Below are 57671 nucleotides of genomic sequence, written 5' to 3' on the forward strand. Positions count from 1 at the left end.
ACTGACCGACGCCAAGGCTGCGGTCGCCAAGGCCCGCGCCGAGGGCGCCACCGCCGTTGAGGCGGAGGTTCTGGACGGGCTGCGCACCCGTTATGACGAGGCGGTGGCCTGGGGCATCGCCACCAACACCCACCGCGACTGGCCCAGCGGCCGACATCCCGGCTACACCCTGGCACGCCGGCTGCAGACCCGGGCCACGCAGGTCTGGCGCTTCACCGTCGACTTCGCCGTGCCCTTCACCAACAACCCCTGCGAGCAGCCCCAGCGCATGGTCAAACTCCAGATGAAGATCGGCGGCTGCTGGCGCAGCGTGCGCACCGCCGCCCGCTACTGCCTCATCCGCTCCTACCTCGGCACCGCCCGCAACCACGGCATCCATCCCCTCGACGCCCTCCGCGACGCGCTCGCCGGGAATCCCTGGATGCCGCCACAAACCGCCTGATTAATCACAGGCCTGAATGGATACGTAACATGCTGCTCCTCGAAAATGGTCAGCCAGAAATGGCGAGAAACGGTTGATATGAATTAGGTCGCCGGCGCGCGGCGAACTCCCCGTGGAGGTGCTGCGGAAACCCCGTTATGAATCGCATCCCGATTTGCCTGGACGCGTGGCCTCATCATGTGCGCCTGCCGCGTATCTGTAAAGCACCCTCTCACCGGGCCGGGTGCGTCTCCGTGGCGAGGGTGCGGAGTTGCTCGGCGAAGGCGAGTGCCTGCTCGGAGGTCAGGCGGGGCTCGGCGCCCACGTAGAAGACCACGATGTCGCCCGCGGGCGATCGCACGGCGTTGAAAGACATCCCAGGAGCTTAGATGTCAAGCCGCAACCGACTCCGCGTGATGCGACCAGGCGGTCGTCTCGTTGTAGCGGGTGCCGGTTTTGAGGCATCCGTGCAGGATGCCGATGAGTCGGTTGGCGAGCTGGCGCAGCGCGGCGTTGTGGCCGCAGCCGCGGGCTCGTTGCCGGTCGTAGTAGGCGCGTGCGCCGGGCGAGAGTCTCAGAGCGCTGAATGCCTGGGTGAGCAGGGCGTCGATGAGCCGGTCGTTGTGGATGAACCGGGCCAGGGCGACCTTCTTCTTGCCAGACGCGCGGGTGATCGGGGAGGTTCCGGCATAGTTCTTGCGGGCTTTGGCACTGGCGTAGCGGCCGGGGTCGTCGCCGAACTCTGCGAGCACCCGGGCGCCAAGGACCGTCCCCAGCCCGGGCTGGGAGAGGATGATCTTAGCGGCCGGGTGCTCCCCAAAATGGGCTTCGACCTGCCCTTGCAGCGTCTTGACTTGGGTGTTCAACACGTTCAGGACCGCGAGCAGCGCCTGGACGGAGGCGGCGTAGGCGTCGGTCACCACCTCCGGCTGGCCGAGGTGCTCAGCGCGCAGCGCGGCCTGGATCACCGCGGCCTTGTCGGCCACGTTCTTGCGGCGGGCGTGCTTCAAAGCGGCGCTGATCTGTCCGATCGTCAGCCTGGCGGCCTGCGCAGGGGTGGGTGCCTTGGCCAGCAGCTCCAGGGTGTCGGCGGCGTCCAAATCCTCGAACGCGACCAGCGCGGCGGGGAAGTAGTCGCGCAGCGCGTGCCGCAGCCGCTGGGTGTGCCGGGTCCGTTCCCAGATCAGTGTCTTGTGCGTGCGGGCCACGACCTTGATGGCCTCGGCCCGGGCCGAGGCCCCGGCGACCGGCCGCAGTTCGTGGGCGTGGGTGCGGACCATGTCGGCCAGCACGTGCGCGTCACCGGCATCGCTCTTGGCTCCCGAGACCCCGAGCCGGTCACGGAACCGGGATGCCTGCAACGGGTTGACTGCCAGCACCGTGTATCCGGCAGCGACCAGCGCGGCCACCCACGGACCCCGGTCGGTCTCGATTCCCACCAGCACCTCGACCTTGTCGGCCTCGTCTCCGGCCAGCTCGCCCACGATCGCGTGCAGCCGGGCCATCCCGGCCACGCCTTCGGGCAGCCGGGCCTTGGCCAGCCGGCGACCGGAGCCGTCCATCACCTCCACATCGTGATGGTCCTCAGCCCAGTCATCCCCCACGAACAGTCGCAACGGTCCTCCCACCTCGATGCCGATCACCCTGAGCAGCCGACGGGAGAACCTCAGCGACCTAATCAAGCAGTGCTCACGCCCCTCAGGCGGGCACGACATCCCATCAGCGATCAACTCTCCCGGCCAACCGGCAGGGGCACGGTCTTTCAACAGGACTCAACGTCCAGGAATCCAGAGTGCTCACCTGCTGGCGGCTACCACCAGGAGTCTGCCGGACGGCTTACTCCCAGAACTGATTAGGAATCATGATGCCGACGATTCTGCCCGGCCAGACCGACATTTTCCGGACTCAACCGGCCGGGGACGTCGAACGTCCTACTCGCGGAACGGTATTCGGGGGACTGTCCGAACGCTCAGCCCAGATGACCGACAGGGGGTGCGGACATGTGGGCTTAGCACAGCGGCCGGTGGCGCTGCCGGCCATAGGCTCGGATCTCAGGATGGCGCTCGCGCGGGGCGAGCGTGCGCTGCAGGTGAACGGGGAGCTGCAGACGGCGCGGCGCTGGTTCGACGCCGCCTACCGGCAGGCGGAGATGTGCGGGGATCCGATCGCGCTCGCGGTGGCCGCCCTGGGGCTGGGCGGGGTGTGGGTCCACGAGCACCGTACGTGCGCCGAATCAGAAAGGGTGCGGGCGCGGCAGCGGCACGCTCTGTCGCTGCTCGATCCCGCGTCGCCGCTGGCATTGCGGTTACGCGTGCGGATGCGTGGCGAGGAGGACTACCGCGCCGGCGGGCATGTGGCGATCATGGGGCTGCTGCGGCAGGCCAGGGACTCCGGGGATCCGGTGGCGCTGGCGGAGGCGCTGAGCCTGGCACACCACTGCCTGCTCGGGCCCGAGCACGGGGCGACCCGGCTGGAGCTGGCCCGGGAGCTGATCGGCCAGGCGGCGGTCACCGAGCGCAGGGGCGACCTGATGATGGGGTTGCTGTGGCGGACGGTCGATCTCTATCTGGGCGCCGATCCGCATGCCGAGCGGTGTCTGGAGGAGCTGCGCGGCCTGCTGGACGAGCACGTCTATCTCGCGGTGGGGTACGTCGTCAACGCCATCGACGTCATGCTGACCATCCGGGCCGGGCGGTTCGGGGAGGCGGAGCAGCTGGCGGGGGAGTGCTTCGAGCGCGGCGTCGCGGCCGGCGACATGGATGCCACCGGCTGGTACGGCGGCCAGCTCGGCGCCATCCGCTGGTACCAGGGCCGCGCCGCCGAGACGTTGCCCGCGCTCCAGGACCTGGTCAGCTCGCCCACGCTCAGCCCGATCGACAACTCGTACGTGGCCGCTCTGGCGCTGGCCTCGGCGACGGCGGGGGACCGGCGGTCGGCGGCCGGGCACCTGGCGCGGCTGCGCGGGCGAGACCTGGGGGATCTGCCCAGGTCGAGCAGCTGGCTGGTCTCGATGTACTGCGTCGTGGAGACAGCGCACCTGCTCCAGGACGCCGGTACGGCGGCGGAGGCGTACGCGTTGCTGAGCCCCTTCGCGGAGCTCCCGGTGATCGCAAGCCTCGGCGTGGTGTGCTTCGGTTCGGTGCACCACGCCCTGGGCATGGCCGCGCTCACCGTCGGCGACCTGGAGCGGACGGTCGGCCACCTGCGGGCCGCCGTGCCGGCCAACTTGGCGCTGGGGCACTGGCCGGCGGTCGCGCTGTCCAGGTGCCGGCTCGGGCAGGCGCTGGCGCTGCGCGACGGACCCCGGGACGAGGCGGCGCTCGCGGAGCAGGTTGCCGCCGGGCGGGAGGCCAAAGAGCTGGGCATGGTGCTGCCCGCCGTGGTGGCGCGGACGGACGGCGAGTGGCGCGCCTGCCGGTTCCACAGGCAGGGGCGGCACTGGCAGGTCGAGAGGGGCGGGCGGGTCACGCTGGTGGAGCACAGTGTGGGCATGGCGCACCTGGCCGCGCTGGTCGCCAATCCCGGGCGTGAGATCCTGGCCGCCGATCTCGCCGCGGGGACGTGGTCGCGCGGGACCGAGGGCGCCTCTGCGCAGCCGGTGCTCGACGACCTGGCCAGGGACGCCTATCGGGGGCGGCTGGCGCAGTTGCAGGCCGAGATCGACGAGCTCGAGGCCATAAACGACCTGGAACGGGTGTCGACGTTACGGCTCGAGCACGAGTGGCTGGTGGCCGAGTTGTCCGCGGCCACCGGCCTCGGCGGGCGGTCGCGGCCGTTCGCGGGGAGCGATGAACGCGCCAGGATCGCCGTCGGCAAGGCCATCAGACGGGCGCTGTCGCGCATCGCGGCCGTGGACCCCGTGATGGGGGAGGAACTGCGAGCCACCGTGCAGACGGGGCTGCGCTGCTCTTACCGTCCCCGGTGACGGCCGGCGAGCTGCGCCTGCGACTTCGGTCGGAACTGGGGATCCCCATGAACAGACTCCGCGCCGCGCGCACGTGGCATGCGTAACCCCTACTCAGGCAAGCGGCGAGCCTCATGGTGGAATACGGAGCGGGCAGTGTTGGACAGGAAAGTGAGCCACCCATGGAACACCGCATATTGGGACGCACCGGACGCCAGGTCGGCGTTGTCGGCCTCGGGGCCTGGCAGCTCGGCGCCGACTGGGGCGAGGTCTCCGAAGACGAGGCCTTCGCCACGCTGGGGGCCGCCGTGGACGCGGGCGTCACCTTCATCGACACCGCGGACGTGTACGGCGACGGGCGCAGCGAGCAGATCGTCGGCCGCTTCGCCAAGGGCCGCCCCGAGCTCACCGTGGCCACCAAGATGGGCCGGCGACTGGAGCAGATCCCGTCGAACTACGTGATGTCCAACTTCCGCGCCTGGAACGAGCGCTCCCGTCAGAACCTCGGCGTGGACACGATCGACCTGGTCCAGCTGCACTGCCCGCCGACCCCTGTGTACTCGGCGGACGCCGTGTTCGACGCCCTGGACACGCTGGTGGCCGAAGAGAAGATCGCCGCATACGGGGTCAGCGTCGAGACGTGCGAGGAGGCGCTGACCGCGATCGCCCGGCCGGGCGTGGCGAGCGTGCAGATCATCCTGAACGCGTTCCGCCTCAAGCCGCTGGAGCAGGTCCTGCCGGCCGCGCGGGCGGCAGGCGTGGGCATCATCGCCCGGGTCCCGCTGGCCAGCGGCCTGCTGTCGGGCCGGTACGACGAGCACACCACGTTCGCGCCCGACGACCACAGGACCTACAACCGGCAAGGGGAGTCCTTCGACGTCGGCGAGACGTTCTCGGGCGTGGACTTCTCCACCGGCCTGGAGGCGGTCCGCCGCCTGGTTCCCCTGGTGCCGGAAGGGGGGACCATGGCCCAGTTCGCGCTCCGCTGGATCCTGGACCAGGAGGGCGTCTCGGTGGTCATCCCGGGGGCACGCAACCCCGGCCAGGCGACGGCGAACGCGGCGGCGGCCTCCCTCGCGCCGCTGCCGGCCGAGACGCTCGACGCGGTGAAGGTTGTCTACGACGAGCTGATCCGCCCCCAGGTTCACCATCGCTGGTAAGGCGACACGCAAGGATGTGGCTCGTCCTCCCGGAGGGGCCGGGAGCCGGTCACCCGCCGTACGCTGTGGGGCATGATTCGTCCCGCAACGCCCGCTGACGTGCCTGCGATCCTCGATATGATCCGCGAGCTCGCCACCTACGAGAAGGCCGCCCACGAGGTGCGCGCCACCGAGGAGGATCTGCACGCCGCGCTCTTCGGCGACCGCCCCGCTACCTTCGTGCACATCGCCGAGCAGGACGGCGAAGCCGTCGGCTTCACCCTGTGGTTCCTCACCTTCTCCACCTGGAGGGGCGTGCACGGCATCTACCTGGAGGACCTCTACGTACGCCCCCAGCACCGCGGCGGCGGCCACGGCCTGGCGCTGATGGGGGAGCTGGCCAGGATCTGCAAGGAGCGCGGATACCAGCGGTTCGAATGGTCGGTGCTCGACTGGAACGAGCCGAGCATCGCCTTCTACGACAAGCTCGGCGCGCTCCGGCAGGACGAGTGGCTGAAGTACCGGCTGACCGACGAGCCGCTCCGGCGCCTGGCCGAGCGGCAGGATTGAGAAACAGGTCGCGCAGGTCACGTACGGTGACGTGACCTGCGTGACATATCCGTTAAACCCCGGCGTGCGTCCTGGGCCTGATGCGCTGGGTCTCCTCGTACGTCTCCATGCCCGGTTCCTTGATGTCGCGATGCGTTTCCTCCATGCGCAGCGCGACTCCGATCGCGAAGAACGTGGGCGCCCACTCGCCGACGAAGATCCCCCACCGGTCGGCGCGATCAAGGCCTGCGTGCTCGGTGCTCCGTGCGACCATCCAGGACGTGCAGGCCAGGCCGATCGAGCACAACCCGGCGAAATACATGTGATTGGACCTGACGCCCATCTTGTGCAGCGTTTTGATCATGGTTCCCCCCTTGCTGTGAGAGCTGGTACCCGAGGGGCGTGGCTGTAACCGAAGATTACGAGTGTGTTTCCACTGTGACGCTTGTGCGCGGCTTGTTACAGCGGTGAATCACATGTAACGAGCGCACAGCCACGGACTGTCAAAGTGCGTAACGAGCCATTCCTACCTTGGAGATCCCCGGACGCCGAGCGTAGGAGAGATCGATGGCGCGCTGGATCGCCGATTGGCACCCCGATGACCCAGCCTTCTGGGAGAGCTCAGGCAAGCGCGTGGCGCGCCGGAACCTGATCTTCTCGATCGCTGCCGAACACCTCGGCTTCACCGTGTGGACGCTGTGGAGCATCGTTGCCACCAAGATGGGGGTCTACGAGTTCACCACGGACCAGTTGTTCTGGCTGGTGGCCCTGCCGAACCTGATCGGGTCCGCGCTGCGGATCCCGTACACGTTCGGCCCTGCCAAGTACGGCGGCCGCAACTTCACCGTTGTGAGCGCGCTGCTGCTGCTCATTCCGGCCATCGGCCTCGGGATCGCGGTCGGCAACCCGAACACGCCGTATTGGATGTTCCTCGTGATCGCGGCCCTCGCCGGATTCGGCGGCGGCAACTTCGCCTCGAGCATGGCCAACATCACCTACTTCTACCCCCGTAGCAAGCAGGGGGTGGCGTTGGGGCTGAACGCCGCGGGCGGCAACATCGGCGTCAGCTCTGTGCAGCTCGTCATGCCGCTGGTCATCGCCGGGCTCGGGCTGGCCGCCGCCGGCTGGTTCTGGCTCCCGCTCATCGTCGTGGCCGCCGTCTGCGCCTGGTTCTTCATGGACAACCTGACCAGCGCCAAGGCCAACCCGCGTGAGCAGTTCGCGGTGGCCGGCAAGGCCCAGACCTGGATCATGTCCTTCCTGTACATCGGCACGTTCGGCTCGTTCATCGGCTACTCCACCGCGTTCCCGCTGCTGAGCAAGAGCCTGTTCCCCGAGGCTCCGTTCGCCGTCGTGGCGTTCGTCGGGCCGCTGGTCGGCTCGCTGATCCGGCCGGTCGGCGGCTGGCTGGCCGACAAGCTCGGCGGCGCCCCCGTCACCCTGTGGAACTTCGCCGCGATGGGCGGCGGCGTGCTGCTGGTCTGGGCGGCCAGTTCCTCCGGCAACTTCTGGTTGTTCTTCCTGTCCTTCCAGCTGCTGTTCCTCACCTCCGGCATCGGCAACGGCTCCACGTACCGCATGATCCCGGCGATCTTCCAGGCCAAGGCCGTGGCCGAGCGTGGTGAAAGCGAGGAGGCGCTGCTGCACGGCAAGCAGCAGGCCTCGGCCGCCGTCGGCATCATCTCGGCGGTCGGAGCGTTCGGCGGGTTCCTCATCAACCGGGCGTTCGGAATGGCGTTCGCGGCGGCCGGCACCCCCGCCCCCGCCTTCCTCGCCTTCGGCCTCTTCTACGCCTCCTGCTTCGCGCTCACCTGGTGGTGCTACACGCGCACGGTCGGCGTCAAGGTCGTGGCCAGCCTCGCTCACGCAAGGGTCTGAACGTGACGGACGCGGTGAAGACGCACTGCCCGTACTGCGCTCTGCAGTGCGGCATGGAGATCGGTCCTGAGCTGGCCATCCAGCCCAGGACCGACATCCCGGCCAACGCCTCGGGCGCGTTGTGCCAGAAGGGATGGACGTCGGGCGAGCTGCTCACCAACGGCGAGCGCCTGACCTCCCCCCTCCTGCACGGCGAGCCCGTGGAGTGGGACGTCGCGCTCGACTACGTCGCGTCCCGGTTGTCCGCCATCCGCGCCGAGCACGGCCCCGACGCCGTGGCCGTGTTCGGCGGGGGTGGCCTGACGAATGAGAAGGCCTACACGCTCGGGAAGTTCGCCAGGGTCGCGCTGGGCACCAGCCAGATCGACTACAACGGCCGCTTCTGCATGTCCTCGGCGGCCGCCGCGTCGATCAAGGCGTTCGGCATGGACCGCGGGATGCCCTTCCCGATCACCGACCTGGCCGAGTCCGACATCGTGCTGCTGGCCGGCGGGAACGTCGCCGAGACCATGCCGCCGTTCGTCCGGCACTTGTCGGGCCCGCGAATGATCGTCATCGACCCGCGGCGCAGCCAGACCGCCAAGCTGGCCTGGCTGCACCTGCAGCCCACGCCCGGCACCGACCTGGCGCTCGCCCTCGGGCTGCTGCACATGGTCATCGCCGAAGGGCTCGTGGACGAGGAGTACGTCGCCGCCCGCACCACCGGATTCGACGAGGTACGCACCTCGCTCGCCTCCTGGTGGCCCGAGCGGGTCGAGCGGATCACCGGGGTGCCCGTCTACCGGATGCGGCAGGCCGTCCGGGCCATGGCCGCGGCGGGCAACAAAGGGAGCGGAGCTCCCGAGCAACGAAGAAACGTGTACATCCTGACCGGGCGCGGCGCCGAGCAGCACGCCAAGGGCACCGACACCGTCACCGCGTTCATCAACCTCGCCCTCGCGCTCGGCCTGCCGGGCCGGCACGGCTCCGGCTACGGCTGCGTGACCGGGCAGGGCAACGGGCAGGGCGGCCGGGAGCACGGCCAGAAGGCCGACCAGCTGCCCGGCTACCGCAAGATCGACGACCCGGCGGCACGCGAGTACGTCGCGAGCGTGTGGGGCGTGCCCGCCGAGTCGCTGCCCGGGCCAGGGCGGTCGGCGTACGAGCTGCTCGACGCCCTCGGCACCCCGGACGGGCCGCGGGCGATGCTGCTGTTCGGGTCCAACCCCGTGATCTCCGCGCCGGCCGCCGAGCACGTCGCCGAGCGCATCGCTTCCCTGGACCTGCTCGTGACCTGCGATTTCGTCATGTCGGAAACCGCCGCCATGGCCGACGTCGTGTTCCCGGTGACGCAGTGGGCCGAGGAGACCGGCACCATGACCAACCTCGAGGGCCGCGTCCTGCTGCGTAACCAGGCGGTCGCGGCGCCCGCGGGCGTCAGGAGCGACCTCGACGTCCTCGCCGGCCTGGCCGAGCGGCTCGGGCACCGCTTCGAGACCGACCCGGTCAAGGTGTTCGACGAGCTGCGCCGCGCAAGCAAGGGCGGTCCCGCCGACTACTCCGGCATCACGTACGAGCGCATCACCGAGGAGAAGGGCGTGTTCTGGCCCTGCCCCTCGACCGAGCACCCGGGCACGCCCCGCCCGTTCCTGGACTCCTTCGCCACCCCGGACGGCCGCGCCAGATTCCTGCCGGTCCAGCACCGGCCGCCGGCCGAGGAGACCGACGAGGACTACCCCGTGTACCTGAGCACGGGACGGGTGCTGGCCCACTACCAGAGCGGCGCGCAGACCCGCAGGATCGCCTCGCTCGTCAAGGCCGCGCCCGAGCCGTTCGTCGAGATCCACCCGGACCTCGCCGAGCAGCTCGACATCACGGCCGGCGACGTGGTGCGGGTCAGCAGCAGGAGAGGCGAGGCCAAGGCCGTCGCCAGGATCAGCGACGCCATCAGGCGCGACACCGTGTTCATGCCCTTCCACTGGGAGGGCGCCAACCGGCTCACCAACCCGGCCCTCGACCCGACGTCGAGGATGCCGGAGTTCAAGGTCTGCGCGGTCAGGGTGGAGAGGGACTCATGAGGCTCGTCGTCGTGGGGAACGGGATGGCCGGTTCGCGGCTGGTCAGCGAGGTGCGGACCCGTGACCCCCACATGAAGATCACGATTTTCGGCGCGGAGACGTGCCAGCCGTACAACCGGGTGCTGCTGTCCAACGTGCTCGCCGGCAGCTCACGCCCGGACCAGGTGCGGCTGCTCGACTCCTCCTGGTACGCCGCCCACAACGTCGAGGCCGCGTTCGGCAGCGCGGTCGCCCACATCGACAGGGAGACCAGGCACGTCGTCACCGAGGACGGGCGGCGCGAGCCGTACGACCTGCTGGTGCTGGCAACCGGCAGCGACGCCATCGTGCCGCCGATCCCCGGCGTGGAGCGGGCCATCCCGTTCCGCACCCTCGACGACTGCGAGCGCATCATGGGCGTGGCCGAGCAGGCCCGCCGGGCGGTCGTCATCGGCGGCGGGCTGCTCGGCATCGAGGCCGCCCGCGGCCTGGCCGGGCGCGGCCTGCCCGTCACGCTCCTGCACCTGGCCGGGCACCTCATGGAGCGCCAGCTCGACGTCGAGGCCGGCGAGGTGCTGGGCGAGACGCTGGCCGGGCTCGGCGTCGAGATCCGCACCGGCGTCTCCACCTCCTCCGTGGACGACGACGGCGTCCGGCTCGACGACGGCGAGCTGATCGAGGCCGACCTGGTCGTGCTGGCCTGCGGGGTCCGCCCCATCACGAGCCTGGCCGCCGAGGCCGGGCTGGAGGTGCGGCGCGGCGTCGTCGTGGACGACGAGCTGCGGACCGACGATCCGTCGATCTTCGCCATCGGCGAGTGCGCCGAGCACGACGGCACCGTGTACGGCCTGGTCGCCCCCGCTTGGGAGCAGGCCTCCGTGGCCGCCGACGTCATCACCGGCGGCAAGAGCCTCTACCACGGCTCCCGGCTCGTCACCCGGCTCAAGGCCAGGAGCGTCGAGCTGGCCGCCATGGGCGAGACCCACCTCACCGAGGAGCATGCCGAGGTCGTGCGCTTCAGCCACCGAGCCCGAGGCACCTACCGCAAACTCGTGATCCGCGACGGCCGCCTGGTCGGCGCGATCCTGCTGGGCGAGAGCGACGCCGTCGGCACGCTCACCCAGCTGTTCGACCGGGGCGGACCGGTCCCGGGGGACCGGGCGGGACTGCTGTTCCCGGGGCTGTCGTCGGCGCCCGTGGCCGACAGCCCGACGCTGATGCCCGACGCGGCCAAGGTCTGCCAGTGCAACAACGTGACCAAGGGCCAGATCAGAGCGTGCTGGGAAGCCGGGGCGCGGGACGTGGAGGGAGTGGCGGCCGCCACCCGGGCCACGACCGGATGCGGTACCTGCCGCGACGCCGTGGAAGGCATCGTGAGCTGGCTGTGCGAGCAGGAAGGGATTTCCGTATGAGCAGGATCGTCGTCGTTGGGTACGGGCCGACGGCCCACCGGCTCGTCGAAACCCTCGTCAGCAAGGGCTTCGACGGGCAGATCACCGTGATCGGGGAGGAGCCCCGGCCCGCGTACGACCGGGTGGCCCTGACCTCCTACCTGTCGGGGACCACCGCCGAGGACCTCACCTACGACGTGCCTGCGGGCACGGTCACCAGGCTGAGCACCCGGGTCACCGGCATCGACAGGGACGCACGTTTCGTCACCCTGTCCGACGGCGGGACCGAGCCCTATGACGCGCTCGTCCTGGCCACCGGGTCCGCGCCGTTCGTGCCGCCGGTGCCGGGCGCCGAGCACGCCTTCGTCTACCGCACGCTCGAGGACCTGGACGCGATCAGAGTGGCCGCCAAGGACGCGGCCGAAGGCGTCGTGGTCGGCGGCGGGCTGCTCGGCCTGGAGGCCGCCGACGCGCTGCGGGCACTCGGGCTGAAGGCGCACATCATCGAGATGAGCCCCTGGCTGATGCCGCGGCAGGTCGACGAGGGCGGCGGCGCGGTGCTGAAGCAGCACATCGAGGACCTTGGGCTGAGCGTGCACGCCGGCGCCGGGGTCAAGGAGATCGTCGCCGACAAGGACGGCCGGGTCGCCGGGTTGCGCAAGCCGGACGGGACGCTGGTGGACGCCCAGGTCGTGGTGTTCTCCGCGGGCATCAGGCCGCGGGACGAGCTGGCCAGGTCGTCCGGGCTGGAGGTGGGCGAGCGAGGCGGCATCGTGGTCGACTCCGCGATGCTCACGTCCGACCCCTCCATCTACGCCGTGGGCGAGTGCGCGCTGGTCGGCGGCATGATCTACGGGCTGGTCGGGCCGTGCAACACGATGGCCGAGGTGGCGGCCGACCGGATCATGGGCGGGTCCACGACGTTCGAGGGCGCGGACATGTCCACGAAGCTCAAGCTGCTCGGCGTGGAGGTCGCGCAGTTCGGGTCCATGACGGGGGCGCTGGACGTCACGTACATGGACCCGGTGGGCGGCGTGTACAAGAAGCTGTTCATCAGCGACGACGCGCAGACGCTGCTCGGCGGCATCTGCGTGGGCGACGCCTCGCCGTACACGCAGCTGCGGCCCTTCGTCGGCAAGGCGCTGCCGGCCTCGCCGTCGGACCTGCTGTTCAGCGGCGCCGGGGCCAACCTGGACCTGCCGGACGAGGCGCAGGTCTGCTCCTGCAACAACGTGTGCGCGGGCGACATCCGCACGGCCATCGCCGACAAGGGCTGCACCGACGTCCCCGGGCTCAAGGCGTGCACCCGCGCAGGCACCACCTGCGGGAGCTGCGTGCCGATGCTCAAGCAGCTGCTGGAGAAGTCGGGCGTCGAGGTCAGCAAGGCGCTGTGCGAGCACTTCACGTACTCGCGGGCCGAGCTGTTCGACATCGTCCGCGTCCGCAACATCACGACGTTCTCCCAGCTCATCACCGAGCACGGGCAGGGCAGGGGTTGCGACATCTGCAAGCCGGCCGTGGCCTCGATCCTGGCCTCGCTGCACAACGGGCACGTGCTGGAGGGCGAGCGGGCCGTGCTGCAGGACACCAACGACGCCTTCCTCGCCAACATGCAGAAGAACGGCACGTACTCGGTCGTGCCGCGCATCCCCGGCGGCGAGATCACGCCTGAGAAGCTCATCGTGATCGGTGAGGTCGCCCGCGACTTCGGCCTCTACACGAAGATCACCGGTGGTCAGCGGATCGACCTGTTCGGGGCCCGCGTCGACCAGCTGCCCGAGATCTGGCGGCGGCTGGTGGAGGCCGGGTTCGAGTCCGGACACGCCTACGGCAAGGCCCTGCGCACGGTGAAGTCCTGCGTGGGCTCGACCTGGTGCCGCTACGGCGTGCAGGACTCGGTGGGCCTGGCCATCGCGCTGGAGCTGCGGTACCGCGGCCTGCGCTCGCCGCACAAGCTCAAGTCCGCCGTCTCCGGCTGCGCGCGCGAGTGCGCCGAGGCCAGGTCGAAGGACTTCGGCATCATCGCCACGGAGAAGGGCTGGAACCTGTACGTCGCCGGCAACGGCGGCTTCAAGCCCCGCCACGCCGACCTACTGGCCGGCGACCTGTCCACCGAAGAGCTCATCAGGACCATCGACCGGTTCCTGATGTTCTACATCCGCACCGCCGACCGGCTGCAACGTACCGCCGCCTGGCTGGAGTCCCTGGAAGGCGGGCTCGACTACCTACGGGAGGTGATCATGGAGGACTCGCTCGGCATCTGCGCCGACCTCGACGCGCAGATGGAGCACCACACCGCGACCTACGCCGATGAGTGGGCCGCGACTCTGGACGACCCGGAGAAGCTGAGCAGGTTCGTCAGCTTCGTCAACGCACCCGGCGTCCCCGACCCGTCGATCGTCTTCGAGCAGGAGCGCGGCCAGATCAAGCCGGTGATGGCCCGATGAGCTGGACGCCGATCTGCGACTACGACAAGCTCCTGCCGGAACGCGGCGTCTGCGCGCTCGTGGACGGCAGGCAGGTGGCCGTCTTCCGCACCTACGACGGCACGCTGCACGCGCTGGACAACCTTGACCCGTTCAGCGGCGCGTACGTGCTCTCGCGCGGCATCGTCGGCACTAGGAAAGGCGAGCCGACCGTGGCCTCGCCGCTGCACAAGCAGGTGTTCTCGCTGGTGTCCGGAGTGTGCCTGGACGAGAAGGACGTGGCGGTGCCGGTCTATCCGGTACGGCTGGCCGACGGGTGCGTCGAGGTGAGCCTCTAGGCGCACCCGAGAATCAGGCCCAGGTCGTCCGCTCGCACGACGGCTTGGGCCTGTATTTTTGTGCTGTCAGCCCCTGTCCTGCTCCGCCGGCGGGTAGACGTGCGGGCTGCGGTGGCCCGCTGGAAGCACGCAGCGCCGTCCCGCCTCGACGCTGTCGCAGCGTTCGGCGTCCTCGCGCTGGGGGAGGGGCTCGGGGTCCGGCTGTGTACGTGGCACTGGACGGACGCTATCGGCGACATCTGGAGCTCTGGTCTCGAGGCGGCAACGATCGCAGCTCTGAACGGTCTCCTCAAAACCGGTCATTTAGTCTAGTAATACCGGTCGAGGTAAAGACGGCGTGCAAAGTGCCTAAACCGCGCATTCGGCGACGAGTGGCGCGGGCATCAAGCGGCCATGAGCAAGATTTCTCAGCGCAGGGCGCTCCTGATGGCCGCGATCATTCCCGCCATGCTGCTGGCGGGCTGCGCCGCGGGGGGCAGCGGCACACAAGCCATGAAGGGTGCGGCGAGTCCGGCGACGCCGACCGAGGACATGATGTCGCCGGAGGAGACCGACACCGAGACGGATACCGCCTCGCCGACGGAGACAGGCGGCGCCGCCGAGGCGCGGTCGGCCGTCGAGGGGTTCTTCAACGCGCTCAAATCGGGGAACCTCGACCAGGTCACGGGTGCGTTCGCCGACGACGCGGTGGTCGCCGTGGACGGGAAGGCCACGGCGGAGGGCACCGAGGCGATCCGCGCGCTCTTCCAGGGCCAGCTCAACGAGATGAAGCAGGCCACCCACACCATCGAGGAGGATCGCCCGCTCGGCAGCGAGGACGCCGTCGTCACCGCGACGAGCAAGCAGGGGAACGGCAACCTTCGCGAGCTGTTCCTGCTCTCGCAGGATGGCGGGGAGTGGAAGATCTCGCAGTTCATGAACAACCGGGCCGGCTGAACACGGCGGGGCGGCGCGCTAATGCTGCGCCGTGTCGCCGGGGATGCGGGGCGTGATCCGCTGCTGATCGACCAGCGCGAGATAGACGGCGAAGGCGCCCCGCGTCCACATGTCGGCTTGTCGCGTGGTCAACCTGATCTCCTCGCCCTCATGCGAGACGATCACATATCCGCCTAAAGGCATCCGTCGCCAGGCAATCAAGACGTTTTCGTAAACGAGCACGTCCAGCATCGCACCCAGGTATCGACGTCCGGCGGCGGACACGGCGTAAGCCTCCTCGCTCCTCGCCGAATTCTCGCCTTGCCTCCATTGTGCGCGCCCTATCGGGAAATGGCGCATTTCCTGGAACCTCGTCCGTTCAGGCGGTGTATCAGCTCCGGAGGTGGTCCCATGAAGACGATGCTGGCCGTGCTGGCCGCCGTGGTGGCGGCCCTGGTCATGGGGACTGTTCCGGCCGGGGCGGTGGGGAATTGGGCGGTGACGTACATGGATCCGCTGCCGGGCCGGTTCGACGGTGGCACGCCGTATGCGCTGGGGTTCTGGGTCCTGCAGCACGGCAACCACCCGTTCGAGGGAGACCTCGGGACGGTAGGGCTGCGGCTCACCGGGGAGGACGGGAAGAGCTTGATGTTCGAGGGCACGGCCCTTCCCGAGGCCGGGCACTACGCCGCGTCCGTGGTCGTGCCGAAGGGCGTATGGAAGGTCGAGGGCATCCAGGGCGTCTTCCAGCCGCACGAGGTCGGGCAGCTCAGCGTGCCCGGCGAGCTGAAGATCAAGCCCGTGCAGAAGGAACCGATCGAGGCCTTCGTGGGGCAACGGACCGACTATTGGGACGCCGTGCGCCCACCCGGGTTCCCTGACCTGCCGGGAGACAAGGTGACGGTTGGGACCGGCGCCGACCTGGATGCGGCAACGGCGGCGCCCCCGGTGGCGACGGCGGCGCCTCAGAAGGTGGCGGCCGGACAACCGGCGCAGGACACCGGCGGGGTGCCCGCGTACACGCTACTGCTCGCGGCCGCCGGCGGTGCGCTGCTCGCGGTGGCGGCGCTGCGCCTTCCCCGGCGAAGGGAGAGGACGGATCAGCAGGATCCGCCCGTGGACTCGTCGTCGGAGACGATCGTCATCTCGGGTTAGCCCCGGGCGGGGGGCTGGTCGCCGGGGTGTGCTCGCGACGCCGTTTTCCCGAGCGGCCCGCGTCGCAGCACACCCCGGCCGCGGCTAGCGCATCCTGACGATGAACCTGCGGATCTTGCGGAGGTCGCGCAGCCGGTGCTCGTACGTGGCTCCGGTGAACAGCAGGAACGCGCCTGCCAGCGCGATGGGCAGCCAGCGCGGGCCCTCGCCCATCAGCTCGGCGAGCGTCGGCGCGAACTCGTGCGCCGCCGTCACCACCAGCACCGCCCCGCCGAGGATCAGCGGCGCCTGCAACCGCGCCCATGCCCCGGTCATGGTCGCGGCGAACGCGGCCGCACCGAGCAGCAGTGGCCTGGTCAGGCCGACGTCGTTCCAGGCCGCGTACGCGCTCGGCAGGAACGTCAGCGCGAGCGCCGTGCCGTAGCCGAGCCAGGAGGACATTCCGGGATCGCGCCGCCTGGCCAGCCACGCCACCACCAGCCCGGCCACGGACAGGGAAACGGTGTACGCCTCGGGAGCCGTGACGTCCGAGATCGCCAGCCGGAGCCAGAGGGCGAACTGCAACAAGATGAGCCCGCCCCAGACGGCCGGCCGTCGATCGGGCCGCAGGGCGACGGCGAGCGCGAGCAGGCCGGCGCAGGTCAGTGCGAGGCTCAGGCAGTCGGCGTCGGCCTGGGTCAGGATCAGCCCGATCGCGGCCAGGGACCATCCGGGCACCTCCACCGCAACCGCCACACCACCCCCGCCCTCCCGGCCGTCCCCGGTTCGCGTCGCCAATGCCGCCGCGTCGCCGTCGTCGGAGGTGCTGGGACGGCGGGCCAGGGCGGCGGACACGACGGCGGACAGCGCCGCGACGGCGAGTGCCGCGAAGCCCGCCCCCTCCGCCCGGAACCCCGCCGACAGCGCTGAGGCGATCGCCAGTGCGCCCGTCGCGACGGTGGCCGAGGCGGCGGCGCCGGTACCGGCCTTGTCGTTGCGGGCCAGGACTGCGGTCACGACTCCCAGCACCGCGACCCCGGCCAGCACCACCAGCGTGGACGCCTCCGCGTCCAGCGACCACACGACCAGGTGCACACCGAGGCCCACCGCCAGCACCCCGGCGGCCCCCGCCCGCGGGCCGAGTGCGGCCTGGGCGGCCAGCGCCACCAGCAAGACCCCGTAGAAGGCCAGCGTCCCCGGGTACGGCAGGTCCGCAACGGCAGGCACGAGCACGAGGCACAAGACCGCGCCCACCGTGGCCGCCGTCCGCCCGGCGAGCGGCCTGGCCAGCCCTCGAGCAACGATCACGCCGGTGACCGCCACGAAGACCCCCACCCCCAAAGCGGTCTCCACCCCCGACAAAGCGAACCCCGCCGGCTCGAACTCGAGCGGCTCCCCCCGCGGCCCGACCCACACATGGGCCAGCGCGCTGGTGGACCACCCATCGAACCGCTCACTCCACGGATGGCCGGCCCCTGAGTACGGCCGCTGCAAAACCGTCCCCCAACTCGACAGATGCGGCAGGACGGCTGCCCCCGACGCTGCGGCCGCCAGCACGTACGCCCCGGTCCTGGCGCCGTCCCGCAGCCGCCCGGCCCCGCCGGCCAGCGCGAGCGCGCCCACCGCCAGCACCAGCGACAGCCGTGCCGGATCGTCCGCGGTCAGGATCATGGTGACCAGCCACAAAACCAGCGCCGCGCCACCCGCCGGCCCGGCGATGGCGCCGGACAGGACCGGCAGCGCGGCGGCCCGCGACAACAGCACCGCCACCAGCAGCAGGACCAGCGCCGCGTTCTCGGGGCCGAGCCCACCGCCGAGCGCGGCGGCCACGCTCTCCGCCCCTACGGCCAGCCCGGTCACGGTCGAGGCAACGCTCGTGACCGGCGAGCCCTTGCCCCGGATCGCGCACAACACCCCGGTCACCACGATCGCCGCCAGCACGGCGAGCGTCGCCGTACGGTCGGCCAGCGACCAGGAGACGGCCAGCGTCGCCGTCCACAGCCCAGCACTGCCCACGGCCGACCGGCTCACTGCCGACCAGAGCGCCAGCCCCGCCGTGAGCGCGACGAGGAAGGCCAGCGCCGCCCAGTACGGCAGGTCCGCCGCCACCGGCAGCGTCGTGGCCGCCAGCGGGAACACGACCCTCGCCACCCCCATCGCCGCCGGCCTCCCCCAGCGCGCCCAGGCGGCGAGCGTGCCGGCGCCGCCCGCCAGCACCAGCACGGGCAGCAACAGCGGCTGCTCCTGCCACGGCCCCGAAGGGCTGAGCGCCTGTCTGGCCCCTTCCGCGGCGCCCGCCCAGGCGTGCGTCACCCATTGGTACGGGCCCACGAGCGCCGGCACGACGGCCGTGCTCACCGCCAGCGGCGCGAGTGCGGCCAGCACGCACGCCTCGACCGCCGCCGCCGTGCGCCATAGGCCCCTGGGCCGCCGCCACGCCGAGCCTGCCGCCAGGACCGCGCCGATCGCCAGCACGAGCGCCATCAGCTCACCACGCACGCCCTGCTGCGCGAGCGTGAACACCCCCACGGCCACGGCCGCGGCCTCGACCGCCGTACGCCCACCCGGCTTGATCGTCCTGGTCAGCCGGTCCAGGCCGCCGAGCGCGAGGGTGGCGGTGGTGCGGCGCGCACGGACGACGGCGGTGGCCAGCCGGCGCGACGGTCGCGTCACGACGAGTGTCACCGCCCGCACGCCGAGCAGCGCGAACGCCGCCCCGGGCCCGTTTTCGAACAGGGCCCAGACGAGCAGGCCCGCCGCCAGTGTCGCCCCGGCGCCGCCTGCGGCCTGCACCGCCTTCGGACGGGCGGCGACGGCACCGGCAAGCGCGATCATCATGAGCCCGGCCGCCACCCCGATGGTGGCCTGCCGATCGGCCAGCGCCCAGCACATCGCCAGCACGGCCACGTACCCGCCCAGCCACAACGCCGCCTGGCCATGCGGCGTCAGAGTCACCGCCCCGCCGGCGGTGGCGGTCGTCGTGCCGGGTGAGTCGCCTTGGCCGGCGGCCGCCGTGCCGGGCACTCTGCCTTGGCGGGCGGCCGTCAGGAGCAGCGCGCCGGCCAGGGCCACGAGCACCGCCAGCGCCGCCTCGTACGGCATGCCCGTCGCCACCGGCGCCGTGAGCACGGCCAGCGAGCCGAATACCAGGCAGACCGTGCGGCGCAGCTCGGGGGTCCACGTCGGGCCCAAGGACGGCAACAGGATCATGCCCAGCGCCACCGCCCCCATCACAAGAGGTGTGGCCGCCGTGTCTTCCCACAGGACGAGGTCGTGAGGCCCGAGCACGTGCGCGGCGGGGCCGCCGGCGTCGGACCAGATCGACGACAGCCAGCCCATCGGTGCCAGCCCGGCCGTGAGCACGGCAGGCGCCTTCGACACGGCCGACGCGGCCAGAGCCAGCACGGCGCCGGTACGCATGCCGTCGCGCAGCCGTACCGGGAGCTTGAGTGTGGCGGCGAGAACCAGGCAGGCACCGTACGCGACGACGGCGGCCTGCCAGAGTGCGGGCACCATCGAGGCGGGCACTACGCCGATCGCGCCGATCGCGGCGAGAGCGCCACAGGTGGCGATCAGCAGGCGTGCCGCCCGCCCGCGCGTCGCTGCCGCCCACAGCAGTGCCAAAACCGACGAGGCGGCCAGAATGAGGGCGGCGACCGGCGGGGACATCATGGGCATCTGGCTGCCGCTGTCGCTCGCGCTCCTCCCGGCCTCCTGGAGTGCGATCACGCCCGTGCCGGCCAGCCAGATGAGAGAGCCCGCGACGGCCGCGGTCACGTATTCGACGGCGGCTCGCGCCCGCCGGGCCGCGTGCCACAGGGCCAGATCGAAGGCGGCGGTGGCGGTCAGCGCTGCGGCGAACCAGGCCCATCCGGTGGTGTGCTCGAGCTCCACGGCCAGTCCGGCCAGCGGCAGCGGGGCCTGCGCCAGCACGATCGCGACCGGCGTGGGCAGGCGTAGCGGGGCCCACCGTGCGTACAGCGCCCATCCCAAGGCCAGCGCGGCACCGCCCAGCGAGAACCCCCACAGCGGGTTCGGGCCCGGCCCGCCGGAGGGGCCGCCGTCGTCGAAAACCTGCAGGACCGCGACACCGTCCAGCGGGATCAGCACGAGGCCGACCAGGGCCACCGTCTCGGCGGTCGCGACCAGCCGGCGGCGGACCAGCAGCCAGGGGGCGGCCAGCACGGCGAGCGTGAACACGCTCAGAATGAGCGCGCGAAGTGCGGGGACCTGCCAGCTCACCAGCGTGAACACCACGGCGGCGATCGACAGCAGCACGCCGCCGAGCAGCAGTAACAGGTTCTGCACCGCCCGATGCGACAGATCCCGCCCGGGCGCCTTCCCACCCGCGCCGGCCCGCGCGACGGCGTCCGTCCGGGCCCGCCCGCCTGCGTCCGACGCGACGGCGGTGGTCGTGGCGGTGCCGGTCGCATTGGCGGTGGCGGGCGTCGCGTTGGCGGCGGCGGATGTTGTGCCGGTGGCGTCGGCGGTGGCCGTCGTGCTCGGGCCGTTCGCCGTGCCCCCGTTCGCCGTGCCCCCGTTCGCCGCGACGCCGGTTGCCACCGCGCTGACGGGTGCGGGCACTCGGCTGGCCGCGCGCATGGCGGTGAGGGCCTCGTCGCGGCGCGTCACCAGCTCGGTACGGCGCTCCTCCACCTCGGCGAGCGCGGCCACGGCGGCGTAATAGGCGTCGGCGGCGGGGCCGCGCAGGAGCAGGCGGCACTCGGGGCAGGCGGCGGGCCGCGAGTGGCCGGCCAGGGAAACACCGGAGCCCGGTAAGCCGGCCCCGCATCCGGGACAGGCCGGCGTCGTCCGATCCATGCGTGAACCTCCCGAAGATCGGGTCGTCCACGACCTTGCCGTACGAAGTCACGCCTTGTCTGGAAATCAGAAAACCGCTATCCGCTCGTGACGGAAGCCGGCGGAGGCGGCGTCAGAGCTCCCGTTCCTGCTGGTCCAAGATGCCGACCGACACCGCGACCGCCCGTGCCGGATCCCCGTCCTCGATCGCCCGCAGCAGCTCCTCGTGCGACGCGTCCGGCTCCAGCGCCCCCTCCTCCTGGTCCCGCACACTGTCGCGCAACGCGTCGCTCATGCTCCGATAGAGGTCGGCGAGCAGCGCGTTGTGGGCCGCGTCGGCCACCAGCACATGGAAGGCGACGTCCGCGTCCGCGAAGCCGTCCAGGTCGCCCGCCCGCCCGGCCGCGTCCCTGCGGGCCAGCGTCTCGCGCAGCGCGACCAGGTCCTTCTCGGTGCGCCGCCCGGCCGCCAGGCGGGCCGCGACGAGGTCGAGCCCGCGGCGTACGTCGATGATGTCCATGGCGGCCGCCGTGTCCAGCCGTCGGCGCAGCGCGACCTTGGACTCGTCGGTGGCCGTCACGTACGTGCCGTCGCCCTGCCGGGTGGACAGCAGCCCGGCATGCGCCAGGACCCGGACCGCCTCGCGCACGGACAGCCGGCTCATGCCCAGGCTCTGGGCGAGCTGGCTCTCGGACGGGATCTTCGTGCCGACCGGCCACGCCCCGCGGGCGATCTCCCGGCGGAGCTCGTCGATGGCGGCGTCAACGAGCGAGGTCCGAGCGACGTTTCGCATGCAATCCTCTTCCCATTTCGGCTGGGGAATCCCACCCTAAGCGGTGATCAGGCCAGCTCGGCGACCAGGCGCTCGATCGTGTCGCGGCCTTCAAGCGGACGCAGCCAGGCAGGCGGCAGGGCGGCGGCGCCGTGCAGCGTCCCCAGCAGGTTGCCGCACACCGAGCCGGTCGAATCGCTGTCCCCGGAGTGGTTGACCGACACGAGCAGCGCACGTTCGACGGAGGTCTCGGCCAGGGCGCAGTACACGCCGATGGCCAGGGCCTCCTCGGCCACCCATGCGCCGCCCAGCGACTCCACCCGCTCCGGAGACGGCGGTCCACCGAGCTCCAGCGCCGCGCGCAGCGCCGCCGTGGTCTCCTCGTGCGCCGGGTAGCCGGCCAGCAGCTCCATGGCATGGTGGACGGCCGGTTCCAGGGTCTCGCCCGCCATGAGGTACGCGATGATCGCCGCGAAGGCCCCGGCCGCCAGGTAGCCGGTGGGATGGCCGTGGGTGATCTGCGCACACGCCGCCGCCATCTCAAAGGCGGCTCGCGGGTCGGACCCTGTCGGCTTGCTCCACCCGGCCAGCCCGAACGGGGCCGAGCGCATCACCGTGCCGCAGCCCTTCGAGTTCGAGTTCACCGGCCCCGGCTCACCGAGCGGCGACGGGCCGGGGAACGGCCGGTGCAACCCCGACAGGCAGGCGTTGCCTGGCGCGCGGCGGGAGTAGAGCCAGCCCTCCTCCCGCAGCCGCCCCGTGCGGTGGGAGAGGTCGGCAGGCGGGGGAGCGTGGTGGCCCTGGGTGTCCAGCCAGCGCAGGTACGCCTCCCGCACCGCCTGGACCACCGGCGCGCCGCCCGCCCCCGTGTTCCATGATCCGCTAACGTGATCGGCACGGACGAGGCCCTCGACGGTGAAGAGCGTCATCTGGGTGTCATCCGTGATGAGGCCGGTTTTGCCGCGCCAATCCGCGACATATCCAGTGATCCCGTCCGGCCCGTGATGCTTGCGGATCTCCCGCAACGACTGGAACTCGATGGGCGCCCCGAGCGCGTCACCGATCGCGCCGCCGAGGAGGCAACCCCGGATTCGATCCTGACCATCCATACCCCGGATCTTGTCAGGTCCGGAGCCGTCTGAGAGATTGCCATGTATTTTCGCTAACTCGCACGGAGGTCACGCGTGCCACAATTACGCCCGGCCCTCATCGCCGTCGCCCTCACCCTGGCGATCGCCACCCCATCGCAGGCTGCCGCCGGACCTGCCATCACCATCGAGAACGGCCGTACGCAGCCGGTCTTCTCCTACGCGGACGCGATCCGCGAGCACGTGTACGTCGAGTCCACCGTCGACAGCGACTTGGACGGCAAGCTCGACAAGGTACGCGTGGACATCATCAGGCCCAAGGAGTCCGGCCCCGGACTCAAGGTGCCGGTGATCATCGACGAGAGCCCGTACTACGACAACTCGGGCCGCGGCAACGAGGCGGAGCGCAAGGTCTATGACGCCGCCGGAAATGTCGTGAAATTCCCGCTGTTCTATGACAACTACTTCGTCCCTCGCGGCTACGCCGTCCTCAACGTCGACATGCTCGGCACCACCAGGTCCGAGGGCTGCCCCGACATCGGCGGCAAGGCCGACGTCCTGGGCGGCAAGGCCGTCATCGACTGGCTGAACGGCCGCGCCGAGGCGTACAAGGCCGACGGCGCCCCGGCCGTCGCCGACTGGACGACCGGCAACGCCTCCATGATCGGCAAGTCGTACGACGGCACCCTGGCCAACGCCGTCGCCGCCACCGGCGTCGAGGGCCTGAAGACGATCGTGCCGATCTCCGCGATCAGCTCCTGGTACAAGTACCAGCGCTCGAACGGTGTGATCTACAACTACGACTACGCCTCCTGGCTGGCCAACTACGTCGACACCGACCCCGAGCCCAAGTGCCAGCCGGTACGCGACAAGATGGACGCCGAGGACGGCGACGACACCGGAAACTACAACCCGTTCTGGGCCGAGCGCGACTACCTCAAGGGCCTGCTCGGCGACGCCTCCAAGGTCAAGGCCAGCGTCTTCGTCATCCACACGGTCAACGACCTCAACGTCAAGCCGGACAACTTCTCCGTCTGGTGGAAGGCCCTGGCCGACAGGGACGTGCCGCGCAAGATCTGGGTCGGCCAGACCCAGCACGTGGACCCGTTCGACTTCGAGGGCCGCAGAGGGCTCTGGGTGGACACCCTGCACCGGTGGTTCGACTACTGGCTGCACGGCGTACGCAACGGGATCATGACCGAGCCCCGCGCCGACGTCGAGGTCGGCCCTGCACAGTGGATCACCCAGCGCGACTGGCCGGCGCCGTTCGCGATGAAGGCGACGCTGCGCCCTGCGCCCGACGGCTCGCTCGGGCTCAAGCCCGCCGTCAAGGACAGCACGGCGTCGTTCACCGACGTCGCCATGAGCGAGACCGCCATGGTGGCCGACGTGGGCACCCCCAATCCGGGGCGGGTGGCGTTCACCACGGGCGCGCTCCCGCTCGACCTGCGCCTGTCCGGCACGCCCACCGCTGACCTGCGGGTCAAGCTGGACAAGCCCACCTCCAACCTGACCGCCCTGCTCGTCGACTTCGGCGAGGACACCCGCGTCGACTGGCGCCGCGGTCAGGGCATCACCACGCTCACCGAGGAGGACTGCCACGGCGAGAGCACCGCGGCCGACGACGCCTGCTACAGGAAGGTCGTCACGAACGTGGCCACCCGCCCGCTGGAGATCGTCGCCCGCGGCTGGGTCGACGTGCAGAACCGCTTCTCGCTCAGCCAGGCCGCACCGCTGCCCGTCGGCACGTACGGCACGGTGAAGTGGCTGACGTTGCCGCAGGACTACACGTTCAAGAAGGGCCACAGGATCGGCCTGGTGATCGCGGGCACTGACGCGACCTACAGCGAGGAGACGGGAACCGGCGCCAACGTCACCGTCGACCTGGCCAAGAGCAGCGTTGTCGTGCCGTTCGCGCTGGCCGCGCCGCTGGGCGACGTGCCGCAGGACAAGGCCAGGTTCCACGGGCCTGACCGGATCGAGCTGCCGCAGCCCGAGTCCGAGTTCCAGTTCTTCTAACCGTCCGCGGCCTCGGGCTCTCCGGAGCCCGGGGCCCCTTACCCGCAGTTGCTCCAGCGCACGCCGTCCGCGTCGAGCAGCCGCACGCCCTTGTCCTGGGACACGGTCCAGGCCACGTTGAGGGTCAAGGTGCCCTTCGCGGTGGCCGTGCCGCCGGTACGGACGCCGTCGCCGGTGGTCCGGCCGGCCCACTGGACGACGATTTTCCCGCGCCGGACGGCCGCCCGCTCGCCGCAGCCCGGCCGGGAGACGGGCTCGCGCACCCGGAACCTCGTGCCCGACACCGTGATGCCCTGCGTGCCGGCGGCGGAGGTGATCTCGCAGCGCCCGGTACACGACAGTGCGAACGACCCGGTGCGCTGCGACCCCAGCCACATCGACGCCGGCGACAGCCGCGCCAATGGCGGCGCCGGTTTGGGCAGATCTGCTTTCCTCGGCACGCTCGTCAGACCGGACCTGGCGGCGGTGGTGACCTCGGCCACCCACCGGGACGGAGCTCGGGGCTCCTCGAGCAGCACGTTCGTCTGCGAGGCTGCCTTGGTGATCGTGGCCGGGTGCTCGCGGGCGTTCAGCATCGCCCACACCAGCCCGGCCGCCAGCAGGCCGACGCCGAGAATCAGCGCGAGCCTGGCCACCGCCCTGATGGGCGCACCGGCCTCGGGATCGTCGTCGCCGGAGCGGTCGCGCCAGTACTCCTGCCACTGCTGGTTCTGGAGATCGGCCAGCTCGCCGCTCAGGGTGATCCCGCCGTACCGGATGATCTCGCCGTGGGGCTTGTGGAATCCGTTGCTCTCGCCCTTCAGCGCGGTGCTGTAGACCAGCTTGTCGCCAGTGGCGCCGGGGCTCGCGCCGCGGAAGGCTCGCGTGCGGCTGGGCGGCGTGAAGGGGTGCCGCCCGCGCACGGGGGGTGCGGCGGTTTGCTCCTGGTCGGCGGCAGCCGCGCCCGCCGCCGACCAGGGCTCTCCCGGAGTCGCCGTCGTGGGGTCGGCGACCGGGACGTGCGGCGTGGCGCCGGCGACCGGTGGTACCGCCGCCGCACCGGTCTCCTCGGAGCCGGCCCGCATCGGGCCGGTCTCCATGGGGCCCGTCTCCACCAGCGTGCGGGCCTGCACAGGAAAGCCGTCCGCCCGCCAGACAGGCCCTTCGCCAGGCAACGGCTGGGCCGACGCCAGCCGGTTGGGAAGCGTGCCGGGCAACGTCGTGATCGGCAGGCGGCGTAGCAGCGCGCCCGCCGTCATGGTCCTAGGTGCGGCCCGGCAGGTCGCGCAGGACTGGATGTGGCGGCCGATCCTGGCCCTGGCTCGCCGCCCGGGCGCCGCGACCCACTCCGCCATCCGCGCCGTCAGGTCCGGGCAGCCGCCACTGCCGCGAGCGGCCATGATGGCGGCGAACCACTCCTCGAGAGCGGCCGCGGCCTGCGTCACGACGGCCCGGACCTCGGCCGCGCCGAGCTGGAAGATCACGGCCAGCTCGGCGTCGGACAGGCCGTGCCGTGCCGACAGGTCCAGCAGCTCCCGCTGCGGGCGGTCCAGGGACAGTAGGGCCTCGGGCAGCAGCTCCGACATGCGGCCCGGGCGCGACCAGGAGCCGATGCTGGCGGGCTTGGCCACGATCGCGCGGTGTGCCCTGGCCACCCCGTACAACCACGGCCGGCGCAGGGCCGGGTCCATGACGCGGTCGGCGTACAGGTGCGCCGTCAGCAGCGCGCCGGCGACGGCCTGCTCGGCGTCGCCGGCGGCGAGCTCGGTGCGGCAGTAGTCATAGAGCCGGGCTCCATGTTTGTCGCACAGGTCGCGTATGGCCTGGCGAGCGTCGTCAGACAGGGTTCGCCACATCCGGCGCACCTCCTCTCACGTCTTCCCCGGCACCGTCATGTCCAGGAGCGAGGCCTGCGCCAGATAGGCCCGGGTCGCGTCGGGGTCGCCGGCGATCGCCCGCAGCCCCGCCATGGCCGCGGCCAGCCTGGCGCTGTCGTGCTCGCGCACGCCCGCCAGCCGCGTCTCGCCGCGCGGCACCACCCGCTGCATCAGCACCGAGCGCCGCCGCCAGGCCCACGCCTCCAGCGCCGCGGGCGGGGCGAAGCCGCCGAGCACCGCCGCGATCACCTGGCCGACCTCGGCCCCGTCGTGGATGCCCGCGTTCATGTTCAGGCCGCCGACGGTGGACGTCAGGTGCGCGGCGTCGCCGACGAACATGACCCGCCCGCACCGGTACGAGGTCAGCACGCCCCTCGACAGGCCGAACCGGTCCGCGCCCGTCACGTGGATCGGCTCGCTGGCCCCCGGCAGGGACCGGCGGACCAGCAGCGACAGGTTCGCCGGGGACAGCGGCTCGTGCGAGTCGACGGGGATCTTGAAGATGATCCGCCAGTGGTCCGGCAGCGCGAGCAGGGTGCACGACTGCTGCACGTCCCGCACGTACGTCAACGGCGCCAAGCTGGGCAGCAGCCGGTCCAGCGGCGAGTCGGTGAACACCCGCAGCGCCTGCGTCGGGTACCCGGACCTGGGGAACGGCAGCCCCAGGGAGCCGCGCACCGTGCTGTGCGCGCCGTCGGCGGCGATCATGTACCGGGCCCGCGTCCAGGTGTGGCCGACGCGGACCCGGATCCCTGTGCCGCCTTCCGCCACGCCGTCCACGCGGGTGCCGAACCGCACGTCGACGCCGGGGTAGACGTTGAGCGCCGCCAGCAGCAGCGGCGTGAGCGCGGTCTGGTCGGCGTGGATCCTGAACGGATGCCTGGTCAGGCCGTCCAGCCGGTTCATGCCCATCTCGGCCAGCACGATCCCCGACCGGTCCCGCCACTGCACCCGGTCGACCACACGGCCCTTGGCGACGAGCTGTGCGGCCACGCCGAGCTCGTCCAGCAGGTCCAGCGTGGCCGGATGAAAGGTGCAGGCACGCGGCTGCCGGATCGGCTCGCTCTCGCGTTCCAGGACGGTGACCGGGATCCCCGCCCTGGCCAGGGAGAGTGCCGCGGTCAGCCCCGCCGGCCCCGCTCCCACCACGATGACGCCGTTCATGCCGGGCGCCTCCCCTGCGCCGCCATCGGGCGGCGGTAGGGCACGCGGCCGAGCTTCACGTGCTGCCCGACAGCGTGCGACAGGGCCCACCAGGCCGTGCAGAGGTTGGAGGTGAGCAGCAGCCGGTCGTTGCCGGCGCTGAGCGGGCCGAGCACGGGCAGCGTGGCCATGCCGGTGCCGGTGAACAGCAGCACCGCGTTCCCCGGCACCTCGGCCAGCTCGACCTGGTTGATCAGCTCGGCCGGGGTGACCGCGTACGACGAGTAACCGTCCTTGGCCCGTACCTGGACCACCTGGGTGACATTCAGTCCGGCGGTCTTCCAGAACCGCTCGGCCAGCTCGGTCAGCCACGGCTGGTACGGCGACACCAGCACGATGTCGCCCACCACGACGTGATCCAGCGCCTGATGCGTGGCCAGCGTGGCCGAGGCGAACGGGACCCCGGCCATGGCGCTCAGCTCGGCGCACTGGTCGCGGTCCGCGTCGGGGCCGAGCAGGTAGCGGGGTTCGCTGCAGGCCATGACCATGGCGCTGAGCGGCAGGCCGTCGAACGCGGAGACCATGAGGGGCAGGTCGTCGTTGTAACCCTCCAGCCGTTCGGCCAGGGGGAGCCTGCGCCGTACGGGAAGGCGGGCGACGTGCATGTCGGCCCGCGACCCGAGCAGGCGGGTCAGCTCTGGCTCCGCCGACGGGTTCGCGGGCGCGACGATCACGCCCACCCGGCCGCGGCGCGCCGAACCGGTGCGCATGGGGTGTCCTCCAGAGGGGGGTCAGGAGGCGCGGTGCCGCAGCGCCTGGTCGATCTCGGTGATGGCCTGGACGGACACTTGGCGGATGCGGCGCAGCCGATGCACGGTACGCGCTGATGTCTGCTCGTCCCGGTCCTGCGGCGTGCCGGCCCGGGCGCCGCGCGTGGGGACTTCGTGTGGTTGTGACCTGTGCATCTCGTCGGCGAGCATGTTCGCTCCTGTCTATCGCGGGTTGACGACTCGGGAGTCGCTTGCGGCGAAGCGGGCCGGCTGCTCCACGGCCGCGCTCCGGACGTTGTCGGATCGTTCGCGCAGCCCGGCGAGGAGCCGGCCGGACATCGCCGGCTCCTCTTCCGCCGCGCGTTGAGATCGATGACCGGTCTCACGGCCCGACGCCCCGGCGACCCGCACCAGCGCCGTGGCGGCGAGCAAAACGGCGGCCGGGAAGGCCACCAGCACAAAGGCGTGCACAGGCGCCGGCCCCTTCAGGAGCCGGCCGATCAGCACCGTGGCGCCCGTCACGCCGATCGCCCCACCTAGCACCACCCCTGTGCTGATGGCTCCGATCGTGGAGGCGTGCCGAGCCGGTGGCACGCCTCCACCCAGGGCATAAAGCCAGCCCCAGGCGCTACCCCTCGAGTTGGCCAGCACGCCAGCCGCTACCGCGCTGGCCATCAGCACCGCGCCGACTAGGTCGGGCACGTGCCGCACGGTGCCGGGGGGGCGGGGAAGCGCCGGGGCCAGCGCCAAGGGCGCCGCCGCCAGTCCCGCGCAGGGGACGAGCAGACCGCACCGGCCGTGGTCAGCCGGCGGCGGCGCATACATCATCGCGGCACCCTGAACCGGCCTCGGCGGCCGTGCCGCCGGGGCCGAGTGCTCGCGAAGCAGGGTCGGCGTCATAGCGCCGATCCCGCGCTCATGGCCATGTTGGGCACGCTGACGCAGACCATGCGCTCCGTCAGCCCAGCCCGTGGTCCGTTCGCGCGTGACCTGGCCGTCACCGCACCGCCGGCGACCGTCCGCGCGACCTTCGACGCGAGCGCGAGATGCGCGCCGCAGCAACGGCCCACCTTGGCCTCCAGCCCGGCCACCTGGGCCAGCCTGAGCCTCAGCGGTTCCAGCGACGACCTGCGTTCGAGGCCGTCGAGGTCGGCCAGCCGGGCAGGCCAGCGCAACGCGTCGCCACAGCGGGCTTCCACCTCGGCCGGGACCTCCTCTACCGGGAACCCCTGGTGACGCAGCCGGGTGGCGATCATGACGGCCATGAACGCCGTCTTGTCGAAATGGGCCAGCCGTCCCGCGAGGGCCGCGCTCAGCATCCTGGCGCGGTGGCTCAGGCATACCGAACTCCACCCGAGCAACAGCAGCCGATCCGGGCCCGTCTCCGTGTGCCAGCCGGCCAGCCGCAGCTCGCGGGCCATCCGGTGGTAAAAGCGCCAACGGTGACGGGGGCTCTCCAGCCAGACCTGGACTCCGCCCAGCGGCAGGCTCGCGACATGCACATCCGGCCCGATCACCGGACCGGCCACGCGGGAGCAGATGCGCTGGACCACTTGCTCCTGCCCGGGGACCGGATCGCTGAGGAACCAGGAACCATTCGAGAGATCCATGGTCATGTCCGGCCACCTCCTCGACGGGAACTCTCCAGAACCGCCTTGCTGTTAAGCCTCACTTACCACACGCTCCGATAGTCCGCTTCTCGAAGGGACTATGTCAACTGACAGTTTCCGCATAAGTTGATACCTGTCCGCGTGGCAGAGCTTGCCCGCATGGCAGGGGACAGTGGGGCTCGCGTCCCTTACGCTGGAAAAGTTCACGGGCAGTAGGAGGTGTGCCGTGGCGAACTTCGCCGAGCGGCTCGATCTCGCGCTGACCAAGCGCGGCTTCACCGGCGCGCAGGTCGCCTCCGCCCTGACGGAGGCAGGCATCCCCATCACCCGTGCCTACGTCAGCCAGTTGCGCACCGGCAAGCAGACCAACCCGACGCTCCAAGTGCTCCGGGCGCTGGCCTCCTGCCTGCAGGTGAGCGTCGGCTGGCTGGTCGGCGACGACCACCTGGAGTCGGGCGCCGTCGAGGACCTGCAGCTGCGGGCGGCGACCATCGGGCTGTCGGCCTCCGGCCTGTCGGAGAGCTCCCTGGCCGTCCTGCGCGGCGTGGTCGAGCTCGCGCGCAAGGCCGAGGGCCTGCCCGACGAGCCCGAGCCCACCGCCGACATCCCCGACGCCGCCGCGCCGCTGAGCGGGCCGCAGCGCCGGGCGCTCGGCCGCCGGCTGCACGGCCTGCGCCTGGCGGCGCAGCTGTCGGAGGAGCAGGTCGAGACCGCGATCGGCAAGGGCGCGGCGGCGATCCCCGCCATCGAGGAGGGCCGCATCGCCCCCGCGCCGATCACCGTGGAGCGGCTGCTGACCGTCTACGGCATCGCCTCGCCGCCGATCCGCGAATACGTGTTGGCGCTGGCCAGGGGCGAACGCGAGGCCGCCTGGTACGACGCGCAGTCCATCCCGGTGTGGCTGGCCACCACCTACGCGCTGGAGCAGCGGGCCACGCTCATCCGCACCTTCCACACCCAGTTCGTCCCGCCGCTGCTGCAGACCGAGGACTACGCCAGGGCCGCGATCACCGCGGCCGGGCCCGCGACTCTGGGGCAGCCGACGGTCGAGGAGGCGCTGGCCCTCGTGCTGGCCCGGCAGGAGGCCGTGGCCAGGGACACCGGGATCGTGGTGTGGGCGGTGATCGACGAGAGCGTGCTGATGCGCTCGATCGTCGGCGGGCACGTGCAGCTACGGCAGCTGGAGACGTTGCTGGAGCACGCCAAGCGCCCCAACGTCTCGCTGCACGTGGTGCCGATGGAGGACCCCGCGTACGTGCCGCGCACCGGTCCGTTCACGCTCTGGCGCTTCGCCGAGGCGTTCGAGCCCGACATCGCGTGCCGGCACGGCATCGAGGGCGACGAGCTGGTCACCGACACCGGCGCCGTGGAGGCATACCACCAGGCGTTCACGAAGTTGTCGGTGACGACGACCACCCGCGAGGAGACCGTCGAGGTGTTGAATTGCCACCGCGAAAGGCTCTCGCGTTCACTCGGAAAGTGATCTCCTTCCCTCGTAAATGATCGCTACGCGCGCACTTCGGTTAGCCACCTATACCCAAAACTAATGGCTTTTCGTGTTGTGTTCTCGCGAGTAGCGAGGATCATATGGTCTGGGTCATCGAGTGGGGTCCGCAAGGATCAGCTTTTCCCGAGATAGTGGGCGAGGGGAAAGGGGCAACACTCAATGCGTCAGCGTGCCATCCGAAACCTGGCGAAGCTGGAGATGACCCAAGCAAGTGTCACCCGGATTCTCGACGCCGCGGCGGGTGGAAAGAACAACTTCGTAGCGGACAGAGATGTGATGGGCCGCTACGATCAGGCCGCCCCCGTCACGACGACGGCCGCACGGGCCGTGCTCCAATATCTCTGCCGTGTGGTCCGTCATCTGGCGATCGAGGGTGTGGACCAGTTCGTGATCGTCGGCAGTGGCGTCCCCAGCGGTCTGCCCGCGGGCGGGCAGCTGCATGACGTGGCCCGTGACGCCCTGGGCGCCTCCGTGCCCCGGGTGGTCCCCCGAGTCGTTTACGTGGAGAGCGACCCCATGGTGCTGGCCGGGGCGCGGGCGACCATCGAGCCGGTCACCGACCTCGTACGCGTTGTAGAGGGCGACGTGCGCGAGATCGACGACATTCTCGATGACAGGGTCGTCCAGACGTTCCTGGAGTGGGACCGGCCCATGGCGGTGCTGCTGCTGTCGGCCCACAGCCTGAACGACGACGAGTACTTCCATTACGTGATCAAGCGGATCAGGCAGGCGGTGCCGGAAGGAAGCTACCTGTCATTGCTGCAGACCACGTTCGACGCGATTCCCCCGGAGTTATTGCCGGCCATTCACGACCTGCTGGCGATGACGCTGCCCGGGCAGGCGATTCGCACCCGGGAGGAGGTTGACGCGTTGCTCGAGGGTCTGGTGCTGGTGGATCCGGGATTGGTGTGGGTCCCGGAATGGCGGCCGAACGGCCACGACACCGCGTGCCTTGAAGATCCGAGTTCGTCTGGCAATTACGGCGCCGTGGCCTGCATTCCGTGAATTAGGTCGTGGCCGGGAGTTCGGCCGGCTCGCCGGCCGGGCTCTTGGCCGGCTCGACACCGAAGAACAGCACCGCCAGCACGGCCAGCACGAGGGGCACCGCCCCCAGCAACGCGGTCGTGCCGATGGAGGGCGCCGCGGCGCCCGCGACCAGCACGCCGGTGACGGCCACGCCGCCGAACTTGCCGACGCCGGCGGACAGACCTGAGCCGCGCGAGCGGACCCGGGTCGGGTAGATCTCCGAGCTGTAGGCGGCCAGCACGGCCGCGATCGCCGCCGTCCCCACGATCGGACCGGCCAGCACCACGTACAGCCAGGTGCGGTCCTGCGCCAGGGTTTCCCCTGAGAACGACAGCACCAGCAGGGCCGCGCCGACCAGCGCCGAGAGCGTGATGATCGTCTTCTTGGCGCTCCACATGCCGTACATCGCGGCCGAGATCAAGATCAGCGGCAGGCCGAGCAACGTCGAGTCGCGTAGCGCGCTGTTGGCGGTGCGCTCGTCGAGGCCGAGCTTCTGCAGGTTCGACGGGACCCACAGCTGGAAGCCGTACGTGACCAGGCCGATGCTCAGGCCGAGGATCACCACGGCCACCGTGAGCCCGGTGAACGGGGGGCGGAACAGCCGCGAGTAGCCGCCGTCATACTCGTCCGCGACCCGCTCGACGTCCTCGGCGGAGACCGCGGCGGCGCCGTACCTGGCCATGATGGCCCGTGCCTCCTCGTCGCGGCCGTGTGCGAACAGGAAGCGCGGCGACTCGGGGATGAAGCGGTTGAGCAGGATCAGGAAGACACCGGTCGGCAGGCCGGCCAACCACAGCGCCCGCCACGAGAACTCCGGCACCAATTCGACCGACAGCCAGCTCGCCGCCAGGTAGGCGACGGCCAGGTTGCCGCCGATCAGCACCATCACCCAGCCCTTGTGCCGGGGCGGGATCGTCTCGGCGAGCAGCGAGAACGTGATCGGCAACATGCCGCCCGCGCCCAGCCCCATGGCCAGGCACATGGCCAGGTTCCACTCGAAGTCCGGCATGACGCCGCAGATGGCGGTGCCGATGAACAGCACGCCGGCGAACAGGATCGACGGCTTGCGGCCGATCTTGTCGCCCATCCAGCCCCACAGCAGCGAGCCGAGCACGGTCCCGGTGAGGCCGGCCAGCGGCAGCAGCGCGACGGGCAGTTCACCACCCGGGTTGAGCGCGGACTTCAGCCCGTACTCCTTGGCCATGCCGGGCGCGACGAAGCCGAGCGTGATCGGCTTCATGGCGTCGATCACCACGGCGACGGACATGACGACGACAAGCCCGATGTGGGCCGGCCGCATCCGCGCGTCGTCCAGCGCGCGCACCCGCACCTCCCCGGCCGGCTTGGCCTTGAACGCGCCCGGCGGCACCAGCCCGTACGCGGTGACGACCAGGCCCGCCACGATCAGCACCATGCCGATCGTCATCGGCAGGTCCATCGGCATCCCGGCCAGCTTGTAGTGCATCTCCGCGCCATGCAGGTACATCGGCAGATGCAGCACGACTCCCGCGACGGTGGCCAGCGTGCCCAGCCAGAAGTACAGCGGACGAGCTAACTCGACCCCACCCAAAATGAACTCCCCCTTCGATCGATCACAACAGGCGGCCTCCCCGATGGCGCCACTTGACGAACAGCACCCGCATGGGGCCGTTCACGAACAACCACTGGCCCAGCCAGACGACCGCGAACATCACCGCGAACGCCCACCAGGACACCGGCCCCCGGACGCCCGGCACCAGACCGCCGTCCAGCAGCACCCACATGACCAGCCCCTCCGGTACGGCCGTGAGCAGGCCGAACAGCGTCGGCCAGTCCTTGTCCCAGCGGAACTGCATCAGCAGGTGGTAGAGCAGCTCCCAGCCCACGCCGACCACGGCGACGGCCAGCAGCACGAGATAGGCCTCCGCGAAGGACATCGGCAGCAGCGGCGTGATCAGCGCGGTCAGCACCACGCCCACCGTGGCCAGCACGAACAGCCGGGTCTGCACCCGCCCGGCCAGCGTAGGGATCAAGCGAGTCTCCTGTTCGCCGCCCACTTGAACCACTGGGACACCGACCTGACCGGGCCGAGCCCCTTGCAGAACCCGCGCAGCGCGAGGTCGTCGGCGATGTCGAGGGCCGCGGTCTGCATGCCGAGAAAGCTGTCCACGGCCAGGAAGTGGTTGCCGGCGGTGGCCGCGCCGGAGGCGTAGAGCATGCCGTCCCCGCTCTCCGCGCCGAGCACCTCGAAATTGGGCCCGACCCGCAGCCGGCCTGCCTTGTTGGGCTGCGCGCCACCGTGCTTGAGCAGATCGTCCAGCACCCGGTGCTCGGGCATGTCGGCCTCGAGCCCGGTGCAGTCGATGATGAAGTCGGACACGTACTGCATGCCTGCCGAGTTCGCGCTGCGCGTGTAGGTGACCAGCCGGCCGTCGGGATGCTGGTCGATCCGGTCGACCACGGCCTGGACGGGGTGGTACCAACGGCCCTGCCTGGCCCGGTGCATCTGGTCCTGCCAGCGGGCGAGCTTGGGGGTGGTGGTGCCGGCGACCAGCGCGGCCAGCCTGGCCCGCCGTTCAGGGGACGCCTTGCGGAACTGGGCCTTCAGCTGCCCGCCGAACGCCGACTTCGGCATGGTGAACGCCTGGTAGGCCCACCCGTCGCCGCCCTTGCGCCGCATGAACGCATGCGGCCCGTGCGGCCCGGTGACGTAGGTGCGGAGGAGATGGACGATCTGCGTTCCCAGGTTGTAGCGCTCCCTGTCGTCCATGAGCCGCTGCAGCACGCGCGAGGCCACGATCCCGGCGCCCCGCACGACCACCACGCCGGGGCGCCTCCGCAGCTGGTCATAGACGTGCTCGTGCGGCTCGTACGCGTTGACGACGCGATACCGCTCTCCCTGGCGCTGCCGGAACTCCTGCAGGTCGTCGAGGAACTTCAGCCCCGGATAGCCGACGGCCAGGTGCACGTAATGGGAGCGCAGCACCACTCTCTTCGTCTGCGCGGTGCCTGGCGGCGGCGTCAGCACGGTGAAATAGCCGCCGCCCAGCCGCTTCCTGACCATGCGAACCTGGCCCTTGGCCAGCATCTCCCAGTAGCCGATGCGGTCGGCCTCGCGCCGCACGCACTGCATGACCATCCCGGCTTTCGGCGCGTAGAAGTCGGCCAGTAGCGGCTCCGTGAGGACCTGGAGCAGTGGCTTGACCGTGCGCTCCCGCCACGCCTCCTGCACCGCGTACGAAGGGAAGCCCCAGATGTTGTCCGGCCGTGCCCCCGAGTCGGAGCGGATGCGCTCGTGCGCCGGTAACTGCGAGACACGAGTCAGGTATTCCCAGGTCTGCCAGGGCGAGTCGCTGGTCGACAACACCCGCATGGCCGATGCCGCCACGCCGCGAATGCGTAGCACGTCCATGAGTGTGAACGAGCCCAGCCCACCGCCCACCGACACCAGTGGCATGTCGTAAACGGGAATCCCGGCGGCCTGCACCAGCCCGTCGGCCCAAACGGAGGAGTTGATCAGCTCCGGCGTGAGATCTCCCGAGGACACGAGAGCTAAAGGTAGCGTAAAACCCGAAAAATCAGTCCCACCAGAACGACCAGGCGTGTCCGCCGATGATCTGCTCGGCGTAGCCCTGGAGGTCGCCGGGGCCCTGGACGACGTTGTCGGGGCAGAACGTCCAGTGTTCGGCCGCCACATGTAACGCGTGCTCGGGATCGACCGGCGGCGCGGCCACGCTCAGTTCCAGCGTGTTGAAGCCGACGCTCACCACGCGCGCCGCGAATCTGTCCTCCCAGCTGCGCACCACGGCAGCCATCGGCACCATCCACTCGTTGTGGTGCAGCGCGCCCTGCCAGCCCATGACCACCAGCGCGTCGGCGCCTCTGGCGGCCGCGACCAGGCCGAGCGGCATGCCTTTGGCGGCCAGCTCGCCCGCGTACCAGTCGGCGACCGCCTCAGGGCCGGCCTTCGGCATCCCGGGCGGTGCGAGGCCCGGGCAGATCGCGCCGTACGGCTCCAGCTCGGCCAGCGCGTCCTGCGGCATTTGCCTGACCCACTCCTCCCAAACCTCGGTCATGAAACCCTCAGCGGTGAAGTGGTCGATCTGGCGTGGATCGTCCGGCACGACCTGCCCGACCACCCAGGGCTGCGCGGACTCGTCCAGCAGCACCGGCCACAACCCGCTGTGCGGATGCCATTCGCGCAGACGCGCCCAGTCCTCGCCGCTCGCCGGCTCGTCGCTCATCCAGAACGCCGGCCTGGACGCCTCGCCCTGCCGTGTGTACCCGGGATCGGGCCAGACCACGTCGCCCGCGGGCAGGGCGGCAGGCAGCACGCGGCCGCTGCCGCCGTCGGGGAACAGCTGGCACAGCTCACGTGGCAGCCGTTGATCGTTCATGCCCTACCGTTCCGATACCGAATCCTGTCTCGGAGATGGTAGTGCGGCCGATCGCCCCGGCACTGTAAGCGGCACACGAAAAGCTCAGTGCTGCGAGAATGTGGGGCTGTGATCCCCTTTGCCGCAGTTCTGACTGACCTCGATGGCGTGCTGCGCCACTTCGACCACGCCGTCCAGGCCGACATCGAGGCTCGCTACGGACTGCCCCTCATGAAGACCGCTTTCGACCCCGAGCTGATCCTGCCTCCCACACTCGGCCAGGCCACCGAGGCGCAGTGGGCAGAGGCGATCGTCGCCGCGCTCGGCGGGGACGACCGCGCACGTCAGGCCGTCGCCGAGTTCATGGAGGTGCCGTTCTGGGTGGACGAGCAGGTCAAGGAGCTGCTGGCCAGGGCCCAGCAGCACGTTCCTGTGATCATCGTGACGAACGCCATGGACACGGTGGAGGAGCACCTCGACCGGCTGGGGCTCACGTACTTCGCCGACGACCTGGTCAGCAGCGCCAGGGTCGGCGTGGCCAAGCCGGACCGGCGGATTTACGAGATCGCCGCCGAGCGCGCCGGGGTCACGCCCGAGCGCTGCCTGTTCGTCGACGACCGGCTCCCGAACGTGGAGGCGGCCAGGGCGCTCGGCATGACCGGCGTTCACTACCGGACGGTTCAGGACCTGGCGGCGGTGCTGGGCTGACGCGATGCGCATGTGGTTGTTTCCGGCGCGGCTCGCGCCAACCGCGCCGGAAACGTCAGGTGGACCGCCGCCCCCGGCCTGCTGTCGGCGAGCTGCGCTCCTCGCCTGGCCGGGGGCGACGGCGCGAGAGCGCCGGTCAGTACCCGCCGTAAGGGTTGTTCTGGGAGGGCGGCTGGGTAGCTGGGGCGCTCGACTTGTGGCCGGAGGGGTGCGTCGGCGTGGCCGACGGGCTGGCTCCGGTTCCCGTCCCGGTGGACGTCGGCTTCGTGCCCTGCGGGGCGATGACGCCGATCAGGCCGTGCTTGGTGCCGTCGATGCCGGCGGAGAACCACAGGGCCTTCTCGCCGCCGGTGGCCGCGGTGCCCGGCTCCAGGTCCCACAGGCCCGGCAGCACGATCGGCTTGCCGCTGGAGTCGCGCAGCGAGCCCAGGTGCCGGCCCTGCTTGTACGCGTGCACGGTGCCATCGCCGAAGTTGCCGACCAGCAGCGAGCCGGCGTACGGGCCCCAGCCCTGCGGCGCGGCCGTGAGGCCCCAGGGGGCGTTGAGCCCGGTCCGCGAGATGCGGCCGGTCAGGCGGCCGGAGGCGTTGAAGCGGCTGACGAAGCCCTTGCCCCTGCCGAAGACCGGCTTGCCGGTGGTCGGGTCACGCAGCGCGTAGGACACCCAGATGTTGCCATTGGCCACCGCGACGTTGTACGCGTGGTAGCCGTCGGGCAGGTCCCGGTCCTGGAACTGCCAGCGGGCCAGGCGGATGCGCCGGAAGTCCTCGTCGAAGGCGTGGATGCGGCCGCCGGCGAAGTCAGCGGCCAGCAGGAATGCCTCGTCCTCGGTCTGGACGAGCTCCAGGCCCTTGTAGTCGGCCCCGCGGCTGAACGCCGCTATGATCGCGTTCTTCGGGTCGACCTCGGCGTTCCAACCGGTGATGGCGCCGCTCGGGCTGGAGAAGATGAACGTGGCGGGCTTGCCCTTCACAGTGAAGCCCTCGCCGGGGTTGAACACCTGGCCGGTGGGGGCTCCGCCGGGGATCCACACCTCGGTCTGCTCCTTCTTGCCCGTGCCGGAGTAGACGGTGGCGGTGCCGGTGCCCGTGTTGGAAACCCACAGAGTCTTGCCCATGGCCAGGCCCCACGGGTTGACGACCTTGGGGTCGGTGACCGGGGCTTTGCCCTGGACGTCCGACACAAGGGGGATGACGTCGAAACGAGTCCTGGTGGTGGCGTGTGCGGGAGTGGTGAGAGTCGCTCCCAAGACGACCGCAACAGCGCAGAGTGTGATGATGCGTGGCCGCATCCGTTGCCTCCTAGTTAGCGCTTGTGACGCGAGATACGCGGAGGGCGGGAGCCCGGTTCAGCCGGGTGTCGGAAATATCGGTACAAGAGTTTCCCCGCGTCACGCGGGGGAGAGGAAAAGCATGAACGTGTTGGGCATCGACATCGGCGGCTCGGGGATCAAGGGCGCCCCCGTGGACACCGAGGCGGGCCGGCTGGTCGAGGAGCGCCTACGCGTTCCCACGCCCCAGCCTTCGAGCCCGGATGACGTGGCCGAGGTGGTGGCCTCGATCGTGAAGCATTTCGACTGGAACGGTCCGGTCGGCGTGACGTTTCCGGGTGTCGTCCTGGACGGTGTCGTGTTGTCGGCGGCCAACGTCGACCGGTCCTGGGTCGGCGTGGACGCGGCGGCGTTGTTCGGTGGCGCGAGCGTGGTCAACGACGCCGACGCGGCCGGCGTGGCCGAGATGAGCTTCGGCCGCGGGCGCGAGGAGCGGGGGACCGTGCTCGTGCTGACGTTCGGCACGGGGATCGGCAGCGCGTTGTTCACGGACGGGACGCTGGTGCGCAACACCGAGCTGGGGCATCTGCAGCTGCACGGCAAGGACGCCGAGCACCGGGCCTCGGCGCGTGCCCGCGAGGAGCACGACCTGAGCTGGGAGCATTGGGCCGAGCGGGTGCAGGAGTACCTGGAGCACGTCGAGATGTTGTTCTCGCCGTCGCTGATCGTGATCGGCGGGGGAGTGAGCAGGAAGGCGGAGAAGTTCCTGCCGCACATCACGCTCCGCACGCCGGTCGTGCCCGCCGCCCTGCAGAACGAGGCGGGCATCATCGGCGCGGCACTGGCGGCCCGCCCCTGATATTGGGATGCGCTGAGCTCGGCTGATGGGGCACGATAGGCCGTTGGCTCCGGGGAAGCGGAGTTCAAATATCCTTGAAGCAGTATGGGAACGTCTTCGTTGTCCTCTCCACTCGCCGAGCTTCAGTCCCGCCTGCCCGAGCTCATGCCGCGCGACCAGCGGCGGTTGCGGCGCAGGCTCGACGGCATGCGCCGGGTGCGCTCCCGCGACGCCCGGGACAAGATCGTCGCAGAGATCCTCGCCGACGTGGAGCGGGCCGAGCAGCGGCTGGTACGCCGCCGCGAAGCCCTACCGCAGGTGAAGTATCCGGAAAATCTGCCGGTCTCGCAGCGCAAGGACGACATCCTCGCGGCCATCCGCGACCACCAGGTCGTGATCATCGCCGGTGAGACGGGGTCCGGCAAGACCACCCAGATCCCCAAGATCTGCCTGGAGCTGGGCCGGGGCGTACGCGGGCTGATCGGCCACACCCAGCCCCGCCGCATCGCCGCCCGCACGGTCGCCGAGCGCATCGCCGAGGAGCTCGGCACCGATCTCGGCGAGGTGGTCGGCTACAAGGTCCGCTTCACCGACCAGGCGAGCGAGCGCACCCTGGTCAAGCTGATGACCGACGGCATCCTGCTGGCCGAGCTGCAGAACGACCGCATGCTCGACCAGTACGACACGCTGATCATCGACGAGGCCCACGAGCGCAGCCTCAACATCGACTTCATCCTCGGCTACCTGAAACAGCTCCTGCCCCAACGCCCGGACCTCAAGGTCGTCATCACCAGCGCCACGATCGACCCCGAGCGGTTCTCCCGCCACTTCGACGACGCGCCGATCGTCGAGGTCTCCGGCCGCACATACCCCGTCGAGGTGCGTTACCGGCCGCTCGACGAGGACGACGACCAGACGCAGGGCATCGTGACCGCCTGCCAGGAGCTCATCTCCGAGGGCCCCGGCGACATCCTGGTCTTCCTGTCCGGCGAGCGGGAGATCCGCGACGCCGCCGACGCCCTGACCAAGGCCGACTTCCGCAACACCGAGATCCTCCCGCTCTACGCCCGCCTCAGCGCCGCCGAACAGCACCGCGTCTTCCAGCGCCACACCGGCCGTCGCATCGTCCTGGCCACCAACGTGGCCGAGACCTCGCTCACGGTCCCCGGCATCAAATATGTCGTCGATCCGGGTTACGCGCGCATCTCCCGCTACAGTCACCGCACCAAGGTGCAGCGCCTGCCGATCGAGGCCATCTCGCAGGCCAGCGCCAACCAGCGCAAGGGCCGCTCCGGGCGCACCTCCGACGGCATCTGCATCCGGCTGTACGAGGAGGAGGACTTCCTCAACCGGCCGGAGTTCACCGACCCGGAGATCCTGCGGACCAACCTGGCCTCGGTCATCCTGCAGATGACCTCCATCGGGCTGGGCGACATCGAGGCGTTCCCGTTCGTCGAGCCGCCGGACCGCCGCCACGTCAAGGACGGCGTCAACCTGCTGCACGAGCTGGGCGCCTTCGACGCGCACAGCAAGCTCACCCCCGTCGGCCGCAAGCTGGCGAACCTGCCGGTGGACCCCCGCCTGGGCCGCATGGTGCTGGAGGCCGAGAAGAACGGCTGCCTGCGCGAGGTCATGGTGATCGCCGCCGCCCTGTCCATCCAGGACCCGCGCGAGCGCCCTGCCGACAAGCAGCAGCAGGCCGATGAGAAGCACCGCCGCTTCGCCGACCCGGAGTCGGACTTCCTGGCCTACCTCAACCTGTGGAACTACCTGCGCGACAAGCAGAAGGAGCTGTCGTCCAGCGCCTTCAGGCGCCTGTGCAAGAGCGAGTTCCTCAACTACCTGCGCGTCCGCGAGTGGCAGGACATCTACAGCCAGCTGCGCCAGGCGCTCGGTGCCCAGCCCAACAGCGCACCCGCCGACCCCCACCACGTGCACGCGTCCCTGCTGGTGGGGCTCCTGTCGCACATCGGCGTCAAGGACGTCATGGAGAAGCGCGGCCAGGACGGCCGCCGCCCGATCCAGGAGTACATCGCCGCCCGCAACGCCCGCTTCGCGATCTTCCCCGGCTCCACGCTGGCCAAGAAGCAGCCGCAGTGGGTCATGTCGGCCGAGCTGGTCGAGACCTCCCGCCTCTGGGCCAGGGTCAACGCCAAGATCGAGCCCGACTGGGTCGAGCCGCTCGCCCAGCACCTGGTCAAGCGCACCTACTCCGAGCCCCACTGGGAGAAGAACCAGGGCGCGGTGATCGCGCTGGAGAAGGTCACGCTCTACGGCGTGCCGCTCGTCGTCGGCCGCAAGGTCAACTACGGCCGCATCGACCCCGACCTGTCACGCGAGCTGTTCATCAGGCACGCGCTGGTCGAGGGCGACTGGGACACCCACCACCGCTTCCTGAAGGAGAACCGCAAGCTCCTGGAGGAGGTCGAGGAGCTGGAAAACCGCGCCCGCCGCCGCGACATCATGGTGGACGACGAGGCGCTGTTCGACTTCTACGACCAGCGGGTCCCCGCCGACGTGGTCTCCGCCCGGCACTTCGACTCCTGGTGGAAGAAGGCCGGGCGGGAGACGCCGGAGCTGCTGACGTTCTCGCCGGAGATGCTGGTCAACGAGGGCGCCGACGTCAGCACCCGCGACTACCCCGACAGCTGGAAACAACTGGGCCAGCGGATGAAGCTGACCTACCAGTTCGAGCCGGGCGCGAACGCCGACGGCGTGACCGTGCACGTGCCGCTCCAGGTGCTCAACCAAGTCAGCTCCGACGGCTTCGACTGGCAGATCCCGGGACTGCGCGAAGAGCTGATCACCGCGCTGATCCGGTCGCTGCCGAAAAACCTGCGTCGCAACTTCGTGCCCGCCCCCAACTACGCCAAGCAGGTGCTGGCCGGGGTCCAGCAGGGCGGGGAGCCGCTGCTGGCGGCCGTGGAGCGCGAGCTGCTGCGGCTCACGGGCGTACGCGTGCCGCGCGAGGCCTGGCAGCTGGACCAGGTGCCGGATCACCTGCGCATCACGTACCGGGTGATCGACGAGCGCAGGCGCACGGTGGCCGAGGACAAGGACCTCGACGCGCTCAAACGCCGCCTGGCCCCGAAGCTGCGCCAGACGTTGTCGCAGGCCGGTGACGACCTGGAGCAGACGGGCCTGCACACGTGGAGCTTCGGCCGCCTGCCGAAGGTCTTCGAGCAGGGCCGTATGAAGGGCTACCCGGCGCTGGTGGACGCGGGCGACTCGGTCTCGATCAAGATCTTCGAGACGGAGGCGGAGCAGCGCCGCTCCCACTGGCCCGGCGTACGCCGCCTGCTGCTCCTCAACGTCACCAACCCGGCCAAGTCACTGCTCGGCGGCCTGTCCAACCAGGCCAAGCTGGCGCTGTCCCGCAGCCCGCACGGCGGGGCGGTGGCGTTGTTCGACGACGTGGTCAACGCGGCCGTGGACAAGCTCATGCTCGACGTCGGGGGCCCCGCCTGGGACCCGGTCGCCTTCGACCGCGTCTACCAGCATGTGCGCGCTCATCTGTACGACGCGGCGGCGGACGTGCTCGGCAAGGTGGAGCAGATCCTGGCGGTCTGGCACGAGGCAGGCGCCCGGCTCGACGCGTTGCGCCCGAGCGCCTCGACCGACGACATCCGCGATCAGCTGAGCAAGCTCGTCTATCCCGGTTTCGTCACGGCCACCGGCTACCGGCGGCTATCCGACATCCTCCGCTACATCCGAGCCATCGACCGCCGCCTCGCCAAGCTGCCCGAGGAGCCTTGGCGTGACCAGGAATGGATGGACCGGGTGCACAAGGTCGAGGACGACTACCACGACCTGCTGGAGAAGCTGCATCCGGCGCGGCGCGGGGATCCGGACGTGGTGGAGATCCAGTGGATGATCGAGGAGCTGAGGGTGAGCTTCTTCGCGCAGACGCTGGGGACGCCTACGCCGGTTTCCGAGAAGCGGATCGCGAAGGCGATGGAGAAGCTCACCCCCTGAAGAACGAGCTCACGCCGGCACGCTGAACACGTCCCGCTCGTAGAAGCGGTGCCCCGCCACCGCCTCCGTGAACTCCTTCGCGATGTCGTTCCCGTCCCCCATCACGATCCCCACGTCGTTGGGCAGGTGCGCCGCCCCGATGAGCAGGCGGCCCGAGCCCACCGCCCCGATGGGCTTCTGGTGCCTGAACGCCTCCTTGACGAAGAACTGAGCCCGCCCCACCGAGGACAGGGCCGACCCGTCGGCCGCCACCACCGCGTCGTACAGCACCGAGTTCGCCGCGCTGAGCTGCCGGTCCACCGGCAGGCCGCCGACGGTGCCCTCGAACGGGGCCACCACCTCGCAGATCGCCCCCTGATCCTCGAGTTCCCGCCGCAGGCTCGTGACCGCCGCCGCGTCCGTGCCGTCGGCCATGAGGATGGCGATCTTGCGGGTGGCGACGCTACGCGGCTGGTTCGTCATGCTGAGGGCGGGGGAGGCGTTGGCGTGGACCGCGGACACGGCGGGCGCGGGGAGGCCGAGGCCATGGGCGACCTGGGCGGCCAGGTCCGGGTGGATCTTACCCATATGGTCCACCACGGCCTCCTTGATGTGGGGGCGCTCCACGTGCCCCAGCTCGAACAGGAACGCCGCCACGATGTGCTGCTTCTCCCAGCCGGCCATGCTGTTCCAGAACAGGGTGGCCTGGCTGTAGTGGTCCTGGAAGCTGGGGCTGCGCATCCGGATCTTGGTGCCTTCCACCTTCTCCTGGTAGTGCCGGTAGCCGTCCACGGCATCCGGGTGGCCACCGCTGATGGAGTTCGGCGCGTAGCTCGTCCGCGACTCGTGGATCATGTGCTGGTGGAAGCCGTCGCGCTGGTCGTTGCGGACCGCGGCCAGAGGACGGTTGATGGGGATCTGCGGGAAGTTGGGCCCGGCCAGCCGCAAGAGCTGGGTGTCGAGGTAGGAGAAGTTCCTGGCCTGCAGCAGCGGGTCGTTGCTGAAGTCGATGCCGGGCACGACGTTGGCGGTGTGGAAGGCGACCTGCTCGGTCTCGGCGAAGAAGTTCTGCGGATTGCGGTTGAGCGTCATCTTGCCGATGGGCCGCAGCGGCACCTGCTCCTCAGGAATGATCTTAGTGGCGTCGAGCAGGTCGAAGTCGAAGTCGTGCTCGCGTGACTCGGGCACGAGCTGCACGCACAGCTCGTACTCGGGATAGGCGCCGCGCTCGATCGCCTCCCACAGGTCGCGGCGGTTGAAGTCGGGGTCGTTGCCCTGGATGCGCAGCACCTCGTCCCACACCAGCGAGTACGTCCCCAGCACCGGCCGCCAGTGAAACTTGACGAACGTGCCCTCGCCCGAGGCGTTCACCAGCCGGAACGTGTGCACCCCGAACCCCTGCATCATCCGGAAGCTACGCGGGATCGCACGATCGGACATCAGCCACATGACCATGTGCAGCGACTCGGGCTGGAGCTGCACGAAATCCCAGAACGTGTCGTGCGCCGACTGCGCCTGCGGGATCTCGTTGTGCGGCTCGGGCTTGACGGCGTGCACGAAGTCGGGGAACTTGACGCCGTCCTGGATGAAGAAGACCGGGAAGTTGTTGCCGACGAGGTCGTAGTTGCCCTGCGTGGTGTAGAACTTGGTGGCGAACCCGCGCACGTCCCTGACGGTGTCGGCCGAGCCGCGCGAGCCGGCCACGGTCGAGAAGCGCACGAAGGTCGGCGTCGTGACCGACGTGTCGTTGAGGAACGCGGCCGTGGTCAGGTGGCCGAGCGGCTCGTACAACTCGAAGATCCCGTACGCGCCGGCACCCCTGGCATGGACCACGCGCTCGGGGATGCGCTCGTGGTCGAAGCGGGTGAGCTTCTCGCGGAAGTGGAAGTCCTCCATGAGCGTGGGACCCCGGGTGCCCGCCTTCAGCGAGTTGTCGGTGTCGTCGACCGGGATACCCTGGTCCGTGGTCATATGGCGATCGTCCAGCGGCACGCGGCCGGCGTCGAGCTGGCGGTCCTTCGCATCACGCTCTCGTGGCATGAAAAAATCCCCCTTACGGTTGTTTATCGGGCGTTCACCTGATGCCCGAATAACTGAGCTGGAACAAGTTCGAGCTGGGGGATTGATGATCAAGGCTGTGGTGTTCGACGTCGGGGAGACGCTCATCGACGAGACGCGGATCTGGTCGCGCTGGGCCGAGCGGCTGGGCGTGAGCAGCTTGGTGCTGATGGGCGCGCTCGGCGGCATGGCCGCACTCGACCGTCCGCACGCGGACGCGTTCGAGCTCATCCGGCCCGGCTTCGACCTGGACGCGGAGGAGGCCGCCTGGGAGCGTGACGACCCGGACGGCCTGCGTAACCGCTTCGACGCCGACGATCTCTATCCGGACGTGCGCGAGGCCCTGTCCGAGCTCCGCGCGGCGGGGTATCAGGTGATCATTGCGGGCAACCAGCCGCGCCGGGCCTATGAGGCGCTGGTCGCGATGGACCTGCCGGCCGACTCCGTGCACACCTCCGAGGGCTGGGGCGTGGAGAAGCCCCAGCCGGAGTTCTTCGCCAAGGTGGCCGCGGTCGCGGGCCGGGAGCCCGCAGAGATCCTTTACGTGGGCGACCGGCTCGACAACGACGTGCTCCCGGCGGCGCGAGCGGGCATGCGCACCGCGTTGCTGCGCCGCGGCCCGTGGGGCTACCTGCACGCCGCGCGCCCGGAAGCCGCCGCCGCCGACGTGGTCGTCGACGACCTGCATGCCCTCCTGCCCGCCGCGCGCCGGCTCACCTGAGGCCTTCGCCGGGATCGATGCGGACCGCCCGCTCCTCGGCCGACAGGTCCGAGTCGTCGTCGCCCCAGTCCTCGCCGAGCTCCTCGTCCTCAACGTCGGGCTCCAGGCCCTCGTCCGGCTGGGTCAGCCGGTGCTTGGGACGGGGCTCGCGGAGCCGGTCCGGGGCCTCGCGTCGCAGCCGTTCGTCGAGCGTGTCCCTGCGCCGCGGGTCGTCCTCGACGACCTCATGATGAAGCCCGAGATCGTCGGTCCACTCGCTGACCTCGATCGCCTGCTCATCGCTCATGCCGTGCCGGTTCGGAGGTTTTTCGGTCATACGCGCCCCCTACCCAAGGAGCGGCCCGGAATCCTAGGACTTGGCGTGCCTTAGTGCGTCGGCCAACTCTTCCTTGCCCTGCGCTCCTGGAACGCCTTGCGTTCGAACCAGCCGAGCCGTACGTGGGCGGTCAGGCCTGCTCGAGGCGGGGTCGGAGCCGGGCGGCCTGCCTGACCGTCCGGCCGGAGAGCCTGGCCAGCGCCACGGCCGCGAGCAGCGACGCAGCCACGCACGCCACGCCGCCGATCTCCAGTGCGAGCCGCGGCCCGAGCGTGTCGCTGAGCCAGCCCAGCAGCGGCCCGCCGAGCGCGCCCGATCCGGCGCTGACGATGGACAGCGCGGCGATGACCCGTCCCCGCATCGCCTCGGGGCTGTCGAGCTGCGCGCGGGCCGAGACGGTGGTGTCGACGGCCACCGCGCCCGCCGCGATCGGCAACATCAACGCCGCGAACGACCACAACTCCGGCATCAGCCCGCTCAGCGCCTGCGCCACTCCGATCGCGAACGCTGTGATCAGCAGCAGCCGGATCGTCAAGTGCGGCCTCGCGGCGACGAGAAAGCCGCCGAGCACCGTGCCGACGGCGAAGACCGTGGACAGCAGGCCGTACCCGCCGGCACCCGACTCCAGGGGGCCGGCGCTCATGGCAGCCATGGTGACCTGGTAGTTGCGGCCGACGCTGCCCGAGACGAACCACAGAGCCAGCACGACGAGCAGCCACGGGGTGCGCACGACGTACCGCAGCCCTTCGAGCACGGCGCCCGGCTGCCGCTCGGCGGCGGCCAGCCGGTGGAAATCCGCGCGCCGCATGGCTGCCACCGCCGCGATCACCACGAAGAAGCTGGCCGCGTTGATGACGAACAGGCCCGCGTTCCCCGTGAACGGCAGCAGCACGCCGGCCAGGCTCATGCCCAGGATGCGGCCGGCCGAGCTCAGGAGGGATCCGAGCGCCATCGCGTTCGACAGGTCGGCAGGGGGCACGACCTGGGCGCCGAACCGGCCGAGCGCCGGTCCGCCCAGTGCGGTCACCACGCCGCCGGCCAGCGCCACTCCGTAGATCGGCGCCACGGAGTCGACGCCCGTCAGGACGATGGTCGCGAGCACGGCCGCCAGCGCCGCCTGCGCGAGCTGCGCGGCGATCACGACGGGACGGCTCGGCAACCGGTCCGCCAGCGCCCCGCCCCACATGCCCAGCAGCAACGTCGGCAGCGCCTGCATGACGAGGCTGAGCCCGACGCTGGCCGCCGAGCCCGTCATCTCGAGGATGAGCCAGTTGAGACCGAGCACCTGCATCCAGGTGCCGGTCACGGAGATGATGTCCGCTCCCGCCCAAAGCCGGTAATTGTGATGACGCAGGGCTCTGAAAGTGGAGGAAGTCAGAGACAAAACATGTCCTTGCCTTGGAGATTCGCCGGGGGATCCAACACGCTCTTCCGGCGAAGCGATTCCGGTCTGGCCGGAATGTGAGGCAACACACGTTTAATATTGCATCAAACCAGTTCTGCGGGATGGTCCCTGCTCACGAGCGCCGCGTAGCGGCCTCCACGGGCCATCAGCTCCTCGTGAGTCCCCCGCTCGACGAGCCTCCCGCGGTCGAGCACGACGATCTGGTCCGCGTCTCGCACGGTGGACAGACGGTGCGCGATCGTGATCGTGGTACGGCCCCGCGCCAGCGCGTCGAGCGCCTCCTGCACGGCGCGCTCCGTCTGCGTGTCCAGCGCGCTGGTGGCTTCGTCGAGTATCAGCACCGGCGGGTCGCGCAGCAGCGTGCGGGCGATGGCCAGGCGTTGCTTCTCGCCGCCGGAGAACCGGTAGCCGCGCTCGCCCACCACCGTGTCGTATCCGTCGGGCAGCGCGGCGATGTGGTCGTGGATGCGCGCGGCCCGCGCCGCCGCCTCCAGCTCCTCGTCCGTGGCCTCCGGGCGGGCGAAACGCAGGTTGTCCGCGATCGAGGCGTGGAACAGGTACGTCTCCTGCGAGACCACGCCGACCGCAGCGCTCAGCGTCTCGAACGTCAGCTCTCGCACATCCTCCCCGTCGATCGTCACCCGCCCGCCTGTGACGTCGTAGAGGCGGGGCGGCAGGTAGCTGAGCGTGGTCTTGCCCGCGCCCGTCTCGCCCACGACGGCCAGGCTCGTGCCCGCGGGAACGACGAGGTCCACGCCGGCGAGCGTGGGGGTCTCGCCGTAGGAGAAGTCGACCTTCTCGAAGCGCACCTCGCCACGTACGCGCTCGAGCGTACGGGTGCCGGGGCGGATGTCCACCGGCAGGTCCAGGTACTCGAAGATGCGGCCGAACAGCGCCAGCGAGGTCTGCACCTCGACGCCGAGCCGCAGCAGCGACACCGCCGGCCGGAACAGGCTCGTCTGCAACGTCGTGAACGCCACCAGCGTGCCGACCGAGATCGTGCCGGTGTGCCCAACGGCCCAGTAGATCATCGCGGGCATCGCGGCCATGACGATCTGGATGGACGACTGCCGCCAGCGCCCCGCCATGCTCATGCGCACCCCGAGGTCGGCCAGCTCGTCGGAGGCCCGGCCGAAGCGCTCGGTCAGCCCGGCGGCCTGGCCCATCGTCCGGCCCAGCAGGATGCCGCTGATCGACAGCGACTCCTGCACCATCGAGGCGATCTTCGCCAGCTTGCGCTGCCGCTCGGCGGTGATGCGCTTGCGTTCCGTGCCCACCCTGCGGCTGATCCATACGAACACCGGCAGCAGCAGGAGAGAGATCACGGTCAGCCGCCAGTCGAGCGCGAGCATGGCGGCGATCGTGGCGATCACGGTGGTGAGGTTCGAGACGAGAGAGGAGGCGGTCGAGGTGACCACCTGCTGCATGCCGCCGATGTCGTTGGCGATGCGCGACTGCACCTCGCCGGTTTTGGTTCGGGTGAAGAAGGCCAGTGACATGCGCTGCAAGTGCGTGTACACAGCGATGCGCAGATCGTGCATGACCCGCTGGCCGACCGTGGTGGAGATCAGCGTCTGCAGTACGTCGAAGACGCTGGTCGTGACCGCAACCGCGATCATGCCGAGCGCGAGCAGCCCCAGCAGCCCGGCGTCCCTGGACGGGATCGCCACGTCCAGCACCTCGCGCAGCAGGAACGGCTGGGCGAGCGACACGAGCGAGGCGAGCAGGATGAGCGAGCCCACCAAGGCCAGACGGCCACGGTAGGCACGGAACAGCTTGATGATGCGCCGCAGCGGCGCCCGTGGTTCCTCCGCCAAGTGGTGCTCCTCTCAGATGGCCACTCAAACAGAGGTTAACTCATATTTGTTCCGGCTAAGCTTAAGGCATGGCGGAGAAGGAGCTCGCGGAGCTCTTGCACCTGGTCAGCCGACGGCTGAGGCATGGGTACGTGCGGCGGCTGGTCCCGCTCGGACTCAGCCCGAGCCAGGCACGGGCCTTGCGGGTGCTCGATGACGCCGACCCCGAGCGGCCGCTGCGGATGGTTCAACTGGCCGAGGAGCTGCGGATCGTGCCGCGCTCGCTCACGCCCGTCGTGGACGCGCTGGAGGGGGCGGGGCTGGCGCGCAGGCAGGTCGATCCCGGCAACCGCCGCTCGACGCTGGTCGTCATCACCCCTGAGGGGCGCGCCGCGGCCGGGCTGGCGCGCGACGCGCGCAGGCAGGCCGGCGAGGAATTGTTCGCGGTGTTGTCGGAGGAGCAGCGCGAGGAGCTAGGGGAGCTGCTGAGCGTGGTGGACGGCCAGTTCAGGTGACTACGACGGGGGCGCTGCCTTCAGCGCTCCACGCCGCCGACGACCGTCCCGATGCAGGGCGGCCCCGCCAGGAGCGCGGCGTACGGGTAGCGGCCCCGCGCGTCGAAGACCGCGAAATCGGCGCGGGCGCCTGGGCCCAGCGACCCGATGCGACCCGGCCCGCGATCCATGCCCAGTGCCCTGGCCCCGCCCAGCGTGGCCGCCTCGACCAGCTTGCGATCCAGCCCGCGGGGCCGCAGCCCGAGCTCACGCGCGTGCCGCCTGATGGTCGCCGCCGGCCCGAGCGGCCCGGCCGCACGCGCCTCGCGGCCGGAGCCGAAGGCGAGGGAATTACCCTCGTCCAGCAGGGCGAGCACGTCGGTCACGTGCGGGGTCCCCGAGGGGCACAGGGCTATGACGGTCTCGCGCAGCCGGAGCAGCTTGCGCTCGCCGGGATCGAGCGGCCGCGTGCAGGTGACGTGGCACAGCGGCCCCAGCACTCCGGCCTCGTCCAGTTCGGCGGGCGAGTGCCGGTCCAGGTCGGCCAGCAGCCGCAGGCCGAACGTCCTGGCCAGCACGGCCACGTCCTCCAGCACCTGCGGGTTCCTGGTGCGTGCCGCGATCCCTACCGCGCACGGCCGGTCGATCTCCCGGATGGCCGTGATGACGGCGTCGCGCTCGCGTTCCTCCCAGTCTTCCTCGCTGTCGGCGTTCACCTCGATGTAGGTGATGCCGGGGACCCCCGTGAGTTCGGCCAGGTCGCACACCACACTCGCCCGCGCGGTCACCCCAAGTGCCGCCGACGGCACGACCGAGCAGGCGTCGACCGGCCCCGCCACGATCATTCCGGGCCACCGGCGCTCCTCGCTGACGGGAAAACACGAGAGCAGCTCGGCCCGCGTGCCCACCTGGAGCACGCGATCGCCCCTGATCACCACGGCGCCGTCGCGGATGGGATCATCGCAGACGGGCAGAACCAGCGGCGCGGAGTGGAGCACGACCGGCGCGGGGCGAGCTCCGGAGCGCCGCCCTGGGGTCGGCCGGGCAGTCCGTCTTGCCGTCGGTCCAGCACGCGTCACACCAGAGGGCATCAGCACTCCCGTCGGATTTTCCCTTCAGGGCATTAAACGTGAGCGACGCCAGGGAATCAATCAGGTCGAACCAGGCAAATCCCGAGGTAAGTAGCGTCCGGAAAGCCGGGCCAGCTTCAGGCTCAGGTGCAGGGCGAGCCGCTCGCCGCCGTCCTTCAGGTCCGTACGGGCAAGTTCCTCCACCCGCTGCAACCGGTAGTACAACGACGTGCGGTGCAGTCGCAGCGCCCGGGACGTGGCGACCGCACTCCCCGCCAGGTCCAGGTACGTCTCCAACGTCTCCAGCAGCGGCAGGTACTGCGCGTCCGCGAGCAGATCCTCCAGCCCCGGATGCAACTCCTGATCCGGCAGGTGGGTGAGCAGGCGGTACACGCCCAGCCGCGCCCACTCCGCGGTTCCCCCGAGCCCCGGCACGCGGGCGGCCACCTCGGCCGCGTGCCTGGCCTCCTGGTACGACCCCACCGCGGCCGACAGCGCCGGCTTGGCCCGCCCCACCCCGACGACCACCGGGACCGGCATGGCCGCGTGCAGCTCCTCCGGCGAGACCGGCGGCCCGGCGGTGAGCAGCACGGCGTGGTCGTAGCGGACCAGGTGCAGCGGATGGTGCCCGCTGAGCCGCCGCCGCAGCGCCAGCAACCCCTGCTCCAGCGCCAGCCGGAGGGAGTCGGACGGCTCGGCCGCCAGCGGCCTGGCCACCTGCACGGTCACCGCCTCCGCCTGTGGGAACGCGCCTGCCTCGATCAGCTGCCTGGCCGCGTCCGGCTCGCCGAGCAGGACTCCGGTGACCGCCTCCAGCTCCCGGTGTGAGGCGAGCCCGCTGGCCAGGCTCTCGTGGAACAACGCCAGCGCCAGGCCTGGGGCGGCGGACGCGGCCTCGGCGACCTGCGCGTCCGACATGGCCGGCTCCGCGTCGATGAACCAGAGGAAGCCGAGCAGCCCGTCGGCGTGCCGCACCGGTACGCACACGCGCGGCAGCAGTCCCAGGCGCGGCGCGCCCAGCGTACGGATAGGGCCGGGTGCCTCGTGCACGCCGGCCGCGCGTAACCACTGGCGTACCTCGGGGGTGGTGTGCCTGCGCAGGATCGAGTCGCGGCGGATGTCGTCCATGGCGCCGTTCTGCTCGCTGTAGGCCACGACGCGTTGCACACGATCCTCGAGCAACAGGGGGCGGCCGAGACGGGCGGCAAGCTCGTCAACGGTCCGCTGAAGATCCGCCACAGCCACCCCTTTACATGCACTTTTCAACATTTGTAGGACAGCCCGCTACAGGTCTTCCCTACAACTGTTCGGTGATCTCCGTCAACAACGTCTATACCGTCGATCCGTGAACGTCCCGAAGAAGCTGCTGAAGGGTTTACTCGCGGCCATCGTGCTGATCCCGCTGAGCCTCGTGGCGACCCCCGCTTCCGCAGCACCCCCTACCGATCCAGAGCACCCCTGGCGGCGCGACCACTGGCCGCAAACGCAGCCCTGGCAGAGCGACACACCCCTCGACGCCCAGACGCTGCGCAGCCGCCCGGCAGGCGGCATCCAGCCCATCGACCCACAGAACTGGGAAAATCCCGACAACATGACGTGGGCGGACTACAAGAAGCCGCCCGGCACCAACTGGAACGACCCCGCGGTGAAGGGGTCGAAGCGCACCTTCAAGGGCGCTCTCATCCTGCTCGACTACCCCAACCAGCAGTTCGTCGTCACCCAGCCCAAGGGCTCGACGATCTACGCCAACCCGAGCGCCGAGGCCCACGACATCCCGCGTGACCAGGTCGCGAAGTTCTATCAGGACTTCCTCAACACCCCGAACGACCTCAACAAGGGCCACACCATCCACGAGTACTGGATGGAGGACTCCGGCGGCCGCTTCGGCGTGGAGCTCACGGGGTTCGGCCCGTACACGATGCCGGGCAAGGACCACGAGTACGCCATGGAGTACCAGCGGGACGCCTGCCCGGCGGGCGACACCTGCACCAGGAACCTGCGTACCGACGGCAACGCCGCCTGGCTGGCCGCCGTCGGCCCGGACGTGGCCGCGCAGTTCGACTTCGTCTTCTACCTGAGCGCCGGCCAGGACGAGTCGTCCACGTGGCAGGAGTTCGGGATGATGAAGTTCCCGACGAAGGAGTCCGTGACCGACGAGTGGGGCCCGCCCGACCCCAACCTGACCAACTGGTCCAGGACCCGCTACGTCGAGTGGACCTCCTGGCAGGCCGGCTCCAACTTCTGGCCCAACGCCCGCTTCGGCGTGGACTCGGTCCAGGCCGAGAGCTCCGGCATGGCGGTCTACGCCCACGAGCTGAGCCACATCATGGGCATCGCCGACAACTACAACAACCCGTACGCCCAGCCGCCCAAACGGGCGTTCACCGGCATCTGGGAGATGCTCAGCCGCGGGAGCTTCAACGGACCCGGCGGCCCGCACTCGCGCTGGCTGATCCCGCCCACCGGGGGCGCGTCCATGGGTGCCCAGCACATGCTGCGCAACAAGATCGTGCTGGGGATGGTCGACGAGCAGAACGTCCTGCGCCTGTCCCGCGAGGCATTGGACGAGTCCGGCCTGGTCACCGCCAAGGTCCTGGCCCGAGCCGTGCAGCCGGGCCAGGACGAGCTCGCCGGGATCAACGTCTCCTTCGACACCGGCGACAAGAGCTCGTGCAACACGGCCGATCCGCTGTGTGACGGCGGCGGCTACGAGAACTACACGGTCGAGGTCGTGGACCGCATGGGCACCGACTCCTTCACCCCCGACGCCGGCGTGCTCCTGGCCAAGACCAAGAACCAGGACCGGGCCCCGTTCGAGTGGGTGATCGACGCCAACCCGCAGGACATCGGCATGACCGACTACGTGCTGCCCGATGGCACCAAGGTGCCGATCACGATCGGCGACTACCGGCAGCTGTCCGACGCCCTCTTCCACGCGGGCACCGACTCGGGCAGCGAGTACGAATTCGTCGACGAGGCCAACCGCCTGCACTTCTACGTCACCGACGTGAAGCGGAACCGCGAGGGCGAGCTGTCCTACACGGTCGCCGTGCGCTCGCTCGACGGCGCAGGCCCGCAGCAGCGCGGGGTCAAACTGCTCCCCGCGGCCGGCGTCCCGGCAGGCAAGAACATCTCCTCCTGCAAGTTCCCGCTGTTCAACACCGGCAAGGCGGCCCTGGCGCAGGGTCAGCACCCGGAGGACGTCAGCGCCTACCTCAACTCCGACATCTACCGGCTCAAGGCCGAGGTCCAGGGCAAGGGGTGGACCACCCAGGTCCCGAACGCCCTCGCCTCCGTCGCGTTCGGCAAGCAGGCGCTCGTGACCGTGAACGCGGTCCGCGAGTCCGGCGGCGACCGGCTGGCCAGGGTCAAGCTCACCGCCACCTCGGAGAGCGACCCGACCAAGACCATGACCGCCACCTGCCATGTGATCGGCCTGTAGCGGAAAGCCTTGGGGTACGGCTGGCGCGGGCCGTACCCCATTCGGTTGAATCTCCCCCGTAGAGGGGGTGTTCATTGACCGGGGACCTGCCCGACAAGACAGACAATCTTCCAGAAAAGCCGCAGGGACGCCGAAGAAAGGTGCCGTGGGCCGCGTCCGTCTCCGCGGGCCTGGCGGCGGCAGCGGCGAGCGTCCTGGCGGCGTCGGTCGAGTGGGAGATCCCGCCGCTCGCCAAGGTCGGCGTGACCCTGGCGGCGGCCGTCCTCGTCGGACTCACCACGTGGGCCACCACCGAGTCGCGGCCCAAACGCCGGGAGATCAGCGGCGGCGTCGGCGGCGGTGTCGCGCCCGACCAATGGCCGCCCGTCCCCGAGCACTTCACCGGCCGCGCCGAAGCCCTGGCCGAGCTGCGTGACGTCTTCGCCGCCCGCCGTAAGGCCACGGGCTTCGCGCCGCCTCTCGTCGTCTCCGTGTACGGGCGCGGCGGCGTCGGCAAGTCGGCGCTCATGACCAGGTTCGGGCAGGAGGTCGCGGACTGGTTCCCCGACGGCCGGCTCTACGCCGACCTGCGCGGCGGCGTCGACTCCCCGGTACGCCCCGACGAGGTCCTCATCGGCTTCCTGCGCGCGCTGGGCGTGCGCCTGACCACCGACCCCGGCGGCCTGGACGAGTTACGCAAACTCTGGCTGACCTGGACCAAGGGCCGCAGGATCCTCATCGGCCTGGACAACGCCCACGACGCCGACCAGGTCAAACCGCTGATCCCGGCAGAGCCGGGGTGCGCGGTGCTGGTGACATCGCGCGCGCCGCTGTTCCTGAACGGCACGCACGACACGCGGCTCGGCGTGTTCAGCGAGGCACATGGCGTGGAGCTGCTGGCCAGGCTCAGCGGCGGCGCCAGGATCGTCGACGACCTCGAGTCCGCCAAGGAGATCGTCCGCCTGTGCGACTACCTGCCGCTGGCGATCAACATCTGCGGCGGGCGGCTCGCCACGCGGGAACAGTGGACGTTGCGCGAGATGGCCGGCCGGCTGGCCGACACGCGCCGCATCCTCGACCAGCTGGAGCTGGCCCCGACCGTCGACAAAAGCGTGCGCGCGTCGGTGCAGCTCAGCTACGACGACTGCACCGGCGTGCAGCGCCGCCTGCTGCGCCTGCTCAGCGCGCTGCCCGCCCCTGACGTGCCGGGCTGGGTGGCCGGCGAGCTGCTCGACATCTCCGGCCTCGACGGCGCCGACCAGCTGGAGGCGCTCATCGACGCCCAGCTCGCGGAGTGCTCGGGCACCGACCAGACCGGTGCCATGCGTTACCGGCTGCACGATCTGGTCCGGGTGTTCGCCGCGGAGCTGACCGAGCAGGACGAGGGCGGGCGGCGCAGGGCCGCGATCGAGCGGGTGCTCTACGGTTACCGCCGCCGCGCCGAGGAGGCCGCGCAGAACCGTTGGCCGCAGGACTGGAGCCGGGGCGGCCGCCGCGCCAGCGCCGACGGGCAGCTGCGGGCCGGCGACTGGCTCAACGCCGAGCGCCTCTCACTGCTCGCCATGATCAACCTGGCCAGGCAGCTGGAGCTGTGGGAGCTGACGTGGGGCCTGGCCCGGGCGTTCTGCTCGCTGTGCCACTCGCTGCGTGCCTACTGGGCCGACTGGAAGGCGGTCGCGGAGATCGGCTGCGAGGCCGCGGATCGGGCCGGGGACCGGCGTTCCCTGGCCATCGCCCTGCTCGACAGCGCTTCCGTGCACGGCGGCCTCGGCCTGCGCGAGCGGGCTTTGGAGGAGGCCGAGCAGGCGTTGGAGATCTTCACCGAGGTGGGTGAGTCGTGGTGGGCGGCCAGGTGCATGCGCGGAATCGGGATGACGTTGTACAGCGACGGCCACCTGGACCGGGCACAGGACTACCTGATCGGGGCGATCACCGCGTTCAAGGGTGAGGAGGACCTGTGGTGGATGGCCCGCACCCAGCGCAACCTGGCCGAGATGCGGATGGCCGAGCGGCGGCCCGAGGAGGCCAGGGAGCTGCTGGAGGGCGCGCTGGATATCTTCAAGCGCGACGGCAACCGTTATTCCGAGGCCCAGACGCTGCGGGTCTACGGTGAGGTGCTGGCCGCGCAGGCGCGGGGCGAGCTGGCGGCGGGCGACCACCGGGCCGCGACCCACCTGTTCACCCGGGCGGGGTTCAGCCTGGACCGGGCGGCCGAGATGTTCCGGCAGCGCGGTGAGCTGTGGGAAGAGGCCCGCTGCCTGCGGGCGGCCGGCGAGGTCGGCGACCCGGCCAACGGGCTGCGCGAGCTGGAGTACGTCCGGCGGGCCGAGGAGATCCTCGTGGCCCTGGGCGACTCGTGGGGGGTGGCCCGCAACGCCGTGTCGGCCGGCCGGGGGCTGGCCCGGCTGGGGCGGATCGAGGAGTCGGAGGCGGAGCTGCGCCGTGCCGTCCAGGCGTTCGAGGAGCTGGAGGACCGGTGGTGGATGGCGCGGAGCCTGCGTTACCTGGGCGAGGCGCACCTGGACGCGGGCGGGCGTCAGGCC

The 57671-nt window shown here is 70.5% G+C and carries 45 protein-coding genes and 1 pseudogene (1 of these 46 running past the window's edge); 21 read left to right on the forward strand and 25 right to left on the reverse strand.

The window, feature by feature from the left end; all coding sequences use genetic code 11:
* Positions 1-442: IS66 family transposase (locus ACTWPT_RS47225; RefSeq protein ID WP_443184089.1), on the forward strand; the 442-nt coding region annotated here is incomplete at its 5' end.
* Between the two features lie 211 nt (positions 443-653).
* On the opposite strand, the gene ACTWPT_RS47230 is transcribed toward ACTWPT_RS47225, so the two are convergent.
* Positions 654-797 (reverse strand): hypothetical protein, encoded by a 144-nt coding sequence (locus tag ACTWPT_RS47230; protein WP_443184090.1) that lies wholly within the window; start codon positions 795-797, stop codon positions 654-656.
* Between the two features lie 16 nt (positions 798-813).
* A complete protein-coding gene (locus ACTWPT_RS47235; protein ID WP_443184170.1) occupies positions 814-2037 on the reverse strand; it encodes an IS110 family transposase in 1224 nt (407 codons plus the stop codon).
* A 440-nt stretch (positions 2038-2477) separates the two neighbouring features.
* Here ACTWPT_RS47235 and ACTWPT_RS47240 point away from each other — a divergent pair, with 440 nt between their 5' ends.
* The 3 genes and pseudogenes from ACTWPT_RS47240 to ACTWPT_RS47250 all read left to right on the forward strand — a co-directional run.
* Positions 2478-4346: a hypothetical protein gene (locus ACTWPT_RS47240; protein ID WP_443184091.1), complete on the forward strand. Its 1869-nt coding sequence runs from the start codon at positions 2478-2480 to the stop codon at positions 4344-4346.
* 161 nt (positions 4347-4507) lie between these two features.
* Positions 4508-5485, forward strand: a complete 978-nt coding sequence (locus tag ACTWPT_RS47245) for an aldo/keto reductase (protein ID WP_443184092.1) — start codon at positions 4508-4510, stop codon at positions 5483-5485.
* A pseudogene (locus ACTWPT_RS47250) lies at positions 5486-6034 on the forward strand (GNAT family N-acetyltransferase); the annotation flags it as partial.
* Positions 6035-6086: 52 nt separating this feature from the next.
* Here ACTWPT_RS47250 and ACTWPT_RS47255 read toward each other — a convergent pair.
* Positions 6087-6377 carry a hypothetical protein gene (locus ACTWPT_RS47255; protein WP_443184093.1) on the reverse strand — a complete coding sequence of 97 codons (291 nt, stop codon included), beginning with the start codon at positions 6375-6377 and terminating at the stop codon, positions 6087-6089.
* Positions 6378-6580: 203 nt separating this feature from the next.
* On the opposite strand from ACTWPT_RS47255, the gene ACTWPT_RS47260 reads away from it, so the two are divergent.
* The 5 genes from ACTWPT_RS47260 to nirD are packed head-to-tail and all read left to right on the forward strand — an operon-like array spanning position 6581 to position 14082.
* Complete coding sequence (locus ACTWPT_RS47260; protein ID WP_443184094.1) at positions 6581-7891, forward strand: MFS transporter; 1311 nt, start codon at positions 6581-6583, stop codon at positions 7889-7891.
* A gap of 2 nt (positions 7892-7893) precedes the next feature.
* Entirely contained in the window at positions 7894-9948 is a 2055-nt protein-coding gene (locus tag ACTWPT_RS47265; protein WP_443184095.1) for a molybdopterin oxidoreductase family protein, read from the forward strand.
* Entirely contained in the window at positions 9945-11339 is a 1395-nt protein-coding gene (locus ACTWPT_RS47270) for an FAD-dependent oxidoreductase (RefSeq protein ID WP_443184096.1), read from the forward strand. Before ACTWPT_RS47265 ends, ACTWPT_RS47270 begins: the two co-directional genes overlap by 4 nt.
* Entirely contained in the window at positions 11336-13765 is a 2430-nt protein-coding gene (nirB, locus tag ACTWPT_RS47275) for a nitrite reductase large subunit NirB (protein WP_443184097.1), read from the forward strand. Before ACTWPT_RS47270 ends, nirB begins: the two co-directional genes overlap by 4 nt.
* Entirely contained in the window at positions 13762-14082 is a 321-nt protein-coding gene (nirD, locus tag ACTWPT_RS47280) for a nitrite reductase small subunit NirD (protein WP_443184098.1), read from the forward strand. Before nirB ends, nirD begins: the two co-directional genes overlap by 4 nt.
* A gap of 66 nt (positions 14083-14148) precedes the next feature.
* Here the strand turns inward: nirD and ACTWPT_RS47285 are convergent, their stop codons facing one another.
* Positions 14149-14298 (reverse strand): hypothetical protein, encoded by a 150-nt coding sequence (locus tag ACTWPT_RS47285; RefSeq protein WP_443184099.1) that lies wholly within the window; start codon positions 14296-14298, stop codon positions 14149-14151.
* A gap of 177 nt (positions 14299-14475) precedes the next feature.
* Between ACTWPT_RS47285 and ACTWPT_RS47290 the strand changes: the two genes are divergently transcribed.
* Positions 14476-15018 carry a YybH family protein gene (locus tag ACTWPT_RS47290; protein ID WP_443184100.1) on the forward strand — a complete coding sequence of 181 codons (543 nt, stop codon included), beginning with the start codon at positions 14476-14478 and terminating at the stop codon, positions 15016-15018.
* A gap of 18 nt (positions 15019-15036) precedes the next feature.
* Here ACTWPT_RS47290 and ACTWPT_RS47295 read toward each other — a convergent pair whose 3' ends face one another.
* Positions 15037-15282: a hypothetical protein gene (locus tag ACTWPT_RS47295; RefSeq protein ID WP_443184101.1), complete on the reverse strand. Its 246-nt coding sequence runs from the start codon at positions 15280-15282 to the stop codon at positions 15037-15039.
* Positions 15283-15408: 126 nt separating this feature from the next.
* Here ACTWPT_RS47295 and ACTWPT_RS47300 point away from each other — a divergent pair, with 126 nt between their 5' ends.
* Complete coding sequence (locus ACTWPT_RS47300; protein ID WP_443184102.1) at positions 15409-16152, forward strand: hypothetical protein; 744 nt, start codon at positions 15409-15411, stop codon at positions 16150-16152.
* Between the two features lie 84 nt (positions 16153-16236).
* On the opposite strand, the gene ACTWPT_RS47305 is transcribed toward ACTWPT_RS47300, so the two are convergent.
* The 3 genes from ACTWPT_RS47305 to ACTWPT_RS47315 form a co-directional block, all read right to left on the reverse strand.
* Positions 16237-20952, reverse strand: a complete 4716-nt coding sequence (locus ACTWPT_RS47305) for an SCO7613 C-terminal domain-containing membrane protein (protein ID WP_443184103.1) — start codon at positions 20950-20952, stop codon at positions 16237-16239.
* A 112-nt stretch (positions 20953-21064) separates the two neighbouring features.
* Positions 21065-21724: a FadR/GntR family transcriptional regulator gene (locus ACTWPT_RS47310; RefSeq protein WP_443184104.1), complete on the reverse strand. Its 660-nt coding sequence runs from the start codon at positions 21722-21724 to the stop codon at positions 21065-21067.
* Positions 21725-21771: 47 nt separating this feature from the next.
* The gene (locus tag ACTWPT_RS47315; protein WP_443184105.1) at positions 21772-22812 is read right to left on the reverse strand and encodes an ADP-ribosylglycohydrolase family protein; all 1041 of its coding nucleotides are present in this window, start codon (positions 22810-22812) and stop codon (positions 21772-21774) included.
* 75 nt (positions 22813-22887) lie between these two features.
* Here ACTWPT_RS47315 and ACTWPT_RS47320 point away from each other — a divergent pair, with 75 nt between their 5' ends.
* Positions 22888-24810 (forward strand): Xaa-Pro dipeptidyl-peptidase, encoded by a 1923-nt coding sequence (locus tag ACTWPT_RS47320; protein WP_443184106.1) that lies wholly within the window; start codon positions 22888-22890, stop codon positions 24808-24810.
* Between the two features lie 38 nt (positions 24811-24848).
* Here ACTWPT_RS47320 and ACTWPT_RS47325 read toward each other — a convergent pair whose 3' ends face one another.
* From ACTWPT_RS47325 to ACTWPT_RS47350, 6 genes are all read right to left on the reverse strand, one after another.
* Positions 24849-26645, reverse strand: a complete 1797-nt coding sequence (locus ACTWPT_RS47325) for an RNA polymerase sigma factor (RefSeq protein ID WP_443184107.1) — start codon at positions 26643-26645, stop codon at positions 24849-24851.
* Between the two features lie 15 nt (positions 26646-26660).
* Positions 26661-27830, reverse strand: a complete 1170-nt coding sequence (locus ACTWPT_RS47330) for an FAD-dependent oxidoreductase (RefSeq protein ID WP_443184108.1) — start codon at positions 27828-27830, stop codon at positions 26661-26663.
* Positions 27827-28579, reverse strand: coding sequence for a maleate cis-trans isomerase family protein (locus ACTWPT_RS47335; RefSeq protein WP_443184109.1), 753 nt, complete (start codon positions 28577-28579; stop codon positions 27827-27829). The genes ACTWPT_RS47330 and ACTWPT_RS47335 overlap by 4 nt, the downstream gene beginning before the upstream one ends.
* A 21-nt stretch (positions 28580-28600) precedes the next feature.
* Positions 28601-28789, reverse strand: coding sequence for a hypothetical protein (locus ACTWPT_RS47340; protein WP_327590349.1), 189 nt, complete (start codon positions 28787-28789; stop codon positions 28601-28603).
* A gap of 12 nt (positions 28790-28801) precedes the next feature.
* Positions 28802-29407 carry a hypothetical protein gene (locus tag ACTWPT_RS47345; RefSeq protein ID WP_443184110.1) on the reverse strand — a complete coding sequence of 202 codons (606 nt, stop codon included), beginning with the start codon at positions 29405-29407 and terminating at the stop codon, positions 28802-28804.
* A 68-nt stretch (positions 29408-29475) separates the two neighbouring features.
* Positions 29476-30195, reverse strand: a complete 720-nt coding sequence (locus tag ACTWPT_RS47350) for a hypothetical protein (RefSeq protein ID WP_443184111.1) — start codon at positions 30193-30195, stop codon at positions 29476-29478.
* Positions 30196-30415: 220 nt separating this feature from the next.
* Between ACTWPT_RS47350 and ACTWPT_RS47355 the strand changes: the two genes are divergently transcribed.
* Complete coding sequence (locus ACTWPT_RS47355) at positions 30416-31672, forward strand: Scr1 family TA system antitoxin-like transcriptional regulator (RefSeq protein ID WP_443184112.1); 1257 nt, start codon at positions 30416-30418, stop codon at positions 31670-31672.
* Between the two features lie 222 nt (positions 31673-31894).
* Entirely contained in the window at positions 31895-32701 is an 807-nt protein-coding gene (locus ACTWPT_RS47360; RefSeq protein WP_443184113.1) for an SAM-dependent methyltransferase, read from the forward strand.
* A 1-nt stretch (position 32702) separates the two neighbouring features.
* Here the strand turns inward: ACTWPT_RS47360 and ACTWPT_RS47365 are convergent, their stop codons facing one another.
* The 4 genes from ACTWPT_RS47365 to ACTWPT_RS47380 are packed head-to-tail and all read right to left on the reverse strand — an operon-like array spanning position 32703 to position 37098.
* Positions 32703-34292 (reverse strand): MFS transporter, encoded by a 1590-nt coding sequence (locus tag ACTWPT_RS47365; protein WP_443184114.1) that lies wholly within the window; start codon positions 34290-34292, stop codon positions 32703-32705.
* Between the two features lie 22 nt (positions 34293-34314).
* The gene (locus ACTWPT_RS47370) at positions 34315-34734 is read right to left on the reverse strand and encodes a hypothetical protein (protein ID WP_443184115.1); all 420 of its coding nucleotides are present in this window, start codon (positions 34732-34734) and stop codon (positions 34315-34317) included.
* Positions 34731-36248 carry a hypothetical protein gene (locus tag ACTWPT_RS47375; protein ID WP_443184116.1) on the reverse strand — a complete coding sequence of 506 codons (1518 nt, stop codon included), beginning with the start codon at positions 36246-36248 and terminating at the stop codon, positions 34731-34733. The genes ACTWPT_RS47370 and ACTWPT_RS47375 overlap by 4 nt, the downstream gene beginning before the upstream one ends.
* Positions 36249-36279: 31 nt before the next feature.
* Entirely contained in the window at positions 36280-37098 is an 819-nt protein-coding gene (locus ACTWPT_RS47380; protein WP_443184117.1) for a DUF4253 domain-containing protein, read from the reverse strand.
* 108 nt (positions 37099-37206) lie between these two features.
* Between ACTWPT_RS47380 and ACTWPT_RS47385 the strand changes: the two genes are divergently transcribed.
* Entirely contained in the window at positions 37207-37785 is a 579-nt protein-coding gene (locus tag ACTWPT_RS47385; RefSeq protein WP_443184118.1) for an HAD family hydrolase, read from the forward strand.
* Positions 37786-37921: 136 nt separating this feature from the next.
* Here ACTWPT_RS47385 and ACTWPT_RS47390 read toward each other — a convergent pair whose 3' ends face one another.
* Entirely contained in the window at positions 37922-39076 is a 1155-nt protein-coding gene (locus ACTWPT_RS47390) for a TIGR03118 family protein (protein ID WP_443184119.1), read from the reverse strand.
* A gap of 121 nt (positions 39077-39197) precedes the next feature.
* On the opposite strand from ACTWPT_RS47390, the gene ppgK reads away from it, so the two are divergent.
* Both ppgK and hrpA read left to right on the forward strand, forming a co-directional pair.
* Positions 39198-39914: a polyphosphate--glucose phosphotransferase gene (ppgK, locus tag ACTWPT_RS47395; protein ID WP_443184120.1), complete on the forward strand. Its 717-nt coding sequence runs from the start codon at positions 39198-39200 to the stop codon at positions 39912-39914.
* Positions 39915-39998: 84 nt separating this feature from the next.
* A complete protein-coding gene (gene hrpA, locus ACTWPT_RS47400) occupies positions 39999-43868 on the forward strand; it encodes an ATP-dependent RNA helicase HrpA (protein ID WP_443184121.1) in 3870 nt (1289 codons plus the stop codon).
* 9 nt (positions 43869-43877) lie between these two features.
* Here the strand turns inward: hrpA and ACTWPT_RS47405 are convergent, their stop codons facing one another.
* On the reverse strand, positions 43878-45887 hold the full coding sequence (locus ACTWPT_RS47405) for a catalase (protein ID WP_443184122.1): 2010 nt from the start codon (positions 45885-45887) through the stop codon (positions 43878-43880).
* Between the two features lie 85 nt (positions 45888-45972).
* Here ACTWPT_RS47405 and ACTWPT_RS47410 point away from each other — a divergent pair, with 85 nt between their 5' ends.
* Positions 45973-46626 carry an HAD family hydrolase gene (locus ACTWPT_RS47410; protein WP_443184123.1) on the forward strand — a complete coding sequence of 218 codons (654 nt, stop codon included), beginning with the start codon at positions 45973-45975 and terminating at the stop codon, positions 46624-46626.
* Here ACTWPT_RS47410 and ACTWPT_RS47415 read toward each other — a convergent pair.
* From ACTWPT_RS47415 to ACTWPT_RS47425, 3 genes are all read right to left on the reverse strand, one after another.
* Entirely contained in the window at positions 46619-46942 is a 324-nt protein-coding gene (locus tag ACTWPT_RS47415) for a DUF5709 domain-containing protein (RefSeq protein WP_443184124.1), read from the reverse strand. The genes ACTWPT_RS47410 and ACTWPT_RS47415 overlap by 8 nt on opposite strands.
* Before the next feature lie 130 nt (positions 46943-47072).
* A complete protein-coding gene (locus tag ACTWPT_RS47420) occupies positions 47073-48326 on the reverse strand; it encodes an MFS transporter (RefSeq protein ID WP_443184125.1) in 1254 nt (417 codons plus the stop codon).
* Positions 48327-48430: 104 nt separating this feature from the next.
* On the reverse strand, positions 48431-50164 hold the full coding sequence (locus tag ACTWPT_RS47425) for an ABC transporter ATP-binding protein (protein ID WP_443184126.1): 1734 nt from the start codon (positions 50162-50164) through the stop codon (positions 48431-48433).
* Positions 50165-50232: 68 nt separating this feature from the next.
* Between ACTWPT_RS47425 and ACTWPT_RS47430 the strand changes: the two genes are divergently transcribed.
* The gene (locus ACTWPT_RS47430; RefSeq protein ID WP_443184127.1) at positions 50233-50658 is read left to right on the forward strand and encodes a MarR family winged helix-turn-helix transcriptional regulator; all 426 of its coding nucleotides are present in this window, start codon (positions 50233-50235) and stop codon (positions 50656-50658) included.
* A 20-nt stretch (positions 50659-50678) separates the two neighbouring features.
* Here ACTWPT_RS47430 and ACTWPT_RS47435 read toward each other — a convergent pair whose 3' ends face one another.
* Both ACTWPT_RS47435 and ACTWPT_RS47440 read right to left on the reverse strand, forming a co-directional pair.
* On the reverse strand, positions 50679-51635 hold the full coding sequence (locus ACTWPT_RS47435; protein WP_443184128.1) for an amidohydrolase family protein: 957 nt from the start codon (positions 51633-51635) through the stop codon (positions 50679-50681).
* Positions 51636-51788: 153 nt separating this feature from the next.
* A complete protein-coding gene (locus tag ACTWPT_RS47440; RefSeq protein ID WP_443184129.1) occupies positions 51789-52946 on the reverse strand; it encodes a PucR family transcriptional regulator in 1158 nt (385 codons plus the stop codon).
* 106 nt (positions 52947-53052) lie between these two features.
* On the opposite strand from ACTWPT_RS47440, the gene ACTWPT_RS47445 reads away from it, so the two are divergent.
* Positions 53053-55149: a M6 family metalloprotease domain-containing protein gene (locus ACTWPT_RS47445; protein WP_443184130.1), complete on the forward strand. Its 2097-nt coding sequence runs from the start codon at positions 53053-53055 to the stop codon at positions 55147-55149.
* 140 nt (positions 55150-55289) lie between these two features.
* Positions 55290-57671: the 5' portion of an ATP-binding protein gene (locus ACTWPT_RS47450; protein ID WP_443184131.1), read on the forward strand. 108 nt of this gene lie beyond the right edge of the window; the window shows 2382 of its 2490 coding nt (coding positions 1-2382); its start codon is at positions 55290-55292; its stop codon lies beyond the right edge, outside the window.

Source organism: Nonomuraea sp. 3N208 (genome assembly GCF_052245935.1).
Lineage (GTDB): Bacteria > Actinomycetota > Actinomycetes > Streptosporangiales > Streptosporangiaceae > Nonomuraea.

Coding starts and splice junctions, on each gene's coding strand:
- ACTWPT_RS47230 (WP_443184090.1), bottom strand. CDS start 797: ATGTCTTTCAACGCCGTGCGATCGCCCGCGGGCGACATCGTGGTCTTC.
- ACTWPT_RS47240 (WP_443184091.1), top strand. CDS start 2,478: ATGGCGCTCGCGCGGGGCGAGCGTGCGCTGCAGGTGAACGGGGAGCTG.
- ACTWPT_RS47245 (WP_443184092.1), top strand. CDS start 4,508: ATGGAACACCGCATATTGGGACGCACCGGACGCCAGGTCGGCGTTGTC.
- ACTWPT_RS47255 (WP_443184093.1), bottom strand. CDS start 6,377: ATGATCAAAACGCTGCACAAGATGGGCGTCAGGTCCAATCACATGTAT.
- ACTWPT_RS47260 (WP_443184094.1), top strand. CDS start 6,581: ATGGCGCGCTGGATCGCCGATTGGCACCCCGATGACCCAGCCTTCTGG.
- ACTWPT_RS47270 (WP_443184096.1), top strand. CDS start 9,945: ATGAGGCTCGTCGTCGTGGGGAACGGGATGGCCGGTTCGCGGCTGGTC.
- nirB (WP_443184097.1), top strand. CDS start 11,336: ATGAGCAGGATCGTCGTCGTTGGGTACGGGCCGACGGCCCACCGGCTC.
- nirD (WP_443184098.1), top strand. CDS start 13,762: ATGAGCTGGACGCCGATCTGCGACTACGACAAGCTCCTGCCGGAACGC.
- ACTWPT_RS47290 (WP_443184100.1), top strand. CDS start 14,476: ATGAGCAAGATTTCTCAGCGCAGGGCGCTCCTGATGGCCGCGATCATT.
- ACTWPT_RS47300 (WP_443184102.1), top strand. CDS start 15,409: ATGAAGACGATGCTGGCCGTGCTGGCCGCCGTGGTGGCGGCCCTGGTC.
- ACTWPT_RS47305 (WP_443184103.1), bottom strand. CDS start 20,952: ATGGATCGGACGACGCCGGCCTGTCCCGGATGCGGGGCCGGCTTACCG.
- ACTWPT_RS47310 (WP_443184104.1), bottom strand. CDS start 21,724: ATGCGAAACGTCGCTCGGACCTCGCTCGTTGACGCCGCCATCGACGAG.
- ACTWPT_RS47315 (WP_443184105.1), bottom strand. CDS start 22,812: ATGGATGGTCAGGATCGAATCCGGGGTTGCCTCCTCGGCGGCGCGATC.
- ACTWPT_RS47325 (WP_443184107.1), bottom strand. CDS start 26,645: ATGTGGCGAACCCTGTCTGACGACGCTCGCCAGGCCATACGCGACCTG.
- ACTWPT_RS47330 (WP_443184108.1), bottom strand. CDS start 27,830: ATGAACGGCGTCATCGTGGTGGGAGCGGGGCCGGCGGGGCTGACCGCG.
- ACTWPT_RS47335 (WP_443184109.1), bottom strand. CDS start 28,579: ATGCGCACCGGTTCGGCGCGCCGCGGCCGGGTGGGCGTGATCGTCGCG.
- ACTWPT_RS47340 (WP_327590349.1), bottom strand. CDS start 28,789: ATGCTCGCCGACGAGATGCACAGGTCACAACCACACGAAGTCCCCACG.
- ACTWPT_RS47345 (WP_443184110.1), bottom strand. CDS start 29,407: ATGATGTATGCGCCGCCGCCGGCTGACCACGGCCGGTGCGGTCTGCTC.
- ACTWPT_RS47350 (WP_443184111.1), bottom strand. CDS start 30,195: ATGACCATGGATCTCTCGAATGGTTCCTGGTTCCTCAGCGATCCGGTC.
- ACTWPT_RS47360 (WP_443184113.1), top strand. CDS start 31,895: ATGACCCAAGCAAGTGTCACCCGGATTCTCGACGCCGCGGCGGGTGGA.
- ACTWPT_RS47380 (WP_443184117.1), bottom strand. CDS start 37,098: ATGAACGATCAACGGCTGCCACGTGAGCTGTGCCAGCTGTTCCCCGAC.
- ACTWPT_RS47390 (WP_443184119.1), bottom strand. CDS start 39,076: ATGCGGCCACGCATCATCACACTCTGCGCTGTTGCGGTCGTCTTGGGA.
- ppgK (WP_443184120.1), top strand. CDS start 39,198: ATGAACGTGTTGGGCATCGACATCGGCGGCTCGGGGATCAAGGGCGCC.
- hrpA (WP_443184121.1), top strand. CDS start 39,999: ATGGGAACGTCTTCGTTGTCCTCTCCACTCGCCGAGCTTCAGTCCCGC.
- ACTWPT_RS47405 (WP_443184122.1), bottom strand. CDS start 45,887: ATGCCACGAGAGCGTGATGCGAAGGACCGCCAGCTCGACGCCGGCCGC.
- ACTWPT_RS47410 (WP_443184123.1), top strand. CDS start 45,973: ATGATCAAGGCTGTGGTGTTCGACGTCGGGGAGACGCTCATCGACGAG.
- ACTWPT_RS47415 (WP_443184124.1), bottom strand. CDS start 46,942: ATGACCGAAAAACCTCCGAACCGGCACGGCATGAGCGATGAGCAGGCG.
- ACTWPT_RS47430 (WP_443184127.1), top strand. CDS start 50,233: ATGGCGGAGAAGGAGCTCGCGGAGCTCTTGCACCTGGTCAGCCGACGG.